This window comes from Ruegeria sp. CDSC079 (genome assembly GCF_059610505.1).
Map to the genome: position 1 here is coordinate 1 of NZ_JBXWNT010000010.1, position 56,861 is coordinate 56,861.

Annotated in this window: 54 protein-coding genes (1 of these 54 running past the window's edge); 28 read left to right on the forward strand and 26 right to left on the reverse strand. The window is 58.0% G+C overall.

Going from position 1 to position 56,861, the window contains the following annotated elements:
* Positions 1 to 180: 180 nt before the first annotated feature.
* The 6 genes from AC2FIC_RS17195 to AC2FIC_RS17220 form a co-directional block, all read right to left on the reverse strand.
* On the reverse strand, positions 181 to 843 hold the full coding sequence (locus AC2FIC_RS17195) for a DUF2461 domain-containing protein (RefSeq protein ID WP_496692664.1): 663 nt from the start codon (positions 841 to 843) through the stop codon (positions 181 to 183).
* Positions 844 to 859: 16 nt separating this feature from the next.
* Positions 860 to 1,204: a TfoX/Sxy family protein gene (locus AC2FIC_RS17200; RefSeq protein ID WP_496679459.1), complete on the reverse strand. Its 345-nt coding sequence runs from the start codon at positions 1,202 to 1,204 to the stop codon at positions 860 to 862.
* Complete coding sequence (locus tag AC2FIC_RS17205) at positions 1,204 to 1,602, reverse strand: MAPEG family protein (protein WP_496679462.1); 399 nt, start codon at positions 1,600 to 1,602, stop codon at positions 1,204 to 1,206. Before AC2FIC_RS17205 ends, AC2FIC_RS17200 begins: the two co-directional genes overlap by 1 nt.
* A 24-nt stretch (positions 1,603 to 1,626) precedes the next feature.
* Complete coding sequence (locus AC2FIC_RS17210) at positions 1,627 to 2,013, reverse strand: VOC family protein (protein WP_496679467.1); 387 nt, start codon at positions 2,011 to 2,013, stop codon at positions 1,627 to 1,629.
* A gap of 67 nt (positions 2,014 to 2,080) precedes the next feature.
* Positions 2,081 to 3,316, reverse strand: a complete 1,236-nt coding sequence (locus AC2FIC_RS17215) for an RNA polymerase sigma factor (protein ID WP_496692665.1) — start codon at positions 3,314 to 3,316, stop codon at positions 2,081 to 2,083.
* A 4-nt stretch (positions 3,317 to 3,320) separates the two neighbouring features.
* On the reverse strand, positions 3,321 to 3,692 hold the full coding sequence (locus AC2FIC_RS17220; protein ID WP_142638441.1) for a YciI family protein: 372 nt from the start codon (positions 3,690 to 3,692) through the stop codon (positions 3,321 to 3,323).
* 158 nt (positions 3,693 to 3,850) lie between these two features.
* On the opposite strand from AC2FIC_RS17220, the gene AC2FIC_RS17225 reads away from it, so the two are divergent.
* The 3 genes from AC2FIC_RS17225 to AC2FIC_RS17235 are packed head-to-tail and all read left to right on the forward strand — an operon-like array spanning position 3,851 to position 6,962.
* Positions 3,851 to 5,332, forward strand: a complete 1,482-nt coding sequence (locus AC2FIC_RS17225) for a DUF4153 domain-containing protein (protein ID WP_496692666.1) — start codon at positions 3,851 to 3,853, stop codon at positions 5,330 to 5,332.
* Complete coding sequence (locus tag AC2FIC_RS17230; protein WP_271950973.1) at positions 5,329 to 6,006, forward strand: response regulator transcription factor; 678 nt, start codon at positions 5,329 to 5,331, stop codon at positions 6,004 to 6,006. Before AC2FIC_RS17225 ends, AC2FIC_RS17230 begins: the two co-directional genes overlap by 4 nt.
* Positions 6,003 to 6,962, forward strand: a complete 960-nt coding sequence (locus AC2FIC_RS17235; RefSeq protein WP_496692667.1) for a sensor histidine kinase — start codon at positions 6,003 to 6,005, stop codon at positions 6,960 to 6,962. Before AC2FIC_RS17230 ends, AC2FIC_RS17235 begins: the two co-directional genes overlap by 4 nt.
* Positions 6,963 to 6,978: 16 nt before the next feature.
* On the opposite strand, the gene AC2FIC_RS17240 is transcribed toward AC2FIC_RS17235, so the two are convergent.
* The 4 genes from AC2FIC_RS17240 to AC2FIC_RS17255 are packed head-to-tail and all read right to left on the reverse strand — an operon-like array spanning position 6,979 to position 10,202.
* Complete coding sequence (locus tag AC2FIC_RS17240; protein WP_496692668.1) at positions 6,979 to 7,269, reverse strand: hypothetical protein; 291 nt, start codon at positions 7,267 to 7,269, stop codon at positions 6,979 to 6,981.
* The gene (locus AC2FIC_RS17245) at positions 7,259 to 8,311 is read right to left on the reverse strand and encodes a hypothetical protein (RefSeq protein ID WP_496692669.1); all 1,053 of its coding nucleotides are present in this window, start codon (positions 8,309 to 8,311) and stop codon (positions 7,259 to 7,261) included. Before AC2FIC_RS17245 ends, AC2FIC_RS17240 begins: the two co-directional genes overlap by 11 nt.
* Positions 8,308 to 8,718, reverse strand: a complete 411-nt coding sequence (locus tag AC2FIC_RS17250) for a hypothetical protein (RefSeq protein WP_496692670.1) — start codon at positions 8,716 to 8,718, stop codon at positions 8,308 to 8,310. The genes AC2FIC_RS17245 and AC2FIC_RS17250 overlap by 4 nt, the downstream gene beginning before the upstream one ends.
* Positions 8,715 to 10,202, reverse strand: coding sequence for an FAD-binding oxidoreductase (locus AC2FIC_RS17255; RefSeq protein WP_496692671.1), 1,488 nt, complete (start codon positions 10,200 to 10,202; stop codon positions 8,715 to 8,717). The genes AC2FIC_RS17250 and AC2FIC_RS17255 overlap by 4 nt, the downstream gene beginning before the upstream one ends.
* Positions 10,203 to 10,769: 567 nt before the next feature.
* Between AC2FIC_RS17255 and AC2FIC_RS17260 the strand changes: the two genes are divergently transcribed.
* The 7 genes from AC2FIC_RS17260 to amaB all read left to right on the forward strand — a co-directional run bounded on the left by AC2FIC_RS17260 (position 10,770) and on the right by amaB (position 20,516).
* Positions 10,770 to 12,350 (forward strand): ABC transporter substrate-binding protein, encoded by a 1,581-nt coding sequence (locus tag AC2FIC_RS17260; protein WP_496689884.1) that lies wholly within the window; start codon positions 10,770 to 10,772, stop codon positions 12,348 to 12,350.
* Positions 12,351 to 12,454: 104 nt separating this feature from the next.
* Positions 12,455 to 14,020, forward strand: coding sequence for an ABC transporter substrate-binding protein (locus AC2FIC_RS17265; protein ID WP_281995554.1), 1,566 nt, complete (start codon positions 12,455 to 12,457; stop codon positions 14,018 to 14,020).
* A 96-nt stretch (positions 14,021 to 14,116) separates the two neighbouring features.
* Positions 14,117 to 15,094 (forward strand): ABC transporter permease, encoded by a 978-nt coding sequence (locus AC2FIC_RS17270; protein WP_142638424.1) that lies wholly within the window; start codon positions 14,117 to 14,119, stop codon positions 15,092 to 15,094.
* The gene (locus AC2FIC_RS17275; protein ID WP_271950952.1) at positions 15,091 to 16,041 is read left to right on the forward strand and encodes an ABC transporter permease; all 951 of its coding nucleotides are present in this window, start codon (positions 15,091 to 15,093) and stop codon (positions 16,039 to 16,041) included. Before AC2FIC_RS17270 ends, AC2FIC_RS17275 begins: the two co-directional genes overlap by 4 nt.
* A 4-nt stretch (positions 16,042 to 16,045) precedes the next feature.
* Positions 16,046 to 17,755, forward strand: coding sequence for an ABC transporter ATP-binding protein (locus AC2FIC_RS17280; protein ID WP_271950949.1), 1,710 nt, complete (start codon positions 16,046 to 16,048; stop codon positions 17,753 to 17,755).
* A 139-nt stretch (positions 17,756 to 17,894) separates the two neighbouring features.
* Positions 17,895 to 19,001, forward strand: coding sequence for a saccharopine dehydrogenase family protein (locus AC2FIC_RS17285; protein WP_496692672.1), 1,107 nt, complete (start codon positions 17,895 to 17,897; stop codon positions 18,999 to 19,001).
* A gap of 18 nt (positions 19,002 to 19,019) precedes the next feature.
* Positions 19,020 to 20,516: an L-piperidine-6-carboxylate dehydrogenase gene (gene amaB / locus AC2FIC_RS17290; RefSeq protein ID WP_496692673.1), complete on the forward strand. Its 1,497-nt coding sequence runs from the start codon at positions 19,020 to 19,022 to the stop codon at positions 20,514 to 20,516.
* Positions 20,517 to 20,554: 38 nt separating this feature from the next.
* Here amaB and AC2FIC_RS17295 read toward each other — a convergent pair whose 3' ends face one another.
* Positions 20,555 to 22,132, reverse strand: a complete 1,578-nt coding sequence (locus tag AC2FIC_RS17295; protein ID WP_496692674.1) for a DUF5928 domain-containing protein — start codon at positions 22,130 to 22,132, stop codon at positions 20,555 to 20,557.
* A gap of 142 nt (positions 22,133 to 22,274) precedes the next feature.
* Here AC2FIC_RS17295 and AC2FIC_RS17300 point away from each other — a divergent pair, with 142 nt between their 5' ends.
* The gene (locus AC2FIC_RS17300; RefSeq protein WP_142638414.1) at positions 22,275 to 23,093 is read left to right on the forward strand and encodes a sulfotransferase family protein; all 819 of its coding nucleotides are present in this window, start codon (positions 22,275 to 22,277) and stop codon (positions 23,091 to 23,093) included.
* 185 nt (positions 23,094 to 23,278) lie between these two features.
* Here AC2FIC_RS17300 and ilvD read toward each other — a convergent pair whose 3' ends face one another.
* Positions 23,279 to 25,111 carry a dihydroxy-acid dehydratase gene (gene ilvD, locus AC2FIC_RS17305; protein WP_496692675.1) on the reverse strand — a complete coding sequence of 611 codons (1,833 nt, stop codon included), beginning with the start codon at positions 25,109 to 25,111 and terminating at the stop codon, positions 23,279 to 23,281.
* Between the two features lie 107 nt (positions 25,112 to 25,218).
* Between ilvD and AC2FIC_RS17310 the strand changes: the two genes are divergently transcribed.
* The 4 genes from AC2FIC_RS17310 to AC2FIC_RS17325 all read left to right on the forward strand — a co-directional run bounded on the left by AC2FIC_RS17310 (position 25,219) and on the right by AC2FIC_RS17325 (position 28,167).
* Complete coding sequence (locus tag AC2FIC_RS17310) at positions 25,219 to 25,776, forward strand: helix-turn-helix domain-containing protein (protein WP_496692741.1); 558 nt, start codon at positions 25,219 to 25,221, stop codon at positions 25,774 to 25,776.
* 2 nt (positions 25,777 to 25,778) lie between these two features.
* Positions 25,779 to 26,048 (forward strand): CBU_0592 family membrane protein, encoded by a 270-nt coding sequence (locus tag AC2FIC_RS17315; protein ID WP_496692676.1) that lies wholly within the window; start codon positions 25,779 to 25,781, stop codon positions 26,046 to 26,048.
* Positions 26,049 to 26,128: 80 nt separating this feature from the next.
* Positions 26,129 to 26,983, forward strand: coding sequence for a 3-mercaptopyruvate sulfurtransferase (sseA, locus tag AC2FIC_RS17320; protein WP_496692677.1), 855 nt, complete (start codon positions 26,129 to 26,131; stop codon positions 26,981 to 26,983).
* On the forward strand, positions 26,983 to 28,167 hold the full coding sequence (locus AC2FIC_RS17325) for an amino acid aminotransferase (protein ID WP_496870196.1): 1,185 nt from the start codon (positions 26,983 to 26,985) through the stop codon (positions 28,165 to 28,167). Before sseA ends, AC2FIC_RS17325 begins: the two co-directional genes overlap by 1 nt.
* A gap of 63 nt (positions 28,168 to 28,230) precedes the next feature.
* Here AC2FIC_RS17325 and AC2FIC_RS17330 read toward each other — a convergent pair whose 3' ends face one another.
* Both AC2FIC_RS17330 and AC2FIC_RS17335 read right to left on the reverse strand, forming a co-directional pair.
* A complete protein-coding gene (locus tag AC2FIC_RS17330) occupies positions 28,231 to 29,553 on the reverse strand; it encodes an ammonium transporter (protein WP_281973849.1) in 1,323 nt (440 codons plus the stop codon).
* Between the two features lie 33 nt (positions 29,554 to 29,586).
* Positions 29,587 to 29,925, reverse strand: a complete 339-nt coding sequence (locus AC2FIC_RS17335) for a P-II family nitrogen regulator (protein ID WP_142638403.1) — start codon at positions 29,923 to 29,925, stop codon at positions 29,587 to 29,589.
* 258 nt (positions 29,926 to 30,183) lie between these two features.
* On the opposite strand from AC2FIC_RS17335, the gene AC2FIC_RS17340 reads away from it, so the two are divergent.
* Positions 30,184 to 32,367, forward strand: a complete 2,184-nt coding sequence (locus tag AC2FIC_RS17340) for a transglycosylase domain-containing protein (RefSeq protein ID WP_496870197.1) — start codon at positions 30,184 to 30,186, stop codon at positions 32,365 to 32,367.
* A 233-nt stretch (positions 32,368 to 32,600) separates the two neighbouring features.
* A complete protein-coding gene (locus tag AC2FIC_RS17345) occupies positions 32,601 to 33,938 on the forward strand; it encodes a metal-dependent hydrolase family protein (RefSeq protein WP_496692680.1) in 1,338 nt (445 codons plus the stop codon).
* Between the two features lie 176 nt (positions 33,939 to 34,114).
* Here the strand turns inward: AC2FIC_RS17345 and leuB are convergent, their stop codons facing one another.
* From leuB to AC2FIC_RS17385, 8 genes are all read right to left on the reverse strand, one after another.
* A complete protein-coding gene (gene leuB / locus AC2FIC_RS17350; protein WP_142638396.1) occupies positions 34,115 to 35,218 on the reverse strand; it encodes a 3-isopropylmalate dehydrogenase in 1,104 nt (367 codons plus the stop codon).
* Between the two features lie 141 nt (positions 35,219 to 35,359).
* Positions 35,360 to 36,253 carry a LysR family transcriptional regulator gene (locus tag AC2FIC_RS17355; RefSeq protein WP_142638394.1) on the reverse strand — a complete coding sequence of 298 codons (894 nt, stop codon included), beginning with the start codon at positions 36,251 to 36,253 and terminating at the stop codon, positions 35,360 to 35,362.
* Between the two features lie 836 nt (positions 36,254 to 37,089).
* Positions 37,090 to 38,274: an endonuclease/exonuclease/phosphatase family protein gene (locus tag AC2FIC_RS17360; protein WP_496692681.1), complete on the reverse strand. Its 1,185-nt coding sequence runs from the start codon at positions 38,272 to 38,274 to the stop codon at positions 37,090 to 37,092.
* The gene (locus tag AC2FIC_RS17365) at positions 38,271 to 39,101 is read right to left on the reverse strand and encodes a hypothetical protein (RefSeq protein WP_496692682.1); all 831 of its coding nucleotides are present in this window, start codon (positions 39,099 to 39,101) and stop codon (positions 38,271 to 38,273) included. The genes AC2FIC_RS17360 and AC2FIC_RS17365 overlap by 4 nt, the downstream gene beginning before the upstream one ends.
* A gap of 362 nt (positions 39,102 to 39,463) precedes the next feature.
* Positions 39,464 to 40,069: a 3-isopropylmalate dehydratase small subunit gene (gene leuD, locus AC2FIC_RS17370; RefSeq protein WP_142638386.1), complete on the reverse strand. Its 606-nt coding sequence runs from the start codon at positions 40,067 to 40,069 to the stop codon at positions 39,464 to 39,466.
* A 42-nt stretch (positions 40,070 to 40,111) separates the two neighbouring features.
* Positions 40,112 to 40,666: an HdeD family acid-resistance protein gene (locus tag AC2FIC_RS17375; protein WP_271950915.1), complete on the reverse strand. Its 555-nt coding sequence runs from the start codon at positions 40,664 to 40,666 to the stop codon at positions 40,112 to 40,114.
* A gap of 37 nt (positions 40,667 to 40,703) precedes the next feature.
* Positions 40,704 to 42,107, reverse strand: coding sequence for a 3-isopropylmalate dehydratase large subunit (gene leuC / locus AC2FIC_RS17380; protein ID WP_496692683.1), 1,404 nt, complete (start codon positions 42,105 to 42,107; stop codon positions 40,704 to 40,706).
* 52 nt (positions 42,108 to 42,159) lie between these two features.
* Complete coding sequence (locus AC2FIC_RS17385; protein WP_271950909.1) at positions 42,160 to 42,258, reverse strand: isopropylmalate isomerase; 99 nt, start codon at positions 42,256 to 42,258, stop codon at positions 42,160 to 42,162.
* A 102-nt stretch (positions 42,259 to 42,360) separates the two neighbouring features.
* Here AC2FIC_RS17385 and AC2FIC_RS17390 point away from each other — a divergent pair, with 102 nt between their 5' ends.
* From AC2FIC_RS17390 to AC2FIC_RS17405, 4 genes are all read left to right on the forward strand, one after another.
* Positions 42,361 to 43,713 (forward strand): mechanosensitive ion channel family protein, encoded by a 1,353-nt coding sequence (locus tag AC2FIC_RS17390; protein ID WP_496692684.1) that lies wholly within the window; start codon positions 42,361 to 42,363, stop codon positions 43,711 to 43,713.
* 161 nt (positions 43,714 to 43,874) lie between these two features.
* Positions 43,875 to 44,237, forward strand: coding sequence for a ribosome silencing factor (gene rsfS, locus AC2FIC_RS17395; protein WP_496692685.1), 363 nt, complete (start codon positions 43,875 to 43,877; stop codon positions 44,235 to 44,237).
* A 44-nt stretch (positions 44,238 to 44,281) separates the two neighbouring features.
* The gene (gene rlmH / locus AC2FIC_RS17400; RefSeq protein ID WP_496692686.1) at positions 44,282 to 44,752 is read left to right on the forward strand and encodes a 23S rRNA (pseudouridine(1915)-N(3))-methyltransferase RlmH; all 471 of its coding nucleotides are present in this window, start codon (positions 44,282 to 44,284) and stop codon (positions 44,750 to 44,752) included.
* A 1-nt stretch (position 44,753) separates the two neighbouring features.
* Complete coding sequence (locus tag AC2FIC_RS17405) at positions 44,754 to 45,239, forward strand: flavodoxin family protein (RefSeq protein ID WP_496692687.1); 486 nt, start codon at positions 44,754 to 44,756, stop codon at positions 45,237 to 45,239.
* 2 nt (positions 45,240 to 45,241) lie between these two features.
* On the opposite strand, the gene AC2FIC_RS17410 is transcribed toward AC2FIC_RS17405, so the two are convergent.
* From AC2FIC_RS17410 to AC2FIC_RS17420, 3 genes are all read right to left on the reverse strand, one after another.
* Complete coding sequence (locus tag AC2FIC_RS17410; protein ID WP_142638371.1) at positions 45,242 to 45,589, reverse strand: hypothetical protein; 348 nt, start codon at positions 45,587 to 45,589, stop codon at positions 45,242 to 45,244.
* Between the two features lie 237 nt (positions 45,590 to 45,826).
* Positions 45,827 to 47,305, reverse strand: a complete 1,479-nt coding sequence (locus AC2FIC_RS17415; RefSeq protein WP_496692688.1) for a pyridoxal phosphate-dependent decarboxylase family protein — start codon at positions 47,303 to 47,305, stop codon at positions 45,827 to 45,829.
* A complete protein-coding gene (locus AC2FIC_RS17420) occupies positions 47,305 to 48,351 on the reverse strand; it encodes a PLP-dependent cysteine synthase family protein (protein WP_496692689.1) in 1,047 nt (348 codons plus the stop codon). Before AC2FIC_RS17420 ends, AC2FIC_RS17415 begins: the two co-directional genes overlap by 1 nt.
* A 131-nt stretch (positions 48,352 to 48,482) precedes the next feature.
* Here AC2FIC_RS17420 and AC2FIC_RS17425 point away from each other — a divergent pair, with 131 nt between their 5' ends.
* Positions 48,483 to 50,018 (forward strand): winged helix-turn-helix domain-containing protein, encoded by a 1,536-nt coding sequence (locus AC2FIC_RS17425; RefSeq protein WP_496692690.1) that lies wholly within the window; start codon positions 48,483 to 48,485, stop codon positions 50,016 to 50,018.
* Positions 50,019 to 50,251: 233 nt separating this feature from the next.
* Here the strand turns inward: AC2FIC_RS17425 and AC2FIC_RS17430 are convergent, their stop codons facing one another.
* A complete protein-coding gene (locus tag AC2FIC_RS17430) occupies positions 50,252 to 50,962 on the reverse strand; it encodes a DUF599 domain-containing protein (protein WP_496692691.1) in 711 nt (236 codons plus the stop codon).
* An 82-nt stretch (positions 50,963 to 51,044) separates the two neighbouring features.
* On the opposite strand from AC2FIC_RS17430, the gene AC2FIC_RS17435 reads away from it, so the two are divergent.
* From AC2FIC_RS17435 to AC2FIC_RS17460, 6 genes are all read left to right on the forward strand, one after another.
* Complete coding sequence (locus tag AC2FIC_RS17435) at positions 51,045 to 52,499, forward strand: FAD-linked oxidase C-terminal domain-containing protein (RefSeq protein WP_496692692.1); 1,455 nt, start codon at positions 51,045 to 51,047, stop codon at positions 52,497 to 52,499.
* Between the two features lie 14 nt (positions 52,500 to 52,513).
* A complete protein-coding gene (locus AC2FIC_RS17440) occupies positions 52,514 to 53,614 on the forward strand; it encodes an FAD-binding protein (RefSeq protein ID WP_496692693.1) in 1,101 nt (366 codons plus the stop codon).
* Between the two features lie 4 nt (positions 53,615 to 53,618).
* On the forward strand, positions 53,619 to 54,941 hold the full coding sequence (gene glcF, locus AC2FIC_RS17445) for a glycolate oxidase subunit GlcF (protein WP_496692694.1): 1,323 nt from the start codon (positions 53,619 to 53,621) through the stop codon (positions 54,939 to 54,941).
* 116 nt (positions 54,942 to 55,057) lie between these two features.
* Entirely contained in the window at positions 55,058 to 55,849 is a 792-nt protein-coding gene (locus AC2FIC_RS17450) for a trypsin-like serine peptidase (RefSeq protein WP_281973552.1), read from the forward strand.
* 38 nt (positions 55,850 to 55,887) lie between these two features.
* Positions 55,888 to 56,661 carry a trypsin-like serine peptidase gene (locus tag AC2FIC_RS17455; protein ID WP_496692695.1) on the forward strand — a complete coding sequence of 258 codons (774 nt, stop codon included), beginning with the start codon at positions 55,888 to 55,890 and terminating at the stop codon, positions 56,659 to 56,661.
* Between the two features lie 122 nt (positions 56,662 to 56,783).
* A protein-coding gene (locus tag AC2FIC_RS17460) for an Hsp20 family protein (RefSeq protein WP_142638359.1) crosses the window boundary here: on the forward strand, positions 56,784 to 56,861 show its start. Its footprint extends 390 nt past the window's final position; 78 of the gene's 468 nt are visible here — the first part of the coding sequence; the start codon lies at positions 56,784 to 56,786; the stop codon falls past the right edge of the window.

The following is a 56,861-nucleotide window of genomic DNA, read 5'->3' on the forward strand; positions in this document are numbered from 1 at the left end:
GAAGCACCGTGGAAGCAAGAAGTACGAGAAAAACACTGTGACAGACCCGTAATAGATAATGCCAACCCGTAGGAAACGGGCAGCAATGTTGGTTACGCACCCTCGCTGCCTGGCCCGCTCAACGTGAGACCCTTGGCGTTGAAGAAGGCGAAGGGATACCATGATCCTGTGTTAGGTCGGCTAGGTGCCAAGGGACTGCAAGGCCCGAAACACCGGGTGGAAGAGCTGAAATTGATTTAGACATTCTTCCCTAAGACCTGCCTGGGTTACGGTGGGTTGGGCGGTAAGATCCGTCCAAACGGTAAGCCCCTTGCGGCGTAGAAGGTCCAGATGGGGGTGATCACTCGCATAGCCTGACGGTCCGCGCTTCAACTCGGGCTCGCTGATCCTGACATTCCTGGCCGTAAGATCATTGATGATTGCCATGAGATCATTTCCCGCTGGTCCTGCTACGCCGGTCCGATACCTCTCTAGGGCTGCTTTTACATATTGGAAGACGCCGCACCCAAGGGACAGGCAATCCGGGGACAGCCCGAAATGCCAAAGCGGGGGCTGATCTCCGCAATCCCCGGGTATGAAAGACATGCGCAGATGAGGATTATAGGGTGACTTGTCGTTTGAGAACCGCACGTCTCGATGAATACGGTAGATCTTGGCCGAATGGGGCATGTGCGTCATTTCAGCCAGCGCCTGTGACATCTGGGCCGCAAATTGTTCTGCGGGCTGTTTGATCGCGGCCTCATAGATCTGTTTGTTGGCGTGAAACCACTCGCGTCGGTTATTGGCTCGCAGATCAGAAAGAAACTGAAGGGCCTCGGGCGAAAAGCAGCGGAACTGATCCATCATCTTCTCCTGATATTCAACTTTTCGGCGGCAGGCTGGCGGCGTGCGCCAGGCACAGGCTCAGCCAGTCACCCAGCGCAGCCGGATCGCAGTTGGCCTCGTCTACAACGACAAACCCACCGAGTTTTCGCTTTCCGTGGACAATCGGGTTTGCAAACGGATTAGAAAGCGCCTCGGTCTCTTTGGCCTTGCCGACACGGAACATGAACCGTCCAAACCCGTCTTTGTCGCGGCGCGCGCCGCACAACATATTGCCGTTCAGAAAAAAGCAGGTGCCACCCATCATCCGCATTTCGGAAATTCCAATATGCGCCTCGAGGGCGAGGCGCATACGTTGATTCAGGTGTTCATCATTTGGCATCAGACTGATCCCACCAATTGCCAAAGAATTGACAGGGACAAGACGAGCATCACCAATGTTGTCAGTGCGGCACCGATCACCCGACCTTTGCCGTCGGGGGTGGAACGCAGGCTGACATAATGCACGGCGCGAGCCACCAACAGCACAAGACCGCATCCCCCGACCAGCCAGTCTGAGGCACCGGCAATCTCCGCCCCCGCCAAAGCCAGCAGGGCCAGTGGAACATATTCAGTAAAGTTCCCATGTGCCCGAATCCGCCGCAGCAGCTCGTCGTCATCCCCGTGCAGCAGTAAAACTCCGGTCTGGGATCGTCTGATGCCTACAAGAATTCCCATCGGAATACTCATAAGCACAAAGATTGCTGTAACAAGCAGAGCGATTTGCGGTGTGTGTTCCATGGGAATTCTCCTGTCTGCCCAAGATTAAGACGCCATGCTTTCATAAGTAATCAACGCAAACCGTGCGCCTTGTGGGTCGTTCAGAGTGGCCATCCGGCCGACCCCGGGCATATCTATGGCGTGTTGCAAGACTGAGGCTCCCTGTGCAACTGCGGCTGCTAGGCTGTTATCGACATCAGCAACCGTAAAATAGATCGTCCAGTTTCCATCCGTCTCGGGCATGGGCGAGAACCCTCCGATTGGCGTTTCACCAACCACCGCGGCGGCATAGCTTGACCCGTCCTGCATCGGCATCTCGTTAATGTTCCAGCCCAGCACATTTTTGTAGAATTGCTTGGCCTTGGTCTGGTCTGGCCCGGAATGCCCGATCCAGCCCGAGTTTCCAACGGTGGTCATGTCCAGAATGCTCATCTTTATCTCCCTTTGATTGCCCGCTGCATGCGGGACTGAACAAAGGACGCGTGAGGATCGGCCTTTCCTACAACTGGTTCAAATCTTTTTCACAGGCGGCGATTTCTTTCAGTACCGCCACACGTTCCGGTCCCGTCGGGCCGAGGTTCAGAACACGGTTAAGGGACTGGATCGCGGCGGGAAGATCGCCGATCTCTCGCAACATTGCCGCGCGCAAGGCATGGAACCAGCGATAAGACGCCAGATCATTCGCCACGGCATCCAACGCAACAAGCGTGCGGCGTGGGCCATGAACCCTGGACCCGGCGGCGATCTGGTTCAGGCGGATGACCGGCGAGGGCTGGAGGCGATAGAGCGCGGCATAATGCGCCTCGATCAGAGACCAGTCGGTATCTTCTGTCGATTGGGCATGCGCATGAACGGCGGCGATTGCGGCCTGAATACCGTAAACACCCACTTGGTTCAGCCGTTCGGCCTTTTGCATCAGGGCTGTCGCTTCGGCGATGTTGGCCTCGTCCCAAAGGGCCCTGTCCTGATCTTCCAGGGCTACAAGATCACCTTGATCGTCTAGCCGTGCTTCACGACGGGCATGTTGCAGAAGCAACAGGGCTAGCAGTGAAATCTGCTCGGCCATCGTCGGGAACAAGGCAACCAGCAGCCGGGCCAGACGTATCGCCTCATCGCATAGTTTGAGCCGGATTTGCACCGGGCCACCCGAGGTTGACCAGCCTTCGTTGAACATCAGGTAGATCATCAAAGACACTTCGCCCAAACGCGCAGCCCGCTCCTGTGGCGTGGGTGTTTCAAAAGCGACAGAACTTCCTGCGATCCTTTTCTTGGCGCGGGTAATTCGCTGTTCCATTGCCTTTGTACTGACAAGGAAACCACGGGCGATTTCTTCCACACGCAACCCGGCAACAATTTTTAGGGCCAGCGCAATCTGGTCTTGCCGGCTTAGGTCCGGGTGACAACAGATGAACAGCAGGCGCAGAACATCGTCGCGCAGCTCGTCCGGATCTGGTGGGTCATCAGCCATGGAATGAAATTCTTCCCTGTGGCGGGTCAGGATTGCGCTGCGGCGTTGGGATTTGCGCAAACCATCCAGCCCGGCATTACGGGCGGTGGTCAAAAGCCAAGCCAGCGGATCGCGCGGCGCGCCTTGTTTGCGCCATACGGTCAGAGCCTTTAGACAGGCTTCGGCAAATGCATCTTCGGCAAGGTCGATGTCCCGGAAATATCGCGTCAGGGCAGCGATGGCCTGCGGGCGTTGCTGCAAGAACGTGGCCTCTAGCCAATCCGACACGCGGTCAATCCAAGGTCATCGACCCGCCTGCCCAGGCGGCGGGGCGGACCTCAAGCCGGGCAACAGGTGACGAGATCATTCGCGCATGTTCAAGCGCCTCATCTAGATCGTTGAACTCGGCCAGATACAAGCCCAGAAAACTTTCTTTCGTCTCAGCGAACGGGCCGTCGACGATCATAGGTTGCAGAGTCTCAGCAGCCGCGGGTTCGACTGTGACAGCCGTAGTCGGGGGCATCAGTTTGACGGACAGGAAATCCCCGCGCTGCCTGAGGGCATTCTGTAGCACCGTATGTCCTGCCATGACATCGTCCTGACGGTCCTGTGGCAACGCTTCGAACACACCCGCCTGACCATAGATCGAGATTGCATAGATCATTTTTACCTCCGCGAAGTTGGTTTCATCCTGCTAGGACGCGCGAGCCTTTGCAAATCCGACACTCATTTCACCGATCTGCACAGTTTCTGCAGATCTTCTGCACCCGAGCTTCCCGACCTTTGGGTCAAACCAGTCCCTTAAAACACAAGAGGGAAGAAATGGCGCAGCAACTTATAATTTCTGGAGTTCCGAATTCTGTGGCGCTGGACGCTTGGTGGCTGTCGGAAGAGACAGTGATTTCAGGCACCAAGGGCCCGCCGGGTTCAACCCCGGCGTTTGCCACCGATGGTCGCGCATGGCGCGTGATCGGGTTTATCTTGCTGGTCGCGCTGGCGGATTACCTGTTCTGGGGACATCAGGCGGGTGTGTCTCTGGCGGTCTTTGCTGTGGCGGTCTTTTTGTGCGGCCTGCCCGCGGATCGGTCTGGCAAAGGGGTGCTTATGCCCGCAGCGGTTTTGGTGCTGAGTGTTTTGCCGGTCGTGGATTTCGTTCAACCATTATCGGTCGCGTTTCTTTTGTCAGGGCTCGTCGTTGCGATTGTCTGGGTCAGGCACCCGAAAGGCCAGGTTCTGGAACTGCTTTTGCTGGCGCTGGGGTTTCTGACTGATCTTCCAAAGAACTGGCTTGGCCCGGTCCGCGCGATACCCGGCCTGAAAACCACGATTGTCAGCGATGCCGGAGGCGGCTGGACGCGGGTTCGGCAGTTCCTGCGCAACTGGGGTCTGCCGATTGGCGGGACGATGGTTTTTGTTACCTTGCTGGCCGAGGCGAACCCGGTATTCCAATCCCTTGTCACCCCGGATATCGCCTTTGGCCACCTGCTGCAGCGCGCCCTGTTCTGGGGAGGGATTGCGCTGATCATCTGGCCTTTTGTCGATAACCACCCGCTTCGCGGACTGAACCCGCGACCATTCGCAGGCCCTCAGACGATCCCCGGCCTCAACGGTGGTTCGGTCCTGCGGGCGCTCTGGGTGTTCAATGCACTGATTGGTGTTCAGACTGTGCTGGACCTGTCGATTCTGCTGGGCGGGGCCTCATTGCCCGAGGGGATGAGCTATGCAACCTACGCCCATCGCGGCGCATATCCGTTGCTGGTAACGGCGCTGCTAGCCAGTGCATTCGCCCTGGCAGCGCGGCCGTTTCTGGATGAAAATCGGGTGCTGAAACCGCTGATGGTGTTGTGGCTGGCACAAAATGTGGCTCTGTGCGGTGCGGCATTGATGCGTCTGGATTTATATGTCGGCACCTATGGCCTGACCTACCTGCGTATCTATGCGCAGATCTGGATGGGTCTTGTTGCGGCAGGTCTGGCGCTGGTTGGGTGGCAAATAGCGTTCAGGAAATCCAATAGTTGGTTGATCGCGCGAACCGGCATTCTGAGCGTTCTGGTCCTCTATTGCGCCAGTTTTGTGAATTTTGCCCATGTGATCGCGACCCGAAACCTGAAACTGTCCGAACCGGATTATGCCTATCTGTGTTCTTTGGGGCCCATGACCGGGATGCATATTAGCTACGGGTATCCGAATTCGCTGTGCTATTTTGAAGCTGACCCGATCAACAGCTGGCAGGAATGGGGCTTTCGAAAGTGGCGCCTGTCCCGCTATGGTGCCGATCTGAGCAGTATCGGTCCGGGTATATGAATATCTTAGTTGTCGATGATGATCCGCGGTTGCGTGAAGTTGTGCGTCTGGGGCTGGAACGCGCTGGCTACAGCGTTTCGACCGCCGCCAACGGTCAGGAAGCCGTAATCAGCACGTTTCGCGACGAACCGGACCTGATCGTTCTGGATGTTGGCCTGCCCGAACTGGATGGCTTTGCCGTATGTCAGAAAATTCGAACCCGTTCGGACGTCCCGATCCTGTTCCTGACCGCCCGCGATGATGAGGTCGACCGGATTCTGGGGCTGGAACTTGGGGCCGATGACTACGTGACCAAGCCTTTCAGCCCGCGCGAACTGGTGACGCGGGTCAAGGTGATCCTAAGGCGCACCAATCGCATTGTGGCGGCGCCGGGAAATCTGCGGCACGGCCCCTTGACCTTGGACCGGACCGCAAGACTCTGTGCTTGCCACGACACGGAAATTGCCCTGACCGGTACTGAGTTTCAGATCATGGTGATGTTGATGGAAACACCGGGTCGTCTTGTTCCCCGCACGGCCCTGATTGCCGAGATTTGGGGCGCGCGCAGCCAGGTCTCGGACAGGACCTTGGACAGCCACCTTCGGAACCTGCGGAACAAATTTGCGCAGGTTGGTTTATCGGACTCGGTGGAAACCGTACATGGTCAGGGTATCCGGATGAGGAGGCTGGGGTGACCCGGCGCTGGCGGCCTTCATTGGCATTTGTGCTGGGCGGTGCGCTGGTCGGGACATTGGGTCTGTCATTCGCGGGGCTGGTGGCCCTGCGTTATTTGGGTCCTGAATTCGGCTTTCGGAACTCTGCCCTGGTTCTGGGCGGAGTGATCTTTCTTGCAACATCGGGGCTGGGCTGGTTGCTGGTACGGTTGCTGCTGCGTCCAATCAAAGCCTTGCAGGCCTATGCCGGGGCGCAAGAGGCCGGAGCCCGCGCCGTGCCAATCCGGCATTTCGGCACCAAAGAGCTTCACCAGACCGCAACTCAGGTCGTCACCATGGCCGAGGCGCTGCGTGACCGTGAGGCGACCATCCGGTCTTATACCGATCACGTCACGCATGAGTTGAAATCGCCGGTAACCGCAATCCGCGCGGCGGTTGAGATGCTACAGGACACCCCGGATGGCAGCGATGACTCCAAAGCCCTAATCGCGCAGATCGACGGGGCGCGTCAGCAGATCGAAACCCAGCTTGCAGCACTTCGGGATGCCGCCCGCGCGCGCGAGGCCCGATATGTCGGGGCAAGCACCCTGCGCGATGCGTTGCCAGGGGCGCTTCCGATTGAGCTAAACCTGTCCGGGGCGGATGAGGTCGCATTCCCGATCTCGGCCGAGGGGTTGCGGATCGTTCTGGGCCATATTCTGCAAAATGCCAAAGATCACGGGGCCAGCGCGGTTGATCTGCGCGCCTCAGAGGCTGGAAACACGGTTATCCTGACCGTGTCCGACAATGGGGCGGGGATATCGCCCGGTAACGCCGACCGCGTGTTCGATCCGTTCTTTACAACCCGCCGGGAAAGCGGCGGCACCGGGATGGGGCTGGCTATTGTCCGCAACATCCTGTCGGCCCATCGCGGAGACATCGCAAACCACCCCGTCCCACAGGGCGCGCGGTTTGATCTGAGTTTTCATAGGCTCTGACCTGCGCAGATAGGCGTTACTGCGCCGGAAGCGGAAGGCATCCGGGCAGCCCCGCTGGTAGGACCAGCCGTGCCCCTTGACGGTAAAGCGATTGGGCAAACCCGCTGCTCTCTGATGTGACCGTCACGCTGATCCCGGATGACCCGATGACCGCCGCGTCATCGGGCAGGTTCTGCATCAGACCTTGCGAGGGAAAGACCACGACATAGGCCGGGGCCTCATCCGTTATCAATGCGACGACGACAAGAACCGACAGCCAGCCAAGCACCATAAGCGGGATGGCTGTCAGGAGCGATCTAATAGTCATGGATATGCTCAAGCGTCAGCCCGTCCGCTTGGATCTGGCGCAGGCGCTGTGAAAGATCGGGCACCTTGACCAATATCAGATGGCGATAGTCCCCGAACCCTTGTCGTTGGGCACTAAAGATCGCATCCGGCGCGGATGGTTGATCCGACAGGGCGGTGAACAGAATGTCGTCATTGCCGGCGATCTCGACAATCTCGACCCCAGCGCCGGCCATTTCCGCCAGTAGGTTGGTCAGGGTGCGGTAGCGCGGCGTTTCGATCTCAACTCCGTTTGGGCCTTGCGCGATAACCTTCACGCCGGGATAGGCAGACAGGCTGTCTGCACTGGCGCCGGTGATGATCATCCGCAGCGTCAGCTCATCAGCGCCGACCTGCGCAACAGCCTGTTCGATCACGCCCGCATAGGCCTGTTTGGCACCGTATTCCAGACCCAGCGCAATCGCTCTTTCGCTGTCGCGCAGGCTGCCGCTGTTTTGTTCGACCAGGCTCTGGGCGTCGTCGGCGAAGGGCCATTTATACCACGGAACCTGTTGTAGGAACGCGGCATATGCGGCGGCCTGCTGTGCCGACAAATCATCCAGAGGTGCCCGCTGTGGGCCCCGCAAGGCAGAGGCCAGCCGACCGAGGGTTTCCTCATAGGCAGCCTTCAGCGCCAGCTCGGCGGAAAAGCTGGCACCGATCACATAGACCATCTGTTTGGTGGCCCTATCCACCTCTCCCAAGGCCGAGGCGTTCAGGTTCAGATCGCAGAGCGACCCCCAAAACCCGGTGATACTGCTCCAGAACCCGTAATCATGGGGGTCCTGAGTGCGCAGAACCTCGGCGTAATCCTCGTAGGCGTGGACAATGTGCCATTCGGGATAGGTCATCAGCGTGCGGGTTTCGGCCCGGTGATGTGCCGGGTCGATCAGCGAGGCATAGGCCAGCGGCTGATCCGCGCCACGACAGCTTGTTTCCACATAAAGGATCGGAGCAGCCAGCGCGATCCCGGCAAGGATCAACACCAGAATCAGCCGTTTGGTCCACCACAGCAGGAACCTCATGCGGTGTGTCTCCGGTCCCGCAGCCCGGCCCAGGCGGCAACGCCGCCAAGCGCCAGATGCGGCAGGTTGGCAAACAGGCGGGGCAGCGACAATTCCGGCCCGGCCGATGGGTTTGTAAAGATACCCAGATCAAGATAGCCATAACCGGTGAAAAACCCGAACACGCCGTCCCCCAGATAAGCCAGCCCGAACAGGATCAGAAAGCTGCGAGCCGCGCGGTGTGACAACAGCCCGGCGATCAGCGCCCAAAGGGCCGAGGCCACGTGCAGCGCATCGTCATAGATATCCAGTGCGAAAATGCCAAAGGCCAGACCATCCTGATCCGTCAGGCCGGGAATATAGTTCAGCGATGCGGCAATCATCAGCGCGACAAAGTAAATCAGACAGAGTTTTTGAAGGTTGCTCATAGACGCCCCAGATAGCTGTCCCAAAGGTTGTTCCGCAGAACCAGTTGCGGATCAAGCTCTCGTTTTGCCTGCGCAAACCCTTCCGCATTGGAGTAGGCTGCAGTCAGTTGATCCAGTGTCGCGTGTGGCCTGTACGGCAGGTAATAGGTTCCGCCAATCGCCACGATCCCGTCGATCAGCGCCCGGGTCATCCGCGCCATATCGGCTTCGCCGCGTTCGGTCAGCTCCTGGCTGAACGACATGACAGCGGCGATCCGCGGTTCGCTTGCATAGGACAGAACAGCCTGATCGTCCTGTGCGACATAGCGCAGCGTTACGTTCAGAAACTCTTGATACGAGGCCGGAATTACCGCGCGACACACTGATAAGAAATCGTCGAACGCATCGAACCCCACGAAATACTCGTGCAGGACGTCGGTCCGATCCGGGTTGCGGTCGTCCAGAGTCACAACCGGTTCGTTGATCAAAGTGTTCCGCGTCGCCTCACCCGAACCCAGCGCTGGGCCCAGCCGTGTTTCATTCCACCAACGGAAGGATTTGAAGGGCTCGCTGCCCAGTTGAGCCCGGTACAGACGGCTGGCCGCATGCGACATCCACCCCGACCCGGACGCTGGTGGCAGGTCCGATTGGTCCGAGCCTTCGCGATATGTCACCAATAGCGCTTTCTCGAAAAACGCATCGCGTTCAACATTCAGGCGGCCATAGGCCATTGTGACCGCCGGGTCGTCAATCGCCGCACGAAAGGCCGAGGCAAACGCTCCTGCTTCCAGAATGTCGAAACCCGGCGTCAGGCGTGAATTTGGAACCATCTCGACCTCAAGGTCCACGATCACGCCGATCAACCCGTACCCGCCCATCGCCAGATTGAACAGCTCGGCGTTCTCGGTGGGCGAACAGGTCACCAACTCACCCGAGGGCAAGATCATGCGCAACGACCGGACCGTCGCCCCCATCGGCCCAAAGGGAACCGGCCAGCCATGTGCATTGACCGAATAAGTGGCGGCGATACCGAAATCATTATTTGACTGCATGACTTTGGGGGACCAGCCTGCGGGATCAAGCGCTGAGATGACCTGTGACCAGCGGGCTCCGGCATGGGTCAGATAGGTCCCGGCAGAACCGTCGATCTGAACCGATCCATTGTCAAAGGTAATCGCTGTGCCGTTGCGGGGAATGGCTTGCCCACCCATGGAATGCCGCGCGGCCCCAATGTTGACCGGGCGTCCTTCTGATCTGGCCTCCGAAAGCTCTTGCCGGATGGCGGCGATCAGCGTGTATCCGGGGTCATCGCTGAGCACCAGATGTTTGTGGATCGGTGTCGGTGACAGTCCGCTGGCGTCATTCATCACTTTGTCGCCGGTTTCCGCAAATGTCCTTCTTGTGCCTTCATAGACAGGTAGGTCCGGTCCCAGCCACCGTGACGCAACCCATCCTGCCAACCCTCCGCCGGCAAACAAGGCCGCCCTTCTGGTAAATGTTTTCATCGTTCGATTTCTCCCGAAGTTAACTGGGACATCTGATCAAGAATGATTTTAAGCGCAGTTTGAAATTCCTGCGGGCCTCAATCCGGGGTATGTGCCTGACCCCTGCCAAGGTGTCCATTTGGGCATCGGGTCAAAGAATGTGCAAGTCCATGGCCTGCTGTACCGGCGCAAAGGTGTCCTAGTTGCCCCAGATCAGGCCGACGGGTACCTGCAGCATGGCGATCCGCCGTGGTCAGCAGATTCGGGCAAGGTCCAAGGACCAGTTTTTTGACCGCAAGTGGCTCGAAACTTGGCTTCATTCCCGGAATGTTCAACCGGAAGGCATGTTTTGCAAACTGCGGAAATCCGTACTTGTAAGACGGTCAGCGGTCACAGTTTGGCGTAAGCTTTCCGCTACGTAAGTTCATGCGCGCACGGCAGATTTGCGTCGGGGCATCCGCCAAACTGCCGTTTTTATGCTCAATCAGGTGTTGCAACTGTAACGATGATCTGGATGATCAGGACCACCAAGGCCGTAAAAATGGTCTGTCGTCCAAAGGGCGATATTAACAAAAAGGGGAGTTACAAATGATTCTAAGAAACCTGATGATCGCTGCAAGTGCGACGGCGCTGATGGCCGCGGGCGCTTCGGCGGAAACGCTGCGCTGGGCGCGGGCCGGTGATGCGCTGACGCTGGATCCGCATTCGCAGAATGAAGGTCCGACGCACACCGTGCGACACCAGATTTACGAGCCTCTGATCATCCGCGACGTGACCGGTGCATTCGAGCCCGCGCTGGCGACCGAGTGGGGCCCCAAGGCCGATGACCCGAATGTTTGGGTCTTCAAGCTGCGCGAAGGCGTGAAATTCCATGACGGTGCGGACTTCAACGCCGAAGATGTGGTGTTCAGCTTTACCCGTGCCAAGCAACCTAATTCCGACATGAAAGAGCTGATCGGCTCGATCGTCGAAGTGCGTGCAGTTGACGATTTCACCGTCGAGATTGTCACAGATGGTCCGAACCCGATCCTGCCGTCGAACCTGACCAACTTGTTCATTCTGGACAAGGGCTGGGCCGAGGCGAATGACACCGTTAATGTTCAGGATTTCGAAGGTGGCGAAATCACCTATGCCACCACCAATGCCAACGGAACGGGTCCCTATGTTCTTCAAAGCCGCGAGCCTGACATCAAGACGGTGATGGTGCGCAACGACAACTATTGGGGCATCGACCAGTTCCCGATGGAAGTGACCGAGATCATCTATACCCCGATCCAGAACGCTGCGACTCGCGTTGCGGCGATGCTGTCGGGTGAGGTGAACTTCCTCCAGGATATGCCGGTGCAGGACATTGAACGCGTCAATGGTGTCGACGGTCTGATGGTCAAGCAAGCCCCGCAGAACCGGGTGATCTTCTTTGGTATGAACCAGGGTGCCGACGACATCGAGGCGGATAACGTGGACGGCAAGAACCCTCTGGCCGATGTGCGGGTGCGTCAAGCGATGTCGATGGCGATTAACCGTGATGCGATCAAGCAGGTCGTGATGCGCGGCCAGTCGCAGCCTGCAGGCATGATCGCACCGCCCTTCGTGAATGGCTGGACCTCTGACATGGACGGCGAATCCTCCACCGATCTGGCCAAGGCCAAGGAACTGATGGCAGAGGCAGGTTATGGCGATGGCTTCTCGCTTCGGCTGGACTGCCCGAATGATCGGTACATCAACGATGAAGCTATCTGTCAGGCGGCTGTTGGGATGCTGGGCCAGATCGGCGTGACCGTGAATTTGGACGCCAAGCCCAAGGCGCAGCATTTCCCGCTGATCACCGATGGCAAGACAGATTTCTACATGCTGGGTTGGGGTGTGCCGACATATGACTCGGAATACATCTTCAACTTCCTTGTGCATGGGCGCGAAGATGACATCGGCACGTGGAACGGCACCGGTTATCAGGACGATGCGCTGGACGGGAAGATCAAGTCGCTTGCCTCGAATACCGATCTTGACGCTCGGAATGCCGACATCGCCGACATCTGGCGGGTTGTGCAGGACGAAGCGCTTTACATCCCCATTCATCACCAGGTTCTGAACTGGGGTATGGCCGACGGTGTGGGCATCGAAGTGGATGCCGAAGATCAGCCTAAGGTCAAATACTTCACTCTGAACTAAGCCATTCAGATCAGTGATTTGGCAGGGCGCGGTTTCGCGCCCTGCCTTTTGCGCTATTGTTAAGCGCAACACCGCATCGCAGGGCAAATAAGGGAGATTTCGCCATGACCCTCAGGAACAGTGCCATTGCTTTGGCCTTGCTGGCCACCACCAGCGTTCAGGCTGCCGAATTCAAATGGGCCTCGACCACGGACCCGCAGACGATGGACCCGCACGCGGTCAACTCGGCCCCGGTTCTGGGGTTTCTGAACAATGTCTACGAAGGCCTTGTACGCCGCGACAAGGACATGAGCGTTCAACCCGCGCTGGCCGTCAGCTGGGAGACGATTGGTGACGGCGAAGGTTGGCGCTTTAAACTGCGTGAGGGCGTGACCTTCCATGACGGCAGCAGCTTTGATGCGCAGGACGTTCTGTTCAGCTATCAGCGCGCCTCGGGCGAGGCGGCGGATACCCGCAGCTGGTTCGCGCCCATCACCGAGGTGATCGTGGTCGACGACTATACGGTCGATTTCATGACGACTGCGCCGAACCCGTTATTTCCATCCTCAATCGCCAACTGGATGATCATGGATCAGGGCTGGGCCGAGGCCAATGACGCAGCGGTGCCCGACAAAGAGGTCGGGAATTACGCCACCCTGAACGCCAACGGCACAGGCGCCTTCAAACTTGCGGCACGAGAGCCCGGCCTGCGCACGGTTCTTGAGCCCTTTGACGGCTGGTGGGATCAGGCCGACCATAACATCACAAGTGCTGAGTTCACTCCGATCCAAAACCCGGCGACAGCGGTTGCAGCCTTGTTGTCAGGCGATGTGGATATGATCAACCCTGTGCCTATCCAGGACGTCGCACGCCTGAAGGAAAACGGCGATATCGAGGTTATCCAAGGGATCGAGGCCCGCGTGATCATGCTGGGGTTCGATCATCAGGCCGAGGCGCTGAAATACACCAACGATGCGGGCAAACCGAACCCATTCCGCGACGCGCGCGTCCGCAAGGCAGTGGCACAGGCGGTCAATGTGGATGCCATTCTGGCGACTATCATGCGGGGCAATGCCGAAGCGGCCTCGCAACTGGTTAGCCCGGCGATGAGTGGTTATTCCGAGGCGAATGCAGACCGTCCCGCCTTTGATGTCGATGCCGCCAGGGCCCTGCTGACCGAGGCCGGATATGCAGATGGGTTTTCGTTCGGGCTGAAATGCCCCAATGACCGCTATCTGAATGATGAGGCCGTTTGCCAGGCGGTTGTCAGCATGCTGGCCCAGATCGGGATCACTGCGGAACTGGATGCCATGCCGGTCCGTAACTACTGGCCGGAACTCCGGGAAGGCAAATACGATATGTACCTGCTGGGATGGAGCCCCGGTACATTTGATGCCGAACACCCCGTGCGCTTCCTTGTGGCCACTCCAAACGAAGAGAAAAAGCTGGGCAGCTGGAATTTCGGCGGATTTTCGAACGCGCGGGTGGATGAGCTGCTGCCGATGATCCAGTCCGAGTTGGATGCGGGCAAACGGCAGGCGATGCTGGATGAGGTCACGCAGATCATTCAGGACGAACAGGTCTATGTGCCGATGTATGTGCAGCCCCTGGTCTGGGGCACACGCAGCAATGTCGAACTGACACAGCGCCCGGACAACTTCTTTCTGCTGCGCTGGGTAACGGTGAACTGAAACCGGGGCGGGGCCAGAAAACGCTAGCTTGCGTTAGCGGTATCTTGACCACCCCGCCCGGGCCTGCATAGACAGTCCGATCAACGAGGAAAACGAATGTTCGCTTATATTGTCCAAAGGATGTTCCAATCCGTGATCGTGCTGCTGATCGTGGGTCTGGTTGCCTTTTCGATGTTCCGCTTTGTCGGTGATCCGATCGACAACATGCTGGGGCAGGAACGTACGCAGGCCGATATCGACCGGCTGCGGTCCGATCTTGGTCTGGATCAGCCGTTTCCGGTGCAATATTTCAAGTTCCTGCAAGGCGCGGTGCAGGGCAATTTTGGCGTGTCCTACCGGCAAGGCCGACCGGTTTCGACCATCATAGCCGAACGCGCCCCCGCGACATTGGAGCTGGCCTTTGTGTCGGGCTTTCTGGCCATCACCCTTGGCATCGCGCTGGGTGTTTTCACAGCGATCCGACGACAGGGGGTGGCGGCGAATATCATCATGACCGTGTCGTTGATCGGGGTTTCCCTGCCAACTTTCCTGATCGGGATATTGCTGATCTATATATTCTCGGTCGAGTTGGATCTTTTACCCAGCTTTGGGAGGGGCGAGACCGTTATGATTGGCGGCTGGTCCACGGGGTTCCTGACGACCTCGGGGCTCAAGGCGCTGATCCTCCCGGCGATCACGCTGGGCCTGTATCAGATGACGCTGATCATGCGGCTGGTGCGGTCGGAAATGCTTGAGGTCCTGCGTGCCGACTATGTCCGATTTGCACGTGCGCGTGGGCTGTCGGACCGGGTGATCAATTTTCGCCACGCGCTGAAAAATACGCTGGTGCCGGTGATCACCATCACCGGGTTGCAGCTGGGCTCGATCATCGCCTTTGCCATCATCACCGAGACGGTGTTTCAGTGGCCCGGTGTGGGCCTGCTGTTCATAAATGCGATCCAGTTTGTCGATATCCCTGTCATGGCCGCGTATCTGATGCTGATCTCGGTCATGTTCGTGTCGATCAATCTGATCGTCGATCTTTTGTACTATGCCATTGACCCGCGCCTGCGTGTCGACGCGAGGGCCACATGACCGATACTTCTGAAACCTCGAGACAAGTGCCCAAATCACGACTGGCCCAGTTCTGGGACAGCGATTTCGCATGGTCCTTCCGTCATTCACCCGTGGCGATGGTTGCCTCATTTGTTGTGGTTCTGCTGGTGCTGGCGGCAATACTGGCCCCGCTGATTGCGCCGCATAACCCGTTTGATCCGGCAACGCTGAACCTGATGAACGGATTTACACCGCCGGGCACCCCGAATGCCTTTACGCAGGACACGTTCCTGCTGGGCACCGACGATCAGGGGCGGGATGTGTTCTCGACCATCCTCTATGGGATGCGCATATCCCTGTTTGTCGGCGCTGCGGCGGTGCTGCTGGCGCTAATCATCGGAGTTGTTCTGGGGCTGGTCGCGGCCTATTTCGGCGGCTGGGTCGAGACGCTGATCATGCGGGTCGCAGATGTGCAGCTGACCTTTCCGGCCATTCTGGTCGCTATGCTGATCTTTGGCATCGCCAAAGGTGTGACCCCACCCGAATATCGTGACGAGATGGCGATCTATGTACTGATCATCGCCATTGCCCTGTCCGACTGGGTGCAGTTTGCCCGGGTCGTCCGCGGTGCTGCGCTGGTGGAAAAGAACAAGGAATATGTGCAGGCCGCCCGCCTGATCGGGCGCGGTTCTTTCCCGATCATGTTCCGCCACATCCTGCCCAATGTACTCAGCCCGGTTCTGGTCATCGCCACGATCTCACTGGCGCTGGCGATCATTGCCGAAGCCACGCTGAGCTTCCTCGGCGTAGGGGCACCACCAACCCAGCCGTCATTGGGCACGCTGATCCGCATCGGGCAGGGCTTCCTGTTCTCGGGTGAGTGGTGGATCTTGTTCTTCCCGGCCTGCACCCTGTTGGCGCTGGCCCTGTCTGTGAACCTGCTGGGCGACTGGCTGCGCGATGCGCTGAACCCCAAGCTGCGGTGATTTCATGAGCCTTCTGACGATCAATGACCTGACGGTCGAATTCCCCACCCGCCGCAAATTGTTCACAGCCGTGGACCATGTGGACCTGTCGGTTGAACCCGGAGAAATCCACGGCTTGGTTGGCGAATCCGGGGCCGGTAAATCCACCATTGGCGCGGCCATCATGGGATTGTTGGATCGCCCCGGCCGTATTGCCAGCGGCACGATCCAGCTGAGCGGTGACCAGATCAGTGGCCTGGATGCCGAGGCGATGCGGGGGCTGCGCGGCAAAAAGATTTCGATGATCTTTCAGGACCCGCTGACCTCGCTGAACCCATTATTCACCGTGCGCGAACAACTGACCGAGACCATTCAGGCCCATCTGGGCGGCACCGATGCCGAGGCGAACCAGCGGGCGCGCGACCTGATTGACCGGGTTGGCATCCCCGATCCGGACACGCGGTTGGACCAGTATCCGCACCAGTTCTCGGGCGGGATGCGGCAGCGTGTGGTCATCGCGCTTGCCTTGTGTACCGAACCGGATGTGATCATCGCGGATGAGCCGACCACGGCGCTGGACGTCTCGGTTCAGGCGCAGATTCTGGACCTGATCAAAGAACTGGCGCGGGAACGTCAGGTGGGCGTCATCCTGATCACCCACGACATGGGTGTGATCGCGGACACGACGGACAAGGTGACCGTGATGTATGCGGGCAAGGTTGTCGAAACCGGCCCGACCGCGCAGGTGATGGGGCAGCCCACCCATGAATACACCAAATCGCTGATCGCTGCCGTGCCGCGCCCGACCCTGAAACTGCATCGCTTTCCCCAGATCAGCTATGGTGGACGCGAGACACGCTTTGCCATCGAAGACATGGCCCGCCACTGGCCCAAGGTGGATAATGACACCAGCAAACCGGTGTTCGAGATCCGCAACCTGACCAAGAAGTTCCTGCAGCGCAAAGGCCTGTTGCCCTGGGACCGCACCTATTTCACCGCCGTTGACGAAGTAAGTTTCGACATCCGCGCAGGCGAGGTGTTTGGCGTTGTGGGTGAATCCGGCTCGGGCAAGTCGACTGTCGCACGGATGATTGCAGGGTTGTACCCTGTGGATGGCGGCACGATTACATTCGACGGGCAGGTGGTCAGCGATCTGACCAATCGGACCGCGCTGGATGCCTATCGCAAGAACATCCAGATGATCTTTCAGGACCCGTATTCCTCGCTCAATCCCCGTATGCGGGTGGATGAGATCGTGGCCGAGCCGATCCGCCATCACAGGTTGATGGAAGGTGCAGATATCAAACGCCGCGTCGATGAGTTGTTGGATCAGGTGGGACTCGGCCATGAGGCCGGGCAGAAATACCCGCATGAATTCTCGGGCGGACAGCGGCAACGTATCTCGATTGCACGTGCGCTGGCCACGCAACCGCGATTCCTGATTTGTGACGAGCCAACCAGCGCGCTGGACGTGTCCATTCAGGCGCAGATTCTGAACATCTTGAAGGACCTGCAGGAACATCTGGGCCTGACCCTGCTGTTCATCAGTCATGACCTGCCGGTGGTACGTCAGATGTGCGACCGAGTGGCAGTGATGAAACAGGGCCAAATTGTCGAGTTGCAGGAAACCAATAACTTGTTCGCCAACCCCCAGACGGATTATGCCCGCGAATTGTTGCGTTTGATGCCCAGGTTGGATGACCTGTCGACCGAGGGGTTGGACGCCGAATCCTGAGGCAGTGACGATTCCAGTATTGGCGGTATGACGGAAGGTCCGTCAATATGGCGATAGTTTTGACGTTTTCGTCAAGATTGCCTCTGCAGATTGAACAACTGTGCCTTCATACTTTCTGAAACGAAAGAGGAGGCGCGTTTTGAGCTGGAATATCTGTGTCATCGGAGCAGGCAAGATCGGTCAGATGATCGCGACTTTGCTGCAATCTTCATCCAACTATTCGGTCACGGTTGCCGACCGCGATCTGGCGGCGTTGTCCGTGCTGAATCGGCAGGGAGTTTCGACCCGCCAGATTGATGTCAGCGATGAAACGCAGCTGGCTGAGGGTCTGAACGGTTTCGATGCGGTTATCTCGGCGGCTCCGTTTTTCCTGACCCCACGGATTGCCAAAGCCGCCAAATCGGCCGGCGCGCATTATTTTGACCTGACCGAAGATGTTGCCGCCACCAACGCAGTGCGCGAGTTGGCCGCCGACAGCGAGACGGCGTTTATGCCGCAATGCGGGTTGGCACCGGGTTTTGTCGGTATCGCCGGCGCGGCCTTGGCTGCCGAGTTCGATACGCTGGACAGCCTGCATATGCGGGTCGGGGCGCTGCCGCTCTATCCCACCAACGCATTGAAGTACAATCTGACCTGGTCCACCGATGGGCTGATCAACGAATATTGCAATCCGTGCGATGCCATCGTGAATGGCGAACGGGTCAAGACCGCGCCGCTCGAGGATTACGAGCGTTTGGGTCATGACGGGGTGGAATATGAATGCTTCAATACCTCGGGCGGGTTGGGCACGTTGCCAGAAACCCTGGACGGAAAGGCGCGGGACGTGTCGTACCGATCGATCCGCTACCCGGGACACCGTGATATTCTGCGTTTGCTGCTGAATGATCTTGGATTGGAACGTCGTCGCGACCTGATGAAGGAAATCTTCGAGACCGCGCTACCGCGAACCGATCAGGATGTGGTTCTGGTTTTTTGCACTGCAAAAGGCAAGATCGATGGGGCTCTGCGCGAGAAATCCCTGATCAACAAATCTTATGCCCGTACCCTCAATGGTCAGGTCTGGAGCGCCATTCAGGTCACCACTGCTGCCGGTGTTCTGGGTGTGGTTGATCTGATGCGAACGGGTGCTTTGCCCGGCAAAGGGTTCGTGCGGCAAGAGCAGGTGAACCTGTCTGATTTCCTGAACACCGAATTCGGTCAGCTTTATCGCACCGGGGACATAACCAAACAGAACAAGGCGGCCTGAGATATGAAAGACATCGCTATGACAGCCCAAACAACCCTTGCAAATCTGGACCTGACAGCCGCTGAGCTGATGGGCGGCACGCTGGCTGTACGCTCGCCCATTGATGGCGGCATTCTGGCCGAGGTACATGAAACGCCTGCGTCAGGGATGGGCACGGTGTTTGCCAATGCCAAGACGGCATTCAAGGCGTGGCGCACGGTTCCAGCCCCACGCCGGGGCGAACTGATCCGCCTGCTGGGCGAGGAATTGCGCGCCGCCAAGGACGATCTGGGTGCGCTGGTCAGCTGGGAAGCTGGTAAGATCACCTCGGAAGGTCTGGGTGAAGTGCAGGAGATGATCGACATCTGCGATTTCGCCGTCGGCCTGTCGCGCCAGCTTTATGGTTTGACCATCGCATCTGAGCGCCCGGGCCACCGGATGATGGAAACGTGGCACCCGGCAGGACCGGTGGGCGTGATCTCGGCCTTCAACTTTCCGGTGGCGGTCTGGTCGTGGAATGCCGCGCTGGCGCTGGTCTGCGGTGATCCGGTGATCTGGAAGCCGTCTGAAAAGACGCCTTTGACCGCGATGGCCTGCCAGAAGATCTTTGAACGTGCACTGGCCCGATTTGGTGATGCGCCCGACCACCTGCTGCAGACCCTGATCGGAGGTGCCGCGCTGGGCGAGGCGCTGGTGGCCAGCGAGGACGTGCCGGTCATTTCGGCGACCGGGTCCACACGGATGGGCCGTGCCGTAGCCCCCATTGTGGCGCAGCGGTTCGGGAAATGTATTCTCGAGCTTGGCGGCAATAACGCGATGATCGTGGGCCCTTCGGCCGATCTGGAAATGGCCGTACGCGCGATTGTCTTTTCTGCTGTCGGCACAGCCGGTCAACGCTGCACCACGCTGCGCCGTCTGATCGTTCACAACTCGATCCGCGTGGAGCTGGTGAGCCGGTTGAAAAAAGCCTATGCCGGTCTGCCCATCGGCAATCCGCTGACCGAAGGCACATTGATCGGTCCGCTGGTGGACGAAGCCTCGGGCGCGGCCATGACCGCTGCGCTGGACGCTGCAAAGGCCGAAGGCGGCGCAGTCTTTGGTGGCGACCGCGTGACCGAAAACGTCCCTGCCGGTGTCTATATGCAGCCCGCGATTGTCGAGATGCCTGGCCAGACAGCAACCGTAAAGACCGAAACCTTTGCGCCGATCCTCTATGTCATGGGGTACGACGCGTTCGACGAAGCCATCGAATTGCAAAATGACGTACCGCAAGGTCTGTCGTCTTGCGTATTCACTCTGAACATGCGCGAGGCCGAGCAATTCCTGACCGCAGCGGGATCGGATTGTGGCATTGCCAATGTCAATATAGGGCCATCGGGGGCCGAGATCGGTGGCGCATTTGGTGGTGAGAAGGAAACCGGTGGCGGGCGTGAAAGCGGCTCGGATGCGTGGAAGGCCTATATGCGCCGTCAGACCAACACCGTGAACTACTCAGCCGAGCTGCCGCTGGCGCAAGGCGTCAAGTTCGACATCTGATCGTGCTGTCGGCGGTACCTGATGGTGCCGCCGGCTCATCAATCTGCAAACAGATAATCCAATCGCATGATGGCCTGCGCCTGTTCCTGTGAAACATTCAGAAACCGGACAATGGCGTCTTCGTTTTCTGTCCGGTCGCTGGTTTCCCGCAGGCGTGCATGTCGATCCAGCGCGGTGCCCCGGATCAACTCGGATTCGTATTCCATCGCGTTGTGCAAAGTTGGGACAAGCCGTGCCACGGTTTCGGTCGGGCTGTCCTGACCGGCCAACCCCACACGGCGGGCGTGGCCGATCAGGTAATCGTCGGAATATTCACACTCGACTTCAAGCACATGGGTTTTGACCTGATCTGCACAGAAGTCCTGAATGATTTCGATATCTGAGGGATCGATGCATAGAACCAGCCGGTCGGTTTCGAAACTGTCAAACAGCATCCGCACAAGAGCACGCCGGTGGCGGGACCGTTTGAGCAAGGTCGTTTCGATGCCGCCCAGATCGGGCAGAGCCGTATCCTGTTCGTTGAACAGATACTCGACACAAGGGATATCGGTTTCGGACTTAATCTGATCGACCAGACGCTTGGCCACATGCCATTTCTTGCACACGATCAGGAAAACATCGCGGTCCGGTCCCAGCGTATTTCCGGCCTCCCAGAACCTTTGCTTGTGGCGGCGTCCGACGCGCCCTCTTGCGGTTAAGAAACTATGGAGATTGCGACCTTCATCCGAGATGTGAAAATCCACCCCATCCGCAGAATAGAGCTGGCCTAACCGGTCCTTCAGCTCATGTGCCTCGGGGCTGATTTTGCGGGCGAACAGAAAATCCTGCCCTAACAGCATGTCGTAATGGTCGTTATAGAATGTCACGGGCATTCCGTAGTCCGAGAACATCAGGAATGTGAGCGTTCGGTTGTCGATCTCTTCACGGGGAACAAGGTGGCGGACAAGCGTTTGAAAGAAGGTCTCATCCGGTATCCAGGTGGTCGAGAAAAAGCGGATTACATCCGGGCGCTGGGCCAGGAATTCAAAGATCATTTCAACAGTATGACGGCGCAGACACCACCACTGACTGCCGATCATGATCTGGATGTCAGCCGGAACCTCGCGGGTCAGACCAAGTTTTTTCTGTACGTCATAGGATGTATAGAATCGTCTGCTCTGGGTGCGTTCATTGAAGAAATGGCGATAGATCAGCCGGTCTTCTTTCATGCCGGTCTTGATCCAGTTACTGGCAAAAAAGTCGTGGCTTTCGACAAAATCCCTGTCGTTGTCGTTCAGGAACTGATGCGCGTATTCCGCTGTTTTGATCGCCATGCAATCCCCTGACAGCATGTAGAAATGCGTCGCGCGGGGAAAGGCCTCGAGGGCGGCTTGCACTGCGTTCAATGTGGCCTGTACCAAAGACCACTCGCCCCAACCGCATTTGATGCGTTTGGTTGCAAAAGTGACATTCGAATTGGCCTGAAGAGCGCCCTGAATGCGTGCATAGGCCTCGCGACTTGCGCGGGCGTCAAAATGTATGGCCATGCAATCGCCAGCGGCGGTTAGCTGCTCGGCCTGCGCAATGATTGCGTCAGGGTCCTTGTGGCACAACAAAATGTAGGCAATTTTTGCCATTTCAGTTCTTTGTTATCCGTTTCTGCCCGGTTCCCTCTGTGATACTGAGGATGAGCGATTGAATAAACAGATTATTTTTGGTTCTGTAGATACAAAAGCAGGCGCGAATAGTGAGTTACGACCTGTTGAGGAGGCGCAGCAAATGGGTTTTCCCGGTACATGGATGACCGAGAGCGAGAGCATGGTTTACCGTGTTGTCCCGAAATGTGCATGCTCAACCATCGGGCAAATCATGTATTTTTCGGATCATGGCCGGTTTTTTGACGGCGATATCCACGATGCCAAGGACGGGATGCATAAATGGGCGTTCGGTCCCAGCCAGGAGCCGATTTCGACAAATGTCCGAAATCATAACTCCTTTTCTTTCACCTGCGTGCGGAACCCGTACACGCGAATTCTCAGTTCGTTCTTTGACAAGATCTGTGGAATTCAGCGCAACGGCAAACGGTATCGCGGCAATCTGGTGCCGACGCTGATCTACAATTACGGCATCGAGGTTGGCGGAGAGGACGGTCAGGGTGATTTCGACCAGGTCGCCAGTTTCCGCAGATTCCTGTTATTTGCTCGTGACACGATCAGGTGGCGCCGGCCCATGGATCCGGATATCCACTGGTCCGCCATGTCTGGCCATGTGTCGACCTTTATTGCAAATGGCGGACGATATGATCGCATCTTCTGGACCGAGAAGTTCAACGATGGGATGCAAGGTGTTCTGAGCAACTTGGACACGCCACACAAGGTGGCCCTGTCCGAAATCCCGCGGTTCAACGAATCCGAAGGCCACGGACCCAAACGAAAGCATCCTGTCGAGGACTATTTCGACGACCTGTCGATGCATCTTGTCTACGAGATCTACAAACAAGATTTCGATCTGTTCAAATACGATTTTGAAGATCCGGCCAACAAGATGCCGATCGCCGAGATTGATCTGGATGAAGTCCACGCCAAGCTTGGGGATTGAGCTGGAAATCACCTTCTCCCGCCCATCGGCAATGTATCTTGCGAAACATCTCCTCTGGTTGGGCCTGGCGCCGCGCTATGCGCCGCGCCAGGCCCAAGACCGAAGCCGATAGCGCCAGAAGGCGCGGGAGCGCTTTGGGAATTGATTGGGCCGGATCACTTGATTTGGTGTCCGGCCCTTATGTCTTAGACCTCCCGCACGGCCCCTTTTGCCGCGCTGGTTGTCAGTTTGGCATAGGCTTTGAGCGCGGTTGAGACTTTGCGCTTGCGGGGCGCTGCCGGTATCCAGCCTTTTGCATCCTGCTCCTGGCGTCGTTCGGCAAGCACTTCATCTGAGACTGCCAGATGGATCGAGCGGTTGGGGATGTCGATCTCAATACGGTCACCCTGGCGCACCAGTCCGATCTCGCCACCTTCGGCCGCCTCGGGTGAGACATGGCCGATCGACAGGCCGGAGGTTCCACCCGAGAACCGTCCATCCGTCAGCAAAGCACAGGCTTTTCCCAGACCTTTGGATTTCAGGTAAGACGTCGGGTACAGCATTTCCTGCATCCCCGGACCGCCGCGCGGGCCTTCATAGCGGATGACCACCACGTCGCCCTCTTTGACCTTGCTGGTCAGAATGTCGTTCACAGCCTGATCCTGGCTTTCGCAGACATAGGCCGACCCGGTGAAGGTCAGGCTGGCCGGATCGACACCGGCTGTTTTCACGATACAGCCGTCGCGGGCAATATTGCCGAACAGAACCGCCAGACCGCCATCCTGGCTGAACGCATGTTCTTTCGACCGGATCACGCCGCCTTCGCGGTCGGTGTCCAGCTCTTTGTACCGGTTTGACTGGCTGAAGGCCTGCGTGGTGCGCACACCGCCCGGCGCGGCCTTGAACAAGTCTTGCGCCTTGGGGTTGTTGGCCACCTTGATGTCCCAATTGGCAATCGCCTCACCCATCGTGCCGGAATGGACCGTGCTGCAATCCTCGTGCAGCAGCCCGGCGCGGCTGAGTTCCCCGAGAATTGAGAAGATGCCACCGGCGCGGTGGACGTCTTCCATATGCACATTTTCGGTATTGGGTGCGACTTTGCACAGGCAGGGCACCTGACGGCTGAGACGGTCCATGTCGGTCATGGTGAAATCCACCTCGCCCTCATGCGCGATGGCCAGCAGATGCAGCACCGTGTTGGTCGATCCGCCCATGGCGATATCCAGGCTCATTGCGTTTTCGAACGCATCGAACGTGGCGATTTCGCGCGGGAGGAAGCCTTTCTCGTCCAGATCATAGTGCCGTTTGGTGATCTCGACGATCCGGCGACCGGCTTCAAGGAACAGCTCTTTGCGGTCCGCATGTGTGGCCAGAGTCGAGCCGTTGCCCGGCAGCGCCAGACCCAGCGCCTCGGCCAGACAGTTCATCGAGTTGGCGGTGAACATGCCCGAGCACGACCCGCAAGTCGGGCAGGCGTTTTCCTCGATATGCTGAACCTGCTCATCGGTGAACTTGTCGTCAGCGGCGGCCACCATAGCGTCCACGAGGTCGATCTTTTTGGCGTCCAGATCGGCGATGTCGATCTTGCCCGCCTCCATTGGCCCACCCGAGACGAAAATGGCGGGGATGTTCAGGCGCATCGCGGCCATCAGCATGCCGGGCGTGATCTTGTCACAGTTCGAGATGCAGACCATCGCATCAGCACAGTGCGCGTTGACCATATATTCAACAGAATCCGCGATTACCTCACGCGAGGGCAGCGAATACAACATCCCGTCATGGCCCATGGCGATACCGTCATCCACCGCGATGGTGTTGAATTCCTTGGCAACACCACCCGCGGCCTCGACCTCGCGCGCGACCATCTGGCCCAGATCCTTCAGGTGGACATGGCCCGGCACGAACTGGGTGAACGAGTTGACGATGGCGATGATCGGCTTGCCGAAGTCATCATCCCCCATGCCGGTCGCGCGCCACAGGCCACGGGCACCGGCCATGTTGCGGCCATGGGTTGAGGTTCTGGATCGGTACAAAGGCATGATGCTGTTTCCCTATTGCCTCGGGTTGCATGTCTTGGGGTTTGTGCGTTATAGCGCACGTACCACATGTGCGCTATAACGCACAAGAGGATTCGAAAGACATCATCATGGCACCGGACGAGATCACGCTGAAATTACGGGACATGCGGGCCGCATCTGGGCTGAGCCTGTCCAAAGTCGCCGAGATGACCGGCGTCAGCAAAGCCATGCTGGGTCAGATCGAGCGTGGCGAATCCAGCCCGACCATTGCAACGCTGTGGAAGATCGCCAAAGGGTTTCAACTGCCGCTGAGCGCGCTGATTGAAACGGCGAATGGCGATCCATCGGTGTTTCAGACCGTGACCTTTCCGGGCAGTATCGAAGTCAAGATCGTCTTTCCCTTTGATCCCGCGCTGGGGGCCGAGACCTTTCACGTCAGCCTGACCCCGAACCAAAGCCACGAGTCGCCTGCCCATGCGGCGGGCGTCACCGAAGAGGTCTTTGTCCTTTCCGGAACGCTTGAAATCCTGCGTGGAGAGGCCTGGGTGCCGCTGAACGCCGGGCAGGGGCTGCGCTTTGCCGCCGACTTGCCGCATGGCTATCGCGCGGGCGCGCAGGGGACTGCGTTTTTGAACATGCACCATTATGGGCAGCATCTAGAAATTCCTCAAAACGGCGAGGCCTGATCATGACTGCGTTTCTTGACACTTTGACCATCGCCGACAGCGTCGGATCGATCGGGGCGCTGATCGTGGTTGCCGCCTATTTCGCTACCCAGATGCGGATGATGAATTCCGACGATCTGGCCTTTCCGGTGGTGAACCTGTTGGGGTCGGTTCTGATCGTCTATTCACTGCTTGAGAACTTCAATCTGGCCTCGATGCTGATCGAATCCTTCTGGATTTTGATCAGTCTGATCGGGATCGCCCAGTTTTTCCGCCTCAGGCGGGCACGTTAGCGATACAGGCCCCCATCCAGACTTGAACAGACATGCGCGCGCGTATAGGGACAAACCAAGCGCGCATAGGGGAGGCATTGATGCAGGACGATCCCAAAACCCTCGTTTCAACCGAATGGCTTGCGGCCCATCTCAAGGATCCGGACCTGCGGGTTCTGGACGGATCATGGTATCTGCCGCAACACGGACGCGACGCCAAAGCGGAATATGACGCGACCCATATCCCCGGCGCGAGATTCTTTGACATTGATGATATTGCCGATCATCGGTCGGACCTGCCGCATATGGTGCCTCCGGTCGAGAAATTCATGTCGCGCCTGCGGGCGATGGGCGTGGGGGATGGCCATCAGGTGGTGGTCTATGACGGCTCGGGGCTGTCCTCGGCTGCGCGGGTCTGGTGGATGTTCCGCCTGATGGGGCAGGACAACATTGCCGTGCTGGACGGTGGCTTGCCGAAATGGCTGGCCGAGGGGCGAGAGGTTGAAGACCTGCCGCCTGTTATCCGCGACCGCCACATGACCGTGCGGGTTCAGAACCATCTGGTGCGTGATGTCACGCAGGTATCTGCCGCAGCCAAGCTGGGGGATCACGATATCATCGACGCACGCGCAGCCGGTCGCTTCGCGGGTACCGATCCCGAGCCGCGCGAAGGGCTGCGGTCTGGTCGTATTCCCGGATCACGAAACGTCCCCTTCGGCACCTTGTTGAACAAGAATCACACGATGAAATCGCCCGAGGAATGCCGCGCCATTTTCGAGGCCGCTGGCGTCGACCTGTCGAAACCGGCGATTACCTCATGCGGGTCGGGTGTGACCGCCGCGATTCTCAGCCTTGCGCTTGAGCGCATGGGCAAGAAAGACCACTCGCTTTATGACGGCTCCTGGGCTGAATGGGGTGCCTTCCCGACCCTGCCCGTCGCAACCGGAGAGACCTGATGTTTGAACATCTCAAACCGCAACCTGCCGACAAGATTCTAGCGCTAATGCAGATGTACCGCGAAGACCCGCGCGATCAGAAGATCGACCTGGGTGTTGGCGTCTACAAGAATGCCGAAGGTATCACGCCAGTGATGCGCGCGGTCAAGGCCGCCGAAAAGCGCATTCTGGAAGAGCAGGAAAGCAAGGCCTATACCGGTCTGGCTGGTGATCCGGCCTATGCGGATGCGATGATTGACCTGATCCTGCGCACATCGGTGCCGCGTGGCAACATTGCCGCTGTGGCTACGCCCGGCGGAACCGGTGCTTGCCGTCAGGCATTTGAGATGATCCGCATGGCCAACCCCTCGGCCCGCGTGTTCGTCTCGAACCCGACCTGGCCAAACCATCTGTCGATCCTGAATTACCTGGGGATCGAAGCGGTTCCATACCGCTATTTCGATGGCGAGACTCGTGGCGTCGATTTCGACGGCATGATTGCCGATCTGAAAACCGCCAAGTCGGGCGATGTGGTGTTGTTGCACGGCTGTTGCCACAACCCGACCGGGGCCAACCTGAACCTGGTGCAGTGGCAGGAAGTGGTGACCATCATCAACGAGCTTGGCCTCGTGGCGATGATCGACATTGCCTATCAGGGTTTTGGCGACGGTCTGGAAGAGGATGCGCAGGCGACCCGCCTTGTTGCGTCTTCGGTCAAGGAATGCCTGATCGCGGCGTCGTGTTCCAAGAATTTCGGCGTCTACCGTGAACGCACGGGCCTATTGATGGCAATCAGCGCAGATGCGGGACAGACCGCGTTGAACCAGAGCACGCTGGCCTTTCTGAACCGCCAGAACTATTCATTCCCGCCCGACCACGGCGCGCGCGTGGTCACCACGATCCTGACCGACCCCGTCCTGCGGGCCGACTGGGAGGCCGAGCTGGAAGAGATCCGCTTGTCCATGCTGGGGCTGCGCCAGCAACTGGCCGATGAGCTGCAACGCCACAGCGGCTCCGACCGGTTCGGCTTTGTCGCCCAGCATCGCGGCATGTTCTCGCGCTTGGGCGCGGCACCGGAACTGGTGGAACAACTGCGCGCTGATCACGGCATCTACATGGTCGGCGACAGCCGTCTGAACATTGCCGGGCTGAATGCCAAAACGGTTCCGATTCTGGCCAAAGCGATTATCGACGTCGGAGTTTAATTCTGCGGAAAAAAAGAAACCCGGGCGACACCGCCCGGGTTTTTTGTTGGATTGGGTTGGATATCAGCCCTTGGAGAACTCCGGGTACGCTTCCATGCCCAGTTCCGCCATGTCCAGGCCGTTGATCTCATCCTCTTCGCTGACTCGAATGCCGACGGTGGCCTTCAGGATCGACCACAGGATCAATGCGCCGACAAAGGTGAACAGACCGTAGGCGAGGATACCCAGCAGCTGCGTACCCAGGCTGGCTTCGCCGTAAAAGATCACGGCGATGGTGCCCCAGATCCCGGCGAACAGGTGAACCGGGATGGCACCGACAACGTCGTCGATCTTGAACTTGTCCAGCATTGGAACCGCAAAGACCACGATGATACCGCCTACGGCGCCGATCCACAGTGCGCCGAACAGCGTCGGGGCCAGCGGTTCCGCAGTGATCGACACCAGGCCGGCCAGCGCGCCGTTCAGCACCATGGTCAGGTCAGGTTTTTTGTACAGCAGCTGTGTCAGGATCAGGGCTGCCACTGCGCCCGCCGCTGCGGCCATGTTGGTGTTAGCAAAGATGCGCGACACGTCGGATACGTCACCCACGGTTCCCATCGCCAGCTGCGAGCCGCCGTTGAAGCCGAACCATCCCAGCCACAGGATGAATGTCCCCAAAGTGGCCAGCGCCAGGTTCGAACCGGGCATCGGATGAACCTTGCCGTCTTTGTACTTGCCAATCCGCGGACCCAGGATCAGGGCACCCGCCAGAGCCGCCCAGCCGCCAACCGAATGCACGATGGTCGAGCCGGCAAAATCCGAGAAACCAGCCTCGGACAACCAGCCACCGCCCCACTGCCACGAGCCAGAGATCGGGTACATGACGCCGGTCAGAACAATCACGAAAACCAGGAAGGGCCACAGCTTGATACGTTCAGCTACAGCACCCGATACGATCGACGCGGTTGCGGCCACAAACACCAGCTGGAAGAAGAAGTCCGAACCAACCGAAGCATAATCCAATGCCGCGGCGTCAGCACCCACGCCCACCGGATCCAGGACCGTGGTTTTGAAGAACGGTCCAACCCACCCCGCGATGGTCCAGCCGTCGCCGGGGTACATCAGGTTGAAGCCGATCAGCCAGTACATGATCGCGGCAAAGGAAAACAGCGCCACGTTCTTGATCATCTGCATGGCCACGTTTTTCGACCGCACCAGCCCGCCTTCGAGCATGGCAAAGCCGGCGGCCATGAAGAAAACCAAGAACCCTGCCATCAGAAACAGCAGCGTGGTGAAGATGTATTGTGTGTGCAGCGCGGCTTCGCCGGTGGCGGCCTCCTGCGCTAGGCCAATCTGCGGCAGCGCGACTATCGCGGCGGCAGGGATGAGAGATTTCATCAGGTTCATTGTCAGTCCTCGAATAGTGTTGAGTGGGGGCGCTTACAGCGCCTCTTCGTTCGTTTCCCCGGTCCGCACGCGCAGGGCCTGCTCAACGTCGAGGACGAAAATCTTGCCGTCGCCGATCTTGCCGGTCTTGGCGGATTTGGTGATGGTTTCTACGATCTGGTCGGCCATCGTGGCGGGCACCACGATCTCAAGCTTGATCTTGGGTACAAAGTTCACCGCGTATTCGGCGCCGCGATAGATTTCCGTGTGCCCCGATTGCGAGCCGAAGCCCTTGATCTCGGTTACCATCATGCCGCGTATGCCCGCGTCGGTCAGTGCCTCGCGCACCTCCTCGAGCTTGAACGGTTTGATTGTTGCAATAATCAGTTTCACGCTGTTCCCCTCTGCTTCCCCGGTCTGTCCGGCGTGTTTGCACCTGCAGAAAAAGAGCGTGCCGAAGCTGTGTAAGGAACGGTTCAGTGGTCAAATTCGGGAGGAATTGGTGAGTGAGTGCACAATTTTTGCACAGATTCTGCATATCGACTAAATTATAGGCGCGTTAGAGAGGGTGTATTCCGGAAATTCAGACCTCTACTTCATCGGTATAGCAGGGTATGGTGCCTCAAAACGATAACCGGGCAGAGTTTGAGCATGACTGAGTCCAGGCGCCGCAAGGCACCGCTTGTGGCGGACAAAAGATACGCGTCGAAGGGGCGAAAACCCACGGCGACCAAAGGCACTGCGAAACCCGCAGGCAAAAAGGCTGCGGCGCGCAAAACGACAACCCGCAAAAGCACACGGAGAAAGACACGCCGGAAATCCGGCGGTGGTGGTGGCTTTTTTCGCCGGTTGTTTCGGTGGGTCTGGCGCCTGATCTGGGGGGTAAGCTGGCGCGTGGGCGCTGTGGCCGCTCTGTTGCTGGCGCTGGCTGTCGGGGTTGTCTATACCTCTTTGCCTGATGTCGATGCTTTGCTAGACGGGCGCGCGCGCGGGTCGGTCACGTTGTTGGATCGGGATGGCAAAGTCTTTGCCTGGCGTGGGGATCAGTTCGGCGGGGTAATCACCGCGGACACGGTTTCTCCGTATCTGAAAAACGCAGTGGTCGCCACCGAGGACAAGCGATTCTACCGCCATTTCGGCGTCAGTCCTCGGGGTGTCGCTAGCGCTGTGCGTATCAACCTGCGCGAAGGACGCGGGCCTTTGTCTGGCCATGGCGGGTCGACGATCACCCAGCAGACGGCCAAGCTGTTGTGTCTGGGCGTGCCTTATGTGCCCAGCGAATGGGAGTCTGAGGCCGCCTATGAGGCTGATTGCCGTCAGGGATCCCTGTGGCGCAAGGGCAAAGAGGCTGTCTATGCGATCGCGATGGAGGTCAAATACTCCAAGGATGAAATCCTGACCATCTATCTGAACCGTGCCTTCCTCGGGTCCGGTGCGCGGGGCTTTGAGGCGGCAAGCCAGCGCTATTTCGGGATTTCTGCCGCCGAGGTCAGCCCCTCGCAGGCGGCGATGCTGGCTGGTCTTCTGGTGGCGCCGACGCGGTATGCGCCGACAAATAACCTGCAACGCTCGCAGGATAGGGCGCAGTTGGTGATTGGGCTGATGGAGGCGCAGGGCTATCTGTCCTCGGCCCAGGCCAGTGGCGCGCGCAGCAGCCCGGCGCAACTGTCCGAGGCTGCGGCTGCACGCGCCGGTGGGTATTTTGCCGATTGGGTCATCACGGAATTGCCCAGCTTTTTCGGCTCGGACACCACCGATGATGTGGTGATCCGAACCACGCTGGACCAGCGCCTGCAGAAATCCGCAGAAGAGGCATTGCAATATATCTTCAAGGAAAAGGTGCGCGAAGGATCCAAGGCGCAAGCTGCCATCGTGGTGATGTCGGCAGATGGTGCCGTGCGGGCGATGGTCGGCGGGCGCAAGACCCGCGTATCGGGCGCCTTCAACCGGGCCACACAGGCGCTGAGGCAAACAGGGTCATCCTTCAAACCCTTCGTCTATGCCACCGCGTTGGAACTGGGCTATTCGCCTCTGGATACTGTGATGGACGAGCCCTATTGCATCAATATCGCCGGTTCGGGGCAATGGTGCCCCAAGAACTACACCAACAAGCATTATGGGCGCGTCACGCTTGCTGATGCTCTCAAGAACTCATTGAACATCCCGGCGGTGAAAGTGGCCGAGGTTGCCGGTCTGGAAAATGTCCGTACCGTCGCAAGTGAGTTCGGCATAGAAAGCAATCTGGCCGAGGGTCCTGCGCTGGCGCTGGGCGCATCGGAAAGCACGCTGATTGAGATGACCGGGGCCTATGCCGGTATCCTGAATGGTGGCTCAGCGGTTGAGCCCTATGGGTTGACCGAGCTGAAGCTGCTGGGCGACGACGCCCCTCTGATGGCGACGAGCACCGGCATCGGTGAGCGGGTGATCAACGATAAGGCAGCCAAGCAACTGACCTGGATGATGGAACGTGTCGTGTCCGAAGGCACGGGCGGGCGCGCGAAACTACCCGGCTGGCAGGTGGCAGGCAAGACCGGCACCACGCAGGCGGCGCGGGATGCCTGGTTCATCGGGTTCACGGCTGATTATGTGACCGGCGTCTGGATGGGTTATGACGACAACACCCCCCTGTCCGGCGTGACCGGCGGCGGGTTACCTGCGGAGATTTGGAAAGAGACGATGGTGCGCGTGACCGAGGGGATGACACCCTCTCCGCTGCCAATGCTGGCCCCCGATCCGCCCGTCCGGCAAGAGCAGCCCAGGCGTCAGCGCCGCAATCAGGGCAATGGGTTCGAAAATGCGATCAACAACCTGCTGAACAACCTCTTTGGCAACTGATGTAGGCAAGGAAAAGTCGGCGCGCAGGGTCAGCCAATGACAGCATATGGTGCAGAATGCCCGATTCGCATCCGTATCAATGTGAATTCCATCTCTGAACTGCTCTGCCGCTGCCAACATTGCAACTTCCGATATGCGGACAAAGCCGACCTTGGAGAAAAGCGAGGTAATGCTTGAAAAATCTTGCTTCCGCTGGGATGGTTTCTCCGACAGAATTTTCTGAGGAATTTCGAGTGCATTTTCCCAAACTTGCCGCGGTTCCGTCGATTGCTCTTGCAATAACCAGTTCGCAAGCGCTCTCCCAGGATGGGGGACCGATACTGTTCACAAACGTCAACGTGTTTGATGGTGTGAATGAGGAATTGATTACAAATGCCAATGTCGTTGTAACCGACAATCTGATCACAGATGTGTCCTCAGAACCCCTCACCGTCGCCAATGGTATCGTCATCGACGGCGGCGGGCGCACGTTGATGCCTGGCCTGATCGACGTACACTGGCACACGCTTTATTGCTGCAATCCGCAGAGCGTGGTTGTGACCGGCGATATTCTTGAAGTCGCGGTGCGGGGTGCCATCGGGTCCGAAGGCACGTTAATGCGCGGCTTTACAACGGTGCGCGACGTTGGCGGCAATTCATTTGCCATAAAACGGATGATTGACGCAGGCGAGATCGAAGGCCCTCGTATCCTGCCGTCCGGCCCGCCCGTGACACAAACCGGCGGCCACTTTGACTATCGCCCCTACCAAGCGGTTCCGACGAACGGCGCGGATTCGCAATGGTACTGGTACAGCGTTGGTTTGATGGCGCAGGCTGATGGTGTTCCGGAAGTGGTCAAACGCGCGCGTGAAATCATGCGCATGGGCGCGACCCAGCTTAAGATTTCCACCGGCGGCGGGGTGTCATCTACCTATGACCCTCTGGATGTACGCCAATACACCAAGGCCGAAATCGAGGCATTCGTAGAGGTGGCTGACACCTACAACACCTATGTTGCATCTCATGTCTTCACGGACGAGGCAGTCGAGATAGCCGTTGCCGCTGGCGTTAAGTCCATCGAGCATGGCTTCTTGATGAGCCGCGAAACGATGGAACTGATGCGCGACAACGACGTGTGGTTGTCAGTGCAGCCTCTTCTGGATGACGAGGATGGCTTTTCTTTCGACGACCCTGTTAGCCAGCAGAAATGGATCGACGTCACCAACGGTACAGATTTCACCTACAAAACGGCGAAAGAAGTTGGCGTGAAAGTCGCTTTCGGCACCGACATCCTGTTCGATCCCAAACTGGCCGAACGTCAAGGCGCGTTCCTTGCCAAGTTGCAGCGCTGGTACACGCCATACGAGGTGCTGAAAATGGCGACTTCAACCAATGCTGAACTGCTCAAACTCTCAGGCCCGCGCCACCCCTATCAACAAGGCGATTTGGGTGTAATCGCAAAGGGCGCTTATGCCGACTTAATCCTTGTGGACGGCAATCCGCTGCAAGATATCGACCTGATCGCAGACCCGCATGAGAATTTCGATTTGATCATGAAAGACGGCAAAGTCTACAAGAACACGCTGGACTGAGTTCCAGATGAAGTCCTTTGCTCAAAGCCAACTTTGTAACAACTGCTTTGGGGTCAATGCAGACTAACGTCGTCCGTGGCAAGAGCCCGAGCAGACTACGTGCCAGTGATCCACGCCATCGGCTATAGTTGGGCGGCGCATCTGGCGCCGCCTCTATTTTCGGGTGTGACCTCTGATCAGAGGCTGTCGTCCAGCGCCGCCAGAATCGCGTCGCCCATTTCCGTGGTGGAAACCGGCGTGACGCCTTCATCCGCCAGCAGGTCGCCGGTGCGGACGCCATCAGCCAGGACTTTTTCGATCGCAGCTTCCAGACGGTCAGCCTCGGCCCCCTGATCGAAGCTGTAGCGCAGGGCCATGGCAAAGCTCAGGATACAGGCGATCGGGTTGGCTTTGCCCTGACCGGCGATATCGGGGGCGGAACCGTGGACCGGCTCGTACATCGCCTTGGGGCGGCCATTGGCCATTGGTGAGCCCAAGGAGGCGGACGGCAGCATGCCCAGTGAACCGGTCAGCATCGCGGCACAGTCCGACAGGATGTCACCAAACAGGTTGTCAGTGACGATCACATCAAACTGCTTGGGCGCACGCACCAGCTGCATCGCGCCATTGTCGGCATACATGTGGCTCAGCTCGACCTCGGGATAGTCCTGAGCGACCCGGTTTACGACTTCGCGCCATAGAATGCCGGATTCCATGACATTGGCCTTTTCCATCGAGCACAGTTTCTTGTTCCGGCGCATCGCCAGCTCAAAAGCCGATCGTGCGGCGCGTTCGATCTCGGATTCGGTATAGCGCTGGGTGTTGATGCCGACGCGTTCATTGCCTTCTTCGAAGATGCCGCGGGGCTCACCGAAATAGACGCCCGAGGTCAGCTCGCGCACGATCATGATATCCAGACCGGCAACGATGTCTTTCTTCAGCGACGAGAAATCCGCCAGCGCGTCAAAGCATTGTGCCGGGCGCAGGTTCGAATACAGGTCCATTTCTTTGCGCAGCCGCAGCAAGCCGCGCTCGGGCTTGAGGCTGAAATCCAAATCGTCGTATTTGGGTCCACCAACAGCACCCAGCAGAACTGCGTCCGCCTCCTGCGCCTTGGCCATGGTTTCGTCCGACAGCGGTTTGCCATGGGCGTCATAGGCGGCACCGCCGACCAGATCCTCGCTCACGTCGAATTCCAGGCCGCGCTTGGCACCGAACCAGTCGATGATACGGCGCACTTCGGCCATGACTTCGGGGCCAATTCCGTCTCCGGGCAGGATGAGGAGCGAGGGGTTGGACATGAAGGATCTCCTTGCGTTTGACAGCAAAGGCCCTAGCGCCTGCGCCGCATCGGGTCAATGAGACGAACCGGCCTAAACGCAGGTTCTGGACGGGAAATCGGGTTTCCGTGCCCTTGCTACGCCACGGATAGTGTGAATCAGTCAGAGATCGGCCTTTATCCCTTCGGCCAACATATCCCAGACTCGTCGGATTCGTGTCGTTTGCCGCATCGCCTGCGGTGCGGCAAGCCAAACCGGCAGCGCAGGGATTTCGACGTTTATGTCCAAAACCTCTACCTCTGGGTCGGCCTCGGCAACTCTCACGGCGCTAAAACCGATACCGCAGCCCGCGCGGACCAGTTCCCAATAGGCAGTCTGAAAGTCGCAGCGTGTGGCAAAGCTGTCCCGGTTCACGGGCCAGCCCATTTCGCGCATGCCGATAATGATCTGCTCGTTCGCATCAAACCCGACAAGGTCATGACTCAACAGATCGTCGGGAGAATTGGGGCGGCCGGCACGATCCAGATAGGACCGGCTTGCGCAAAAGCACAGTCTGATTTCCCCCAGATGTTTCGTGATGATGTCCATCTGTTCCGGCCGAAACATCCGCACTGCGATATCGGCCTCGCGGTAGAGCAGGTTCTCGGTGGCATCGGTGGCGACCAGTTCCAGTTGTATCGCGGGTTCTGCTGCCCGTATTTGGGCCAGAATCGGCGGCAGCAGGTGATGAGAGGCAAAGACCGACGCGGTGATGCGCACCGACCCCTCCAATTCCTGAGACTGGCCTGCGGCCGTCAGGCTGAACGCGTTCATGGCTACGTGCATCTGTTGCGCCATCGGGAAAAGCTGCGCCCCGACTTCGCTTAGCTTCAAGCCCCGCGCATGCCTGTCAAACAGCGAGACGCCAAGCTCATCCTCAAGTGCGTGGATCTGGCGACCCAGGGTGGGCTGGCTGCGGTTCAACTGCCGGGCAGCGGCAGACAAAGATCCGGTTTCCGCTACGGCCAGAAAGCTTTGGATCAGAGACCAGTCAGAGTGGGTGATAGATTTGTCCATTCAAAAATGAATACACGTTCTGCGTTTGGCGGCAATTCCTGAATTGAACTGAATGGCTCATATTAGATGGACAAGAGGAGGCTTATATGACGGGAACAGTCCTTATTCTGGGTGCGACGGGTCGGTTTGGACGCAATGCCGCAATAGCTTTTCGCGAGGCGGGCTGGACCGTACACTGCTTTGATCGCAAGACGCAGGACCTGAAGCGATCTGTCGAAGGGGTGGATGTTGTCGTCAATGCCTGGAATCCGGCCTATCCGGACTGGGCGCGACAAGTCCCCGAACTGCATCGTGACGTGATCAATGCGGCAGCGGATCACGGTGCAACTGTGATCCTTCCCGGCAATGTCTATGTTTTTGGCGCGCAAACGCCGGGGCCATGGTCGGGTGCAACACCGCATGCGGCGCATAATCCCCTGGGCAGGATCCGGGTTGAGATGGAAGAAGCCTATCGAATATCCTCGGTAAGAACGATTCTTCTCAGGGCAGGTGATTTCATTGACACTTGCGCCTCGGGGAACTGGTTCGATCAGGTCATGATCAAGCCTTTGGCACGCGGCAAGATGGTTTATCCCGGTCGCCCGGATATCCCACACGCCTGGGCCTATCTGCCCGACCTGACCCGAGCGGCCGTTGCGTTGGCTGATATCCGCCAGGACCTTCCCCGTTTCTGCGAGGTTCCTTATGCCGGGTTTACCCTGACCGGCCGGGATATTGCGCAATCCTTGTCGCGGGTGACCGGTGCCGAAATAGCTGTCAGCCCCATGAAATGGTGGCCGATTCAGGCACTGCGGCCTTTCTGGAAGTTGGCGCCACATCTGGTTGAGATGCGCTATCTATGGGATCTGCCGCATAGTTTGGACGGCGCATTCTTTGACGACCTTATCCCTGGATTTCAGACGACCGACTTGGACGCGGCGATGGCTTCTGCGATCCCGAAAACAGCCAAGCAAAACGCGACCTTGGTCAGAACTGCCCGGGCCTGACCAGCGTTGGCGATGTCCCAGGTCCACCCAGACAAGCCGGTGCCGGCTGGCCTGTTCGGCGATTGCGCGCAAGTCTGCGCCCGTGTCGGGCCAAAAGATGCCTGCATCCACAACGCGTAGATCTGCCGAGGGCAGAACGTAATCAACCCGCATCTCTCCGACGGCTTTCCACTCAACCGTGGCCAATGCCCCCGAGGGGGTGGCAGGCCTTGCATCCTGCAACCGCGGGTCTGCCAGCAAGCCCTGGATAGCCTCTTTCCGGCCTTCCCCGCGCGTGGGGTCCAGATTTGCATCCCCAGCAATCACGAAAGGCCCGAGTGGGGCAGGGCCCAGAGCACCGTCCAGCACAGCGTTCCACAAGCGAATTTCGTCACGATTGCGCAACCCGTTCCGGTCCTCGGGTCCGTCGAAAACGGGCGGGGTCGCGTGAAATGTCATCAGGTTCAGGTGGCCGATCGGGGACTCGATTGGTACGATCCAATGTGCCACCGAGGACAGTCGCTGAATGCGCTGGGCGGCTTCAGAGGGAAATGGTGTGCCATCGACCGTCGGCAGATCAGCCCCCGGCAGGTCGCGCCACAGTACTCCCGAGAAATCCTGCATGTCGTCATGGCTTATGGGAAACCGGGACAGAATGGCCAGCCCGCCCTGACCGGTGAACTCGCCATAGCCTTGGGAATCTCTTGGTCCATTGGCCTGCCCGTCCCCGTCCAGATCCAGACTGGTTTCTATTCCTGAATTAGGCTTGGCGGTAAAGCGATAGGGATAGTCCAGCCCCTCGTCGCGCAGCGCCTCACCGAATGCGGTCAGCGTTTCGCCATTGAGATCCCAGTCGATGCCCTGCAAGGCAACGATATCGGGTTGGGTTTCCAACAACACCCGCATCACAGCACGAACCTGCGCATCCCCGCGCCGGATATCGCGCAGCAGAATGCCCGGTCCTTTACGGCTGAGTTCGGTGTTGAAGGTGGCTATGCGTATCGTCTCTGCCTGTGCTGCGAATGGCAGCAAAAGCAGCAAAAAAACACGAATCATGCGGTCTGTGTTGTTTCAGTCGTAGAATAGGCGCGGCGTTTTTCGACAATCAGGTTTGCAATGCGCAGTGTCGCCATTCCTCGCATGATCATGCTAGCAGGCAGAAAGGCCCAAGCGCTCAACGTCCAGATCAGCGTCTGGGGGCTGTTCAGCGAGATCGGGCTCACATAATCGGTCAGGATCTTGATCAGAGCCGGGATTACAAACGGCAGCAGGACGCCGATCGAGATGTTCAACCGTCCATCACGCTGCAGACGGGTCACGACATCGCCACCCTTGGTCGGATCGAACAGCGGCAGATTGGTCCAGACGTTGAAGGCTCCGTTTCCGGTGGGCCAACCACGTATTTTCACCGCGTAGTAGAAACTGGCGATTGTGACCATAGCTGCGACATAGGCCACACTGGCAGCGATACGAACAAGTTCGATCAGCGGCGCGCTTGCGTTGACAGGCAGCATCAACACGATCAGACGCACGGGTGAATAGGGGAAATCGACCACATTGGCGACGCCCAACCCGATCACATAAAAACCTGAGGTCAATTCTGTCGGCGAATAGGCGTTTTTGCAGATCAGCGTCAGGAAAGCGACCATCGAAACCAGTCCAACAAAGCGCAAGCGGTTCACCGGTGGTGCGTCGCGAAATTCAATAAAGCTTGGGAAGGCCGAATTATATTCGGCGAAGGTCAGGAAAAACGCGAGAATGGCGAGAAAGACGACAATCTCGGTCCCATTCGTTGATGATACGGGCAAGTACAACGCGGGTGTCAGCACCAAAAGTGCAACCAATATTCCCCGAATTGCCGCCCCTGTTGTGCGCGCAATCACTATCCGAACCCTTTCAAACTGGATTAGCCGATTCTTTGCCGACTTCATTCCAACTTGTGCCTGCCACGTTACCGTTGCAGCAGATGTCATCTCTCACCAATGTTTTGCCTTGGTGGGTGCCTGTACCCGCCGACATTGGCGATAAGCGACATTTCGCTCAAGCCAGGTGGCAGAAAACACTCAATTTTGGGCAAAATGATGGCGCAACTGGTGCGGGATTGCATCATTTTTGACGCAAATCCGACGTGTGTTTCAAGTCGAGACCTATATGTAGTGGTATCGCCGTTCAGAACCCCAAGAAGGCGAATGGGGACGCCGTGGCGTCCCCATAAAGTTGAGTATCAACAGATTCGTTCCCAGAATCACACCCAGGGGCGTGCCTGGCCCGCATGATCCTCGAATTTCTCGATGTGGTGGTCTTTTTCCATCGTCAGGCCAATATCGTCCAAACCGTTCAGCAGGCAGTGCTTACGATGAGAATCCACCTCGAATTCGATCACGACACCATCGGATGTGGTGATCTGCTGATCTTCCAGATGCACGGTCATGCGGGCGTTTTCGCCTCTATGCGCGTCTTCCATCAGAACTGCATGATGTTCTTCCTCGACCACGATGGGCAGGATACCGTTCTTGAAGCAGTTGTTGAAGAAGATGTCGGCAAAGCTGGTCGAGATCACAACCTTGATGCCGAAATCCTTGATCGCCCAGGGCGCGTGTTCGCGCGATGAGCCGCAGCCGAAATTGTCGCCGGCCACCAGAATCTCGGTTTGCCTATAAGCGGGTTTGTTCAGAATGAACTCTTCATTCTCACCGCCGTGATCATGATAACGCATCTCGTCAAACAGTACGACGCCAAGGCCGGATCGTTTGATCGTTTTCAGGTGCACTTTCGGAATGATCATATCGGTGTCGATATTGATCAATGGCATCGGGGCGGCCACCCCGTGGACTTTGTCAAACTTTTCCATGTCTACACTCCTGCGGGGGAGGGCCGCGCCCATGCCCCGCGTTTAAGCTTGTTTCGCTTCAGTTGTTTCGCCTTTGGGTGCGTCTTTGATGAAGAGCGCCATGAAGACCAGCCCCAGACCGTTGAACACCATTTCGATCCCCAACAGGATGCCGAGCAGTTGCAACAGCACGACGGGATCGGTTGCTGCGAACCGCCAGATGAGCATCGCCAGAACAATCGACATCACGCCCGAGATCAGTGTCGCCCAGAAATACTGCGTACCTTTCATCTGGAACGACAAAATGACCCGCGCAATACCGCCTGCCATGAACAGGATCAGACAAACCGTCGCCAGCGTCACGGTGCCCTGCAGCGGGTGATCCAGGAAGGACCAGCCCAGAAACAGCATCACCGCACCCATAATAAGCGACAGGATTTTGTTGCCGGTGCCCTCGACGGTGAACCCACCGACCACCTGCAATGCCCCTGAAATCAGCAGCAGTACGCCGGTCACCACCGTTACGGCAATCGACGCCACTGCAGGCGCGCCCAGCACAAAAAGGCCGAACACTATGGACAGAAGCCCCATCAGGAGCCATTTGATCCAGTCACTCATGTCTTAAATCCCTCAAATATCCAGTTATGAGGGCAGCTTACATCAACTCGCGGACGTCTGTCAGCCGTCCTGTGATTGCCGCTGCGGCAGCCATTGCGGGGCTTAGCAGGTGGGTGCGCCCGCCGCGGCCCTGACGGCCTTCGAAGTTGCGGTTCGAGGTCGCGGCGCAGCGCTCGCCCGGTTGCAACTGGTCGGGGTTCATCGCCAGGCACATGGAACATCCCGCCAAACGCCATTCGAACCCGGCCTCTTTGAAGATCTCGGCCAGACCTTCTTCCTCGGCCTGCGCGCGGACAAGGCCTGAACCAGGCACAACCATCGCCCGCATCCCGTCCTTGATCTTTTTGCCCTTCAGAATCTCGGCAGCGGCGCGCAGGTCCTCGATGCGGCCGTTGGTGCAGGACCCGATAAAGACGGTGTCGATTTCGACGTCGCTGAGCTTCTGACCGGCTTCCAGACCCATATATTCGATGGACCGGCGGGCCGCATCGACTTTGCCACCTTCGAAATCCTCGGGGTGAGGCACGGATGCAGTGATCGGCAGCACATCCTCGGGGCTGGTGCCCCAGGTGACGACCGGCGCGATGTCTTCGCCGCGCAGAGTGATGATCTTGTCGAAATGCGCGTCTTCGTCGGTGAACAGCGTTTTCCACCAGTCCATCGCCGCTTCCCACTGGGCCCCTTTCGGGGCGTGTGGGCGACCTTTGACGTAGTCATAGGTGGTTTCGTCCGGAGCAATGAGACCGGCGCGCGCGCCGCCTTCGATCGCCATGTTGCAGACGGTCATGCGGCCTTCCATCGACAGATTGCGGATCGCTTCGCCGCAATATTCGATGACATAGCCGGTGCCACCAGCAGTGCCGGTCTCGCCGATCACGGCCAGAGTGATATCCTTGGCGGTCACGCCCGGCTGCAGTGTGCCGGTGATTTCCACCTTCATGTTCTTGGATTTCTTCTGGATCAGGGTCTGCGTGGCCAGAACGTGTTCAACCTCGGACGTGCCGATGCCGTGGGCCAGCGCACCAAACGCACCATGGGTGGCGGTGTGGCTGTCGCCGCAAACAACGGTCATGCCGGGCAGGGTCCAGCCCTGTTCCGGGCCAACGATATGTACGATGCCCTGGCGAACGTCATTCACCGGGTAATAGTGAATGCCGAAATCCTTGGCGTTCTTGTCCAGTGCCTCGACCTGAATGCGCGATTCGGGGTTTTCGATGCCGTTCACGCGATCCGGCGTGGTGGGCACGTTGTGATCCGGTACCGCGATGGTCTTTTCCGGTGCGCGTACCGGGCGACCTGCCATACGCAGGCCTTCGAAGGCCTGCGGGCTGGTCACTTCGTGGACCAGATGGCGGTCGATATACAGCAGGCAGGTGCCATCATCGGCTTCGTGCGCGACATGGGCATCCCAGATCTTGTCATAGAGTGTTTTGGGGGACATCGGTCCTCTCCCGTATGTATTGAGATTTAGCTGGCGAGTGGCTGGACGCCGCTTATAGGCGGGCCAGAACCGTGCGGGCGGCCCCAAAGAACCGTTCACGCAGTCGCGTGCGGTCTTGCAACGTAGGTGCTGGGGTCAGATTGAGTCTCATGCGCATCAGATATATCGCGTCAGTCCGTCAATCAAGGCGCAATCCGGCGACGGGCTTGCATCATGCGTCAACGCTGTCCAAGCTGGCAAGCAGGAGACGTGCATGAACCCAGACCTGATACCCAGTTCGCTGTCTGATCTGTATCAGACCATGATCGAGGCCTTTTCCCTGCAATTCGATAGACTGGTCGATCTGGTCATTACACCGGGCTGGCGTCAACATCAGCTGGTCATCATCCTGGGTCTCTGGGCGCTGGCCTATGTGTTGAAGCTGGTTACGCAGGGCCGATGGGAGGCCTGGGCCCGTGCCCGCTCTGGTTGGCCCAAATGGCGGTTGCGCACGCTGATCCAGCTGATGCAGCGTCTGACGCTTGTCTATTTCGTCACGCTGTCCTGGATGCTGTATCTGGTGATGCAGCAGATCACCTGGCCATCGCGCAGCTATATCATCGGGGTGGTGGCAACATTGGCGACCGCCTGGCTGGCGATTGCGCTAGTGGCCCGTCTGGTCCGAAACCGGACGCTGCGGCGAATTTTCAAATGGGCAATGTGGGCTTATGCGACGCTGATTGCGCTGAACTTGACCGATGACGTCGCTGGGTTTCTGGATGGGGTGGCGATCTCGATCGGGGATCTGCACCTCTCGGCGTTGGGTATCCTCAAGGCGCTTTTGCTGATTGGCGTGTTGTTGACGCTGGCCCGTCTTGGCACCGGTGCTGCTGAACGTGGCCTCAAACGCAATGACGATATCTCGCCGTCAATGCAGGTCTTGTTGGCTAAGGGATTACAGGTCGTCATCTATGGCGCCGTCTTCATGGCCGCCATTCGGACGCTGGGCTTTGATTTGACTGGTATTGCGCTGTTGTCGGGGGCCATTGGTGTCGGCATCGGCTTTGGTTTGCAGAAAGTGGTGTCGAATCTGATCTCGGGCATCATCATCCTGATGGATCGGTCGATCAAACCGGGTGATGTGATTTCGCTGGGCGACACGTTCGGCTGGATCAACGCGCTGGGCGCGCGCTATGTCTCGGTGGTCACGCGGGATGGGCGCGAATACCTGATCCCGAACGAGGATTTGATCACCAATCAGGTGGTGAACTGGTCGCATTCGGACCGGTTCGTGCGGCTGGATCTGACATTTGGCACAAGTTACACGGATGACCCCCATAATGTGCGGGCAACGGCCATCCATGCGGTTAAATCTGTCGAGCGTGTGCTCAGTGGCAGCGGACATGACGCGGTCTGCCACATTACGGGGTTCGGCGACAGCAGCGTGGATTACGTGCTGCGATTCTGGATCAGCGATCCGACCAAAGGGCTGACCAATATACGGGGCAATGTCTATCTGGCGCTGTGGGACGCATTCAAGTCTGAAGGCATCTCGATCCCGTTTCCGCAGCGAGAGGTGCGCGTGCTGAATGACGACACCGATGCGCAACAGCTTGCCACCGACTAAGCAATCGTTGCGACCCTTTGGTCTGTGTTCATTGAAATGTTGCAATCTCCTTGCTACCTTATTAGTACCCCGGCGCCGGGATATCATGGCGCGCAGCAAAGGAGGACTATGTCCTGTCTCTACACACTCAGGCGGGTTTGCCCGCCGAAGATGGGGCCAATATGATGGCCCACTCTCAGTCAATCAGCGACAAGCTGCTTGAACGTATCCTTTCCTCACTTTCCGATGACAAGGCCGAAGACGTCGTGCAGATCAACCTGCAGGGCAAGTCGTCCGTCGCGGATCACATGGTTATTGCCTCGGGTCGATCGACCCGTCAGGTCTCGGCCATGGCGGAAAAGCTGACGGATCGCATCAAGCAGGAATTCGGATTCACCTCGAAGGTCGAAGGCAAGGATGCCGGCGACTGGGTGCTGATCGATACGGGCGACGTGGTCGTTCATATCTTCCGCCCCGAAGTGCGTGAATTTTATCAGCTGGAAAAGATGTGGCAGCCTGCGGGCAGCAGCGCCTCGGCGAACTGAGGCGCTATCCCGGCCTGCATTAACGGGCCGGAGGCGAGAGAGATATGCGGATCAGCATAGTTGCGGTCGGGCGATTGCGCGCCGGACCCGAGAAATCCCTGTTTGATGATTACCTGACCCGATTTGATCGGACCGGCCGCGCGTTGGGCCTTGGGCCTGCGCGGGTGATCGAGGTCGAAGACAAGAAAAACGCAGGGATGGGGGCCGAGGCCACATTGCTGCGCAAGGCGCTGCCCAAAGGCACCGTAATCTGCACGCTGGATGAACGGGGGCGGGTGATGTCCTCGCCCGATTTTGCCCAAAACCTGGGCGGTTGGCGCGATGCGGGGCGGCAGGATCTGGCGCTGATCATTGGCGGTGCCGACGGAATAGACCCTGATCTGCGCGCCGAGGCGGATTTCTCCATCTCTTTCGGGTCCATGGTCTGGCCCCACATGCTGGTCCGTGTGATGCTGGCCGAGCAACTTTATCGGGCCGCAACCATCCTGTCGGGCGGTCCCTATCACCGGGTCTGACATGGCGCAGCTATTGATCGTTTACCATTCACGCACCGGCGGCGCCCGGCAGATGGCCGAAGCTGCTGCCGAAGGTGCGCACGATGAGGCCGACACCGTTTTGAAGCCCGCAGAGCGGGCCGGACCCCAAGATCTGCTAGCCGCAGATGGTTATATCTTCTGCGCACCCGAAAACCTGGCGGCGATTTCGGGCGTGATGAAAGAGTTTTACGACCGCTGTTATTATCCGGTTCTTGGTCGCATCGAAGGTCGCCCCTTTGCCCAGATGATCTGTGCCGGGTCCGACGGGCAGAATGCGGCACGACAGACGGCCCGAATTGCAACCGGATGGCGGCTGAAAGAAGTTCAGTCGCCGCTGATCATATGCACCCATGCACAAACGCCCGAGGCGATCCTGGCCGAAAAACGCATCCCCGAAGAGGCGCTGCAGACATGCCGCGACTTGGGGCAGGCGATGGCCGCAGGGCTGGCGTTGGGCGTGTTCTGAGGTCAGTTCAGCGGCACAACAATGGTTTCGTCCGCCCAGCCATCCACGCTGCAACGGGCCTGTATCTGAACCTGCGATGTACCATCCGGAATTGCCACCCCGCCCAGCGAGCGGGTAAAGGGCTGTTCCGTCTCATGCGGGTGATGCAACACACGCATCCCCAGCTCATTCCCATCCATATCCAGCACACGCCAGCCATCGGCATAGTGATCCCATCCGGTGTCCGGATGCCGGATCGTCACGTCGAAACGCCAACTGCCACCGCTGGACGAGGCGTTGACCTGCTCGATCGTTGGCGGATCGGCTAGGGTGGGGCTGGCCAGAAAGGTGCAGAGAATCACATATCGCATGTTTCGATCCTAAACTCTTGGCGGGCCCCACAAAGGTTTTCTTTTTGGCTGCTTAGCGTTTCGCGCGGGTAGATCCGACTCCAAACGGAGGGCTGGGGAATTGTCCACGGCAGCAAACCGACATCCTAGTGCTGCCAGATCGCCAACAGCACGTGGACAACTTCTATGCAACCAGTTGCAATCACTATGGTATCAGAGCATCATATGAAACGTATTTTGCTCGCACAACCAATACCTTCAGTATGGTTCGTTATCGAGCAAGGTCGATCTGTATGTCGGGATCAATTCCTCTATTTGCTCCACAAGTATGTCAAGATCACTCAGTTGCGTTCGGTGATTGGAAATGGCGCAGCGCAGCGCATAGGTCGACCCAACTCTCGTGTCAGAGAGCGCCGCAACCCCATCTTCCTGCAGTCGCAGCATGACTTCTCGGTTGAGGGCTTCGAGATTGGATTCCGTCATGTTGGGCAGGCAAATGCGAAAGCACACGATGTCCAACACAGGATCGGCTAAAAGTTCGATATCCTGTGCCATTCGGATGCGATCCGCCAGATACTCTGCTTGGTTGATGTTCTGGTCGATCAGCCGACCAAATTTTTCGACACCATGCTCCTTCAGGCTCATCCAAACCTTAAGCGCCCGGAACCCGCGCGATGTCTGAATGCCAAAATCATGTAGCCAATCGGCAGCGGCGACGCCACGTGGTTCCTTCTCCAGGTATGACTGGCTAAGTGCGAAAGTATCAACATGTTGCGATTTGTCTTTGACCACACAACAGCCAACCTCAAACGGTGCATGCAGCCATTTATGTGGGTCCAGCGCAACAGAGTCAGCTTTGTCCAGACCGTTTAGCTTAACTCCGTTTTTAGGAGCGATAGCGGCTAGTGCTCCGATGCAACCGTCCACGTGAAGCCAGAGACCTTCGCGCCGGGACACATCTGCGAGTGCGGACAAATCGTCAATTGCGCCGGTGTTGATAGTTCCAGCTGTTGCGATAATGGCGACTGGCTGGATGCCATGCGCGCGGTCTTCGGCAATCTGTGCACGCAAGGCTGTAACGTCCATCGTATAGTCTGATCGGGATGGCAGGCACCGCAGGGAATTTGATCCAAGGCCCAGCACTTCCATTGCAGTCAGATGGCAGCCATGAACCTGATCGGACGCATAAAACGCTAGCCTAGCACCGCCGACCCCATGTTCCCTGATGGTTTGCTGGCCGAGCGCTGTGTTGCGCGCAACCGTGAGGCCTATCAGGTTGGCTACGGAGCCACCACTGGTCAAGGTTCCACTAGCACCAGCCGGGAACCCGACCATGGTCTTGAGCCAGTCCACCACTTGCTGGTCCATAAGGGCTGCGGCGTGATTTCCGCCGCCGAGGTTTGACCCCAGAATGGCAGCTAAAAAGTCGCCGAGAGCGCCGGTGAAATTGCTGGCACCCATATACCACATCCAAAATCTGGGATGGATGTTACCCATTGGATAGGGCAGCAAGTTGGTTTTCATCTCTTCAAAGACTGTATCAAGCGGCATTCCCGATCTCGGTAGCGCTTCTTTGTATGTCGCGCGCACGCTGTCTGGCATGTTTTGCCAAACAGGAGATTCGCGCACATTGGAAAGCCGAAACACAGCTTCATCCACCATGCGGTACGCCGTGGCACGCATGGCCTCCCAGTCTTCCGGGTCGAGTGTTTCTTCCTGATGCAGCATTCTGTCCATTACTCGCCCGCCATTTGCGCACTTGGTGTGGACAGGGAAATCGCGCGTTCCTCGTCGGTCATCTCGGCCTCGATGTCGTCAAACAAAGGCGTCGAAAGATAGCGTTCAGCCGTATCTGGCAACATCGCCAAAATAACGGATCCTTCAGGGGCGGTCTTAGCAACTTGCAGTGCTGCCAGAACCGTGCCGCCACCAGATACCCCCGTCAGAATGCCCTCTTTCTGGGCAAGCTGCAGTGCCATATTGATCGCGCCAGGACCGGCGACAGGCATCAGTTCGTCAAATGATCCGTTGTCCAAAGCTTCTTGCAACACAGCCGGGATAAAGTCAGGTGACCAACCTTGAAACGGGTGCGGTTGCCAAGCTGAATGACCGGCGGCAGGGCTTCCATCAGAATTGCGATCCTGCGCAATCCCACTTCCTACGAGTCCGGCATTTTCAGGTTCGGTCAGGATAATCCGGGTATCGGGTGACTCGCGACGCAGCACGCGCGCGACTCCGGTCAATGTCCCTCCTGTGCCAAATCCCGTTACAAAATGCGTCAGCCGCTTATCCTTGAAATCTGCGATAATTTCAGGACCTGTTGTCATTTCATGAACTTTTGCATTCGCGTCCGTTTCAAATTGACGGGCCAGAAACCAACCGTTGGCCTCGGCCAGCTCTACCGCCTTGTTGTACATTCCCATCGCCTTTTCGGCCCGCGGTGTCAGCACCACTTTCGCCCCCAACACTCGCATGAGGCGCCGCCGTTCGACGGAAAAACTGTCCGCCATTACGATCACCAATGGATAGCCCTTTGCAGCACACACCATCGCCAGACCAATCCCGGTGTTGCCGCTGGTTGCCTCAACAACCGTTTGGCCTGGTTTTAGCGCCCCGCTTTTCTCGGCTTCTTCGATAATGCTAAGCGCTAACCTGTCTTTGACAGATGCTGCGGGGTTGAAAAACTCGGCTTTGACAAAAAGCTCTACGTGATCGGGTGCCAGATTGTTGATCCGGACTACCGGCGTTTGTCCGATTGTTTCGTTGATATTTGCGTAAATCACTTTCCTAGCCCCTCTTTGAATGGATGATGTTCTGCATTAATGTACTGACTTTGCCCCAAAGTTCGCGCACAAGCTTGCAGACGGCTTGTAGAAATGGTGTAGAATTCCGCGACTTCTGATAGATTTCTTTCATGAAATTCTGTTTTGGCAATTTCGAGCTGGACCACGCTGCCGCTGAATTGCGGTATTCGGACGGTCAAGGCGTTCATCTTGAACGGCAAGTTTTCCTGTTGCTGAGCTTATTGGTCCAAAACGGCTCGCGCGTGACGACATTGGACGAAATTGTCACCAAAATCTGGAATGGCGCACCAATTTCAGACGCCGCTATTGCAAGCCGTATCCGATCTGCCCGTGCCGCTTTGGGGGATGACGGGAAAACGCAAAGCATCATCCGCACGATCCGGGGACAGGGCTTTCGGTTCGAATTGCCGGTGACCAAAAAGGTCGGCGCAAACCTCGCAGAGACGCTGATCATCAATGAAGGGGTCGCTCCATCCATTGCCGTGTTGCCGTTTCAGGCCTTTGGAGAAACAGATCAGGCTAGGGTGATCGCTCCGGCCCTTGCACATGAATTGATTGTGTCGTTGTCGCTGACAAAGTGGGTGACGGTCATTGCGCGCGCCTCAAGTTTCCAACTCGGTAGCGTTGCAAACACGCAAAGTGTGCGCGAGCAGTTAGATGTAAGATATGTGCTGTCGGGTAGCGTCGAGATTAACGGACCAAATCTGACCGTGTCTCCGGTGCTTGCTGCTGCGGATTCCGGACAAGTGATCTGGGCTGATCGCTACACTGGCCTGATTGATGACATTTTTTCTATCAAGGCCGATGTCACCAATTCTGTAGTAGCAGCGGTCGAACTCCATGTTCCGCGCCACCAGGCCGCCGAGGCCCGACGGCAGGATATTGAATCCCTCGACGCCTGGAGCTTTTTCCACCTTGGACTAAACCACATTTATCGGTTCACCCAAGAAGACAACGCTTTGTCTGCCAGATATTTCAAAGAAGCTCTTGCCCGTGCGCCCAATTTTGCACGTGCCCATGCCGGGCTTTCTTTCGTTTCTTTCCAGAGGGCGTTTACCGGTTTCGGCGCTGATCGCGGTGTTGCCGCTCAGGATGCCTTATCTGCTGCTGAACGGGCAATGGAACAGGCCCCCGATGACCCGTTTTCCAATTTTGTGCTTGGGCGTAGCTATTGGATTCAGCAAGATTTGGACACCGCGGTGCATTACTTGCAACAGGCTGTTTCGCTAAATCCAAATTATGCCCAGGGTCACTACTCGCTCGGTCTAGTGCAAGCGTTGAACGGCGTCAGTGATAACATTGACCAACGTGCAGATCTGGCGACGCGTCTCAGCCCGCTAGACCCGTTGCTCTATGGAATGCACGGCATGAAAGCATGGGCACGGATCAACAGTTGCCAATGGGAAGAGGCCGCGCATTGGGGGGATCTGTCTGCACGCACACCCGGCGCGCATTTCCTCATCGATATGTTAGCGGCTATGGCCCATCAGGCGAATGGAAACATAGAAGACGGCCGTAGATTTGCTGATTGCGCCCGCAAGCGTCGCCCGGACGCGTCACTAGATCATTTTTTCGCGGCCTTCCCCCTTCCTAAGGGTGAGGCAAGAAACACAACACGTGCAGCGCTCACAGCGTTAGGATTCTAGGATTACGTCAGAAATCAGCGCCGTGATTGGTTTTGGTGGGCGACCAAAAAGTAATGAGCGCCGTTACCAACGATAAGTAATCATTGGATTGAGGCGCAGCAATCGGCATTTTGGGCTCAAATCGGCAATTCATTGTGCGTTGATCAAAAAGTTCGTTTCGACCCACACGAAAACCAGCTCGTAACAAGGAAGAACTAAAGGCGGCGCAGTAACGCCACAGCCATGGCATTAGATCACGACGGCGTATTGTCTGCCTGTGCCAGTAGGATCGCGCGGGATTGCGAGGCGAATTCGCGTCGGTAAAGCAGGCCTGCAGTGATAACTGTGCCGACGATCAACGCGAGTGGCCCCAGAAACCATGCAAGCAAGGCCAGTGCGAAATAGGTAGAGCGCAGCCCGCGGTTAAAGCTGCGGGCGGCGGTGACGCAGATTTCGGCCGATTGCGTGGCGCGGGGATAGGCGATGGGATCTTCGGGCTCATTCGGGACCGCGGCCATCAGTACCGCGCAATAGCCGAACAGACGATGCGCCCAGACATATTTCAGAAAGGCATTGGCCAGCAGCAGGACGACGGCGAGTATCTTGATCTCCCACACCAGGGCTGGAAAGCTGCCGATGGCCAGATCACTGGCGACACCGGCCAGACGCTCGGTATTGCCCAGCAGGGCCAGGCCACCACCGATGGCAATCATCGTGGTCGAGGCAAAGAAGGTACTGCCTTGCCGCATCGTGGCCACGACCTGCGCGTCAAACATCCTTGGCTGGCGTGTGACCATCTCGCGCATCCAGTCGCGGCGATACTCATCCATCATCAAGGCCACTGACCGCTTCTTTGGCGACGGGTTTTCGATCATCCACCCAAGGCACAGCCAGGCCCCCATCATCAGCGTTATGGCGGCAAAATCCAAAGGGGCAAACAGAGCGGCGCGGTCAATCCAGGTCATGGCCGTGACAGTACTTCCGGAAGTCGGAACTTGCCATACTGACAAATTGGTAATATTATTTTACCAAACTAAGGAGCCTGCCATGGAAATGCCAAAGCCAAGCCCTGATGTCCTGCGTCGCAAAGATGCGGTGGTGGCGCGCCTGTCGGGGGTTCTGCCGGACGACGCGATCATTCATGACCCGGCCGAGACACGCGCCTATGAATGTGATGCTTTGACCGCCTATAGATGCCCGCCGATGCTGGCGGTTTTGCCTTCGACCACGCAGCAGGTCTCGGATATCTTGCGCATTTGCCATGACGAAGGCGTGCCGGTGGTACCGCGTGGTGCGGGTACGTCGCTGGCCGGGGGCGCGCTGCCAACAGCTGATTGCGTCATACTGGGCGTGGCCCGGATGAACGACGTGCTAGAGGTTGATTATGACAACCGATTCATCAAGGTCCAGACTGGGCGCACCAACCTGAGTGTCACCGGCGCGGTCGAGGAAGAGGATTTCTTTTATGCCCCCGATCCGTCGTCGCAACTGGCTTGCGCGATTGCGGGCAATATCGCGATGAATTCCGGCGGGGCGCATTGCCTGAAATACGGGGTGACCACGAACAACCTGCTGGGTGTGACCCTGGTGATGATGGATGGCTGCGTAGTCGAAATCGGTGGCGCTCATCTGGACGCGCCGGGTCTTGACCTGCTGGGGGTGATCTGCGGGTCCGAAGGGCAACTGGGCGTCGTCACCGAAGCGACCCTGCGCATCCTGCGCAAGCCAGAAGGCGCACGGCCCGTCCTTATGGGGTTTGATGACAATGAAATCGCAGGCCAATGCGTTTCGGACATCATCAAGTCCGGTATCTTGCCTGTTGCGATTGAGTTCATGGATCGCCTGTGCATACAGGCCTGCGAAAACTTTGCACATGCCGGGTATCCGGAATGCGAAGCATTGTTGATTGTCGAGGTAGAAGGCTCGGAGGCCGAGATCGACAGCCAGCTGGCCAAGATTGTCGAGATTGCAAAACGCCACAATCCGGTCGAGCTGCGCGAGAGCCAGTCGGCGGATGAAAGCGCGCGGATCTGGTTGGGCCGCAAATCGGCCTTTGGCGCCATGGGGCAGATGAACGACTATATGTGCTTGGATGGGACCATCCCGGTATCGGCCCTGCCCGCCGTATTGCGCCGGATTGGTGAGCTGAGCGATGAGTTCGGCCTGCCGGTTGGAAATGTATTCCATGCCGGCGACGGGAACATGCACCCTTTGATCCTGTTTGATGCCAACAAACCCGGCGACCTCGAAAAATGTGAGGCGTTCGGGGCGGAAATCCTGAAACTTTGTGTGGATGAGGGCGGTTGCCTGACCGGTGAGCATGGGGTGGGAATTGAAAAGCGCGATCTGATGCATCATCAATATGCCCCTGCCGATCTTGAGGCGCAGATGGCGGTTAAGGATGTGTTCGATCCAGGATGGTTGCTGAACCCCGCCAAAGTGTTCCCGCTGGATGCCTCCGAATCCCGTCGCGACCCGCAAATGGCTGCAAATAGGCTCTAACAAAGAGAAATATGATGAAACCCACGTCAGAAACTGAACTGGCCCAGATGGTGGCCGGGTTGACAGGCGCCGTGCGTATCGCCGGCGGCGGCACCCGTGGTATCGCGGGGCCTGACGAAGTGATTGAGACCAGCAGGCTGACAGGCATCACACTGTATGAACCCGGTGCCCTGACGCTGGTTGCGCAGGCCGGGACACCGTTGGCCGAGGTTGAGGCCGCATTGGACGCCGAGGGCCAGCAACTGGCCTTTGAGCCGATGGACCATCGCAGCCTGTTGGGCACCCAAGGCGAGCCGACCATCGGCGGTGTGGTTGCCGCCAACATCTCGGGGCCGCGCCGCATTCAGGCAGGCGCATGTCGCGATTTCTTGCTGGGGGTGCGATATGTCGATGGCACCGGGCAGGTGATCAAAAATGGCGGGCGGGTGATGAAGAATGTCACTGGCTATGATCTGGTCAAGCTGATCTGTGGGTCCTGGGGAACCTTGGGCGTGCTGACCGAAGTATCGCTGAAAGTCCTGCCCAAACCGGATCACACAGCAACCCTGTCAGTGACCGTATCTGATGCAGATGTAGCGATAAAAACGCTGTCCGCCGCGCTTAGATCTCCGTTCGAGGTCACTGGCGCAGCTTATGACCCAGAAAGCGAAAAAGCCTTGATTAGAGTCGAAGGTTTTGCCGATTCCGTCGCTTACAGAACCGAGAGGCTGACATCCGAACTGTCTGAGTTCGGCCAGATCGCAAATGCCGATGAACCGGCAACGCTGTGGACGGCGATCCGCGATGTTCACGCGTTCCGGGGCAAGACTGGCGACGTGTGGCGTCTGTCTGTCACGCCCGGTGACGCCCCGATGATCGCGGCGCGGGCCGAGGCTGAACAGGTGCTCTACGACTGGGGCGGCGGTCTGATCTGGCTGCGCCTTCCTGCGGGAACCGATTTGCGGGCGCGTCTTGGCACCTTCTCGGGTCATGCAACCCTTGTGCGTGGGGATGTGGAAACGGTCGAGCGGCTGGGGCGGTTCCAGCCTGAGAATGCAGCAATACATGCTCTAACAAAAGGCATTCGGGCGAAATTCGACCCCCGAGGGCTGTTTAACGCGGGGCTGATGGGGTAGGGCAATGCAGACAGATTTTACCGAAAAACAGATGCAGGATCCGGCGATCCAACGCTCGAACCAGATTCTGCGCAGCTGTGTTCATTGCGGCTTTTGTACTGCCACCTGCCCGACTTATCAGGTGCTGGGGGATGAGCTCGACAGCCCGCGCGGACGGATCTACCTGATCAAGGACATGCTTGAGAATGAGCGTGTCCCGGATGAGAAAACCGTCAAACATATCGACCGCTGCCTGTCCTGTTTGGCCTGCATGACCACCTGTCCGTCGGGCGTTCACTATATGCACCTGGTCGATCACGCGCGCGAGTATATCGAGCAAAACTACAAACGCCCACTGACCGATCGCCTTCTGCGTTGGGTTCTGGCGCAGATTCTGCCCTATCCGACGCGGTTTCGCTGGGCCCTGATCGGGGCCAAGCTGGGCCGTCCCTTTCGGTTTCTGATGCCGGATGCGCGGCTGCGGGCGATGCTGGAGATGGCACCAAAACATATCCCTCCGGTCAGCCGCAACGATGACCCGCAACGCTTTGCCCCTAAAGGAGCGCCGAAAAAGCGCGTGGCACTGATGACAGGCTGCGCCCAAAAGGCGCTGAACACGGATATCAACGATGCCACGATTCGCCTGCTGACCCGGCTGGGCTGCGAAGTCGTTGTGGCCAAAGGCGCGGGATGCTGTGGTGCGCTGACCCATCACATGGGCAAGGTGGCTGACAGCCACAAAGCGGCGGCGGCCAATATACAGGCCTGGACCAATGAGATCGATGGCCAGGGGCTGGATGCCGTCGTCATCAACACCTCGGGTTGTGGTACGACCGTCAAGGATTACGGGCACATGTTCCGAAACGAGGATTTGGCGGCAGATGCCGCGCGGGTTTCGGAGATTGCCATGGATATCAGCGAATTGCTGGTGCAGCTGGACCTGCCCGGAGGCCAGCACAAGGGCATGACCGTCGCCTATCATGCCGCTTGTTCTTTGCAGCATGGGCAAAAGATCAAAAACCATCCCAAAGACCTGCTGAAGAACGCGGGTTTCACCGTGTTAGAGCCTTCAGACAGCCATCTGTGCTGTGGCAGCGCCGGGACCTATAACCTGATGCAGCCCGAAATCTCGGGTCAGTTAAAGCAACGCAAGGTTCGGACGCTTGAGGCTAAGAACCCCGATGTTATCGCTGCAGGCAATATTGGTTGCATGATGCAGATCGGTTCGGCCACGCAGATACCTATTTTGCATACGGTCGAGCTGTTGGATTGGTCCACCGGCGGGCCATTGCCGCGTGCGATGCAGCAGGGTCATGAGGTGGGAACGGCCGTGCCGATCCTGCGTTAGCTACCTGATGCAGGGCTGCATCAGGTAGAACGGGAAACGTGCTATACTGTCGATGCCCTATTTTCGCCGTACCTGACAGCTATGAACATATGCCGAAAGCAACGCCGGAGAACCGCTTGAGAAACTGGATCAAGGCTTTGGCGCTGGCACTCATACCGATGGCTGCAACGGCGCAGGATAGCGGGCTGAAGAGTCTGGACACCACCGATGCCGGGCGGGCCTGGATGGCTGTCGGGCGCTTGAATATTGACGGCGAAGCATTTTGCACCGCGACGCTGATTGCGCAGAACCAGGTGCTGACGGCAGCGCATTGTCTTTATGATAAGGCCACAGGCCAACGTATTGACCTGTCTAAGGTCGAATTTCTTGCCGCCTGGCGTCTGGGTCGGGCATCAGCCTATCGTGCGGCGCGCAGGGCGGTGATTCACCCCGATTACTTTTACGACGACGAAACCCCGACCAACCGGATCGGTAGCGATATTGCGCTGATCGAGCTATGGCAGCCAATCCGCAGTACCTCGGTCATTCCATTTGATACCGGCGATCGGCCCGTTCGCGGACAGGAAGTTGGGGTTGTGTCCTATGCGAAGGACCGCGCCGAGGCGCCATCACTGCAAGAGGTCTGCTCGGTCGTGACCGGCGTTTCCGAGGTTCTTGTCCTGTCCTGTGATGTCGAGTTTGGATCCTCCGGCGCCCCGGTATTTGCGTTCGAGGGCGAAAGACCACGGATCGTCTCGGTCGTGGCGGCCAAGGCGGAATTCAATGGCGAGCCTGTGGCCATAGGTACCGCAGTCGAGGTTTCGCTGCCTTTGCTGCGGAGTGAACTGTCCGCCGGGCGCGGATTCAGCGGCTCGGAAACCGGCGACTCGGCAAGCCGTCATATTGGCGCCAGGTTCGTCCGGCCATGATGCGATTTTGGGCAAGTCTGTTTTTATGCCTGTCTATGATGACAACGATGTCCCAGGCGCAAAGTGCAAAACGCAAACTCACCGACCGCGATGACCTATATGGCTGGGAGGCCGTCGGCCGCCTGGATATCGGCTCCGAGGGGTTTTGTACGGGTACGTTGATCGCACAGGATCTGGTACTGACCGCGGCCCATTGCGCCTTGGACAAAAGAACCGGTCAACCCTATGGGCCGGGGCAGGTAACCTTTCGGGCAGGGCTAAGCGACGGAACTGCGTTGGCAGATCGCAAGGTGGTGCAGATCGCGGCACATCCGGATTACACACGTTTCGCTCAACTGTCGCCCGATGCCGTGCGCGTTGATGTCGCGTTGATGCGGCTGGATCAACCGATCCCCTATTCCGTGGCCGATCCCTTTGCGTTGCATAACGGGCGCGTAGCGGGAGATGAGGTCAGTCTTGCATCGTATGGTCGGGGCCGATCGAATGCGATTACGCGGGAACGGTCCTGCAAAATCCTGCAGCGCTATCAGGGCCTGATCACATTCAACTGCGACATTACCTTTGGGTCCTCGGGTTCGGCCCTGTTGGCGCGAAACGGTCCGCGCTGGCAAATACTTTCAGTAGTCTCTGCAGTTGGTACGGATGGTCGGCAGAAAGTGGGATTCGGCATGGAATTGCAGGAAATTGTGGCCGATCTGAAGGCGACTCTGCGCCGGGATGCCCCTAAACCAAAGGCGACAATAAAGCGATTGCAGGTGGGATCAGGCAAGTCGGACACCGGTGCGAAATTCATCAGCTCGGGAGGGGGTTGAACTCGACCAGAACGTTTCCCATGTCAAATGTATCGGGCCGCCGCAAACGGGGCCTGAGACAATCGAACGCCCGTCCGATCGGAGGGCATTACGTTCATCGCTCAAACATGAGGATACGACATATGCGTACATTTGACTTTGCACCGCTGCACCGCGCCACCGTAGGTTTTGACCAGATCGCTGACATGATGGATCGCGTT

Bases quoted from the DNA above. Each gene is read 5' to 3' on its own strand.
- AC2FIC_RS17315 (WP_496692676.1), top strand. From the start codon at position 25,779: ATGACTGCGTTTCTTGACACTTTGACCATCGCCGACAGCGTCGGATCG.
- sseA (WP_496692677.1), top strand. From the start codon at position 26,129: ATGCAGGACGATCCCAAAACCCTCGTTTCAACCGAATGGCTTGCGGCC.
- leuC (WP_496692683.1), bottom strand. From the start codon at position 42,107: ATGTCCCCCAAAACACTCTATGACAAGATCTGGGATGCCCATGTCGCG.
- AC2FIC_RS17375 (WP_271950915.1), bottom strand. From the start codon at position 40,666: ATGAGTGACTGGATCAAATGGCTCCTGATGGGGCTTCTGTCCATAGTG.
- AC2FIC_RS17435 (WP_496692692.1), top strand. From the start codon at position 51,045: ATGGAAATGCCAAAGCCAAGCCCTGATGTCCTGCGTCGCAAAGATGCG.
- AC2FIC_RS17360 (WP_496692681.1), bottom strand. From the start codon at position 38,274: ATGATTCGTGTTTTTTTGCTGCTTTTGCTGCCATTCGCAGCACAGGCA.
- glcF (WP_496692694.1), top strand. From the start codon at position 53,619: ATGCAGACAGATTTTACCGAAAAACAGATGCAGGATCCGGCGATCCAA.
- AC2FIC_RS17390 (WP_496692684.1), top strand. From the start codon at position 42,361: ATGAACCCAGACCTGATACCCAGTTCGCTGTCTGATCTGTATCAGACC.
- AC2FIC_RS17245 (WP_496692669.1), bottom strand. From the start codon at position 8,311: ATGAGGTTCCTGCTGTGGTGGACCAAACGGCTGATTCTGGTGTTGATC.
- AC2FIC_RS17385 (WP_271950909.1), bottom strand. From the start codon at position 42,258: ATGAGACTCAATCTGACCCCAGCACCTACGTTGCAAGACCGCACGCGA.
- AC2FIC_RS17325 (WP_496870196.1), top strand. From the start codon at position 26,983: ATGTTTGAACATCTCAAACCGCAACCTGCCGACAAGATTCTAGCGCTA.
- rlmH (WP_496692686.1), top strand. From the start codon at position 44,282: ATGCGGATCAGCATAGTTGCGGTCGGGCGATTGCGCGCCGGACCCGAG.
- AC2FIC_RS17200 (WP_496679459.1), bottom strand. From the start codon at position 1,204: ATGCCAAATGATGAACACCTGAATCAACGTATGCGCCTCGCCCTCGAG.
- leuD (WP_142638386.1), bottom strand. From the start codon at position 40,069: ATGGAAAAGTTTGACAAAGTCCACGGGGTGGCCGCCCCGATGCCATTG.
- AC2FIC_RS17210 (WP_496679467.1), bottom strand. From the start codon at position 2,013: ATGAGCATTCTGGACATGACCACCGTTGGAAACTCGGGCTGGATCGGG.
- AC2FIC_RS17260 (WP_496689884.1), top strand. From the start codon at position 10,770: ATGATTCTAAGAAACCTGATGATCGCTGCAAGTGCGACGGCGCTGATG.
- AC2FIC_RS17225 (WP_496692666.1), top strand. From the start codon at position 3,851: ATGGCGCAGCAACTTATAATTTCTGGAGTTCCGAATTCTGTGGCGCTG.
- AC2FIC_RS17250 (WP_496692670.1), bottom strand. From the start codon at position 8,718: ATGAGCAACCTTCAAAAACTCTGTCTGATTTACTTTGTCGCGCTGATG.
- rsfS (WP_496692685.1), top strand. From the start codon at position 43,875: ATGATGGCCCACTCTCAGTCAATCAGCGACAAGCTGCTTGAACGTATC.
- AC2FIC_RS17195 (WP_496692664.1), bottom strand. From the start codon at position 843: ATGGATCAGTTCCGCTGCTTTTCGCCCGAGGCCCTTCAGTTTCTTTCT.
- AC2FIC_RS17340 (WP_496870197.1), top strand. From the start codon at position 30,184: ATGACTGAGTCCAGGCGCCGCAAGGCACCGCTTGTGGCGGACAAAAGA.
- ilvD (WP_496692675.1), bottom strand. From the start codon at position 25,111: ATGCCTTTGTACCGATCCAGAACCTCAACCCATGGCCGCAACATGGCC.
- AC2FIC_RS17300 (WP_142638414.1), top strand. From the start codon at position 22,275: ATGGGTTTTCCCGGTACATGGATGACCGAGAGCGAGAGCATGGTTTAC.
- AC2FIC_RS17430 (WP_496692691.1), bottom strand. From the start codon at position 50,962: ATGACCTGGATTGACCGCGCCGCTCTGTTTGCCCCTTTGGATTTTGCC.
- AC2FIC_RS17440 (WP_496692693.1), top strand. From the start codon at position 52,514: ATGAAACCCACGTCAGAAACTGAACTGGCCCAGATGGTGGCCGGGTTG.
- AC2FIC_RS17355 (WP_142638394.1), bottom strand. From the start codon at position 36,253: ATGGACAAATCTATCACCCACTCTGACTGGTCTCTGATCCAAAGCTTT.
- AC2FIC_RS17410 (WP_142638371.1), bottom strand. From the start codon at position 45,589: ATGCGATATGTGATTCTCTGCACCTTTCTGGCCAGCCCCACCCTAGCC.
- AC2FIC_RS17255 (WP_496692671.1), bottom strand. From the start codon at position 10,202: ATGAAAACATTTACCAGAAGGGCGGCCTTGTTTGCCGGCGGAGGGTTG.
- AC2FIC_RS17415 (WP_496692688.1), bottom strand. From the start codon at position 47,305: ATGGACAGAATGCTGCATCAGGAAGAAACACTCGACCCGGAAGACTGG.
- AC2FIC_RS17455 (WP_496692695.1), top strand. From the start codon at position 55,888: ATGACAACGATGTCCCAGGCGCAAAGTGCAAAACGCAAACTCACCGAC.
- AC2FIC_RS17205 (WP_496679462.1), bottom strand. From the start codon at position 1,602: ATGGAACACACACCGCAAATCGCTCTGCTTGTTACAGCAATCTTTGTG.
- AC2FIC_RS17280 (WP_271950949.1), top strand. From the start codon at position 16,046: ATGAGCCTTCTGACGATCAATGACCTGACGGTCGAATTCCCCACCCGC.
- AC2FIC_RS17270 (WP_142638424.1), top strand. From the start codon at position 14,117: ATGTTCGCTTATATTGTCCAAAGGATGTTCCAATCCGTGATCGTGCTG.
- AC2FIC_RS17220 (WP_142638441.1), bottom strand. From the start codon at position 3,692: ATGATCTATGCAATCTCGATCTATGGTCAGGCGGGTGTGTTCGAAGCG.
- leuB (WP_142638396.1), bottom strand. From the start codon at position 35,218: ATGTCCAACCCCTCGCTCCTCATCCTGCCCGGAGACGGAATTGGCCCC.
- AC2FIC_RS17275 (WP_271950952.1), top strand. From the start codon at position 15,091: ATGACCGATACTTCTGAAACCTCGAGACAAGTGCCCAAATCACGACTG.
- AC2FIC_RS17240 (WP_496692668.1), bottom strand. From the start codon at position 7,269: ATGACTATTAGATCGCTCCTGACAGCCATCCCGCTTATGGTGCTTGGC.
- AC2FIC_RS17405 (WP_496692687.1), top strand. From the start codon at position 44,754: ATGGCGCAGCTATTGATCGTTTACCATTCACGCACCGGCGGCGCCCGG.
- AC2FIC_RS17425 (WP_496692690.1), top strand. From the start codon at position 48,483: ATGAAATTCTGTTTTGGCAATTTCGAGCTGGACCACGCTGCCGCTGAA.
- amaB (WP_496692673.1), top strand. From the start codon at position 19,020: ATGACAGCCCAAACAACCCTTGCAAATCTGGACCTGACAGCCGCTGAG.
- AC2FIC_RS17295 (WP_496692674.1), bottom strand. From the start codon at position 22,132: ATGGCAAAAATTGCCTACATTTTGTTGTGCCACAAGGACCCTGACGCA.
- AC2FIC_RS17230 (WP_271950973.1), top strand. From the start codon at position 5,329: ATGAATATCTTAGTTGTCGATGATGATCCGCGGTTGCGTGAAGTTGTG.
- AC2FIC_RS17310 (WP_496692741.1), top strand. From the start codon at position 25,219: ATGGCACCGGACGAGATCACGCTGAAATTACGGGACATGCGGGCCGCA.
- AC2FIC_RS17265 (WP_281995554.1), top strand. From the start codon at position 12,455: ATGACCCTCAGGAACAGTGCCATTGCTTTGGCCTTGCTGGCCACCACC.
- AC2FIC_RS17330 (WP_281973849.1), bottom strand. From the start codon at position 29,553: ATGAACCTGATGAAATCTCTCATCCCTGCCGCCGCGATAGTCGCGCTG.